The sequence below is a fragment of the Ferrimonas sediminicola genome (assembly GCF_005116715.1).
In the GTDB taxonomy this organism is placed as follows: domain Bacteria; phylum Pseudomonadota; class Gammaproteobacteria; order Enterobacterales; family Shewanellaceae; genus Ferrimonas; species Ferrimonas sediminicola.
In genome coordinates this window covers 1-56,772 of the sequence record NZ_SWCI01000012.1, presented here as the reverse complement: position 1 = coordinate 56,772, position 56,772 = coordinate 1, and the positions used below count along the sequence as shown (strand labels likewise).

General features: G+C 63.0%; 53 protein-coding genes and 1 tRNA gene (1 of these 54 only partly in view). 24 read left to right on the top strand and 30 right to left on the bottom strand.

The genetic code is table 11. The features are described from left to right. The 3 genes in view from fliE to FCL40_RS15010 are tightly spaced (at most 16 nt apart) and all read right to left on the bottom strand, a layout consistent with a single transcriptional unit that may run on beyond the window. On the bottom strand, positions 1–293 hold the 5' portion of the coding sequence (gene fliE, locus FCL40_RS15020) for a flagellar hook-basal body complex protein FliE (RefSeq protein ID WP_136854119.1). Its footprint begins 25 nt before the window's first position; the window shows 293 of its 318 coding nt (coding positions 1–293); it begins with the start codon at positions 291–293; its stop codon lies off the left edge, out of view. Between the two features lie 16 nt (positions 294–309). Then, entirely contained in the window at positions 310–1,617 is a 1,308-nt protein-coding gene (locus tag FCL40_RS15015) for a sigma-54 interaction domain-containing protein (protein WP_136854118.1), read from the bottom strand. Beyond that, positions 1,614–2,492: a MotY family protein gene (locus tag FCL40_RS15010; RefSeq protein ID WP_169307149.1), complete on the bottom strand. Its 879-nt coding sequence runs from the start codon at positions 2,490–2,492 to the stop codon at positions 1,614–1,616. Before FCL40_RS15010 ends, FCL40_RS15015 begins: the two co-directional genes overlap by 4 nt. A 448-nt stretch (positions 2,493–2,940) precedes the next feature. Here FCL40_RS15010 and FCL40_RS15005 point away from each other — a divergent pair, with 448 nt between their 5' ends. The 8 genes from FCL40_RS15005 (at position 2,941) to FCL40_RS14970 (ending at position 9,830) form a co-directional block, all read left to right on the top strand. Further along, positions 2,941–3,807 (top strand): FliM/FliN family flagellar motor switch protein, encoded by an 867-nt coding sequence (locus FCL40_RS15005; protein WP_136854116.1) that lies wholly within the window; start codon positions 2,941–2,943, stop codon positions 3,805–3,807. A gap of 1 nt (position 3,808) precedes the next feature. Continuing rightward, complete coding sequence (locus FCL40_RS15000; RefSeq protein WP_136854115.1) at positions 3,809–4,171, top strand: FliM/FliN family flagellar motor switch protein; 363 nt, start codon at positions 3,809–3,811, stop codon at positions 4,169–4,171. Beyond that, a complete protein-coding gene (gene fliP / locus FCL40_RS14995) occupies positions 4,164–4,898 on the top strand; it encodes a flagellar type III secretion system pore protein FliP (protein ID WP_136854114.1) in 735 nt (244 codons plus the stop codon). Before FCL40_RS15000 ends, fliP begins: the two co-directional genes overlap by 8 nt. Positions 4,899–4,902: 4 nt before the next feature. Further along, on the top strand, positions 4,903–5,172 hold the full coding sequence (locus FCL40_RS14990; RefSeq protein ID WP_136854113.1) for a flagellar biosynthetic protein FliQ: 270 nt from the start codon (positions 4,903–4,905) through the stop codon (positions 5,170–5,172). A 3-nt stretch (positions 5,173–5,175) separates the two neighbouring features. Further along, positions 5,176–5,955: a flagellar biosynthetic protein FliR gene (gene fliR / locus FCL40_RS14985; RefSeq protein WP_136854112.1), complete on the top strand. Its 780-nt coding sequence runs from the start codon at positions 5,176–5,178 to the stop codon at positions 5,953–5,955. Beyond that, positions 5,952–7,082: a flagellar type III secretion system protein FlhB gene (gene flhB / locus FCL40_RS14980; protein ID WP_136854111.1), complete on the top strand. Its 1,131-nt coding sequence runs from the start codon at positions 5,952–5,954 to the stop codon at positions 7,080–7,082. Before fliR ends, flhB begins: the two co-directional genes overlap by 4 nt. 9 nt (positions 7,083–7,091) lie before the next feature. Continuing rightward, positions 7,092–9,176 carry a flagellar biosynthesis protein FlhA gene (flhA, locus tag FCL40_RS14975; protein WP_136854110.1) on the top strand — a complete coding sequence of 695 codons (2,085 nt, stop codon included), beginning with the start codon at positions 7,092–7,094 and terminating at the stop codon, positions 9,174–9,176. A gap of 120 nt (positions 9,177–9,296) precedes the next feature. Continuing rightward, on the top strand, positions 9,297–9,830 hold the full coding sequence (locus FCL40_RS14970) for an NUDIX hydrolase (protein WP_136854109.1): 534 nt from the start codon (positions 9,297–9,299) through the stop codon (positions 9,828–9,830). A 61-nt stretch (positions 9,831–9,891) separates the two neighbouring features. Here FCL40_RS14970 and FCL40_RS14965 read toward each other — a convergent pair whose 3' ends face one another. The 8 genes from FCL40_RS14965 to FCL40_RS14930 all read right to left on the bottom strand — a co-directional run bounded on the left by FCL40_RS14965 (position 9,892) and on the right by FCL40_RS14930 (position 18,964). After that, the gene (locus tag FCL40_RS14965) at positions 9,892–11,064 is read right to left on the bottom strand and encodes a CaiB/BaiF CoA transferase family protein (protein WP_136854108.1); all 1,173 of its coding nucleotides are present in this window, start codon (positions 11,062–11,064) and stop codon (positions 9,892–9,894) included. After that, a complete protein-coding gene (locus FCL40_RS14960) occupies positions 11,061–12,209 on the bottom strand; it encodes an acyl-CoA dehydrogenase family protein (RefSeq protein ID WP_136854107.1) in 1,149 nt (382 codons plus the stop codon). Before FCL40_RS14960 ends, FCL40_RS14965 begins: the two co-directional genes overlap by 4 nt. A gap of 47 nt (positions 12,210–12,256) precedes the next feature. After that, entirely contained in the window at positions 12,257–14,389 is a 2,133-nt protein-coding gene (locus FCL40_RS14955; RefSeq protein WP_136854106.1) for a 3-hydroxyacyl-CoA dehydrogenase NAD-binding domain-containing protein, read from the bottom strand. 11 nt (positions 14,390–14,400) lie between these two features. Beyond that, entirely contained in the window at positions 14,401–15,609 is a 1,209-nt protein-coding gene (locus FCL40_RS14950) for an acetyl-CoA C-acetyltransferase (protein ID WP_136854105.1), read from the bottom strand. Between the two features lie 602 nt (positions 15,610–16,211). Beyond that, positions 16,212–16,661: an FKBP-type peptidyl-prolyl cis-trans isomerase gene (locus FCL40_RS14945; RefSeq protein ID WP_136854159.1), complete on the bottom strand. Its 450-nt coding sequence runs from the start codon at positions 16,659–16,661 to the stop codon at positions 16,212–16,214. An 81-nt stretch (positions 16,662–16,742) separates the two neighbouring features. Continuing rightward, a complete protein-coding gene (locus FCL40_RS14940; protein ID WP_205729147.1) occupies positions 16,743–17,447 on the bottom strand; it encodes a class I SAM-dependent methyltransferase in 705 nt (234 codons plus the stop codon). Between the two features lie 433 nt (positions 17,448–17,880). Next, positions 17,881–17,968: transfer RNA gene (locus FCL40_RS14935), tRNA-Ser, on the bottom strand. Between the two features lie 216 nt (positions 17,969–18,184). Continuing rightward, positions 18,185–18,964 (bottom strand): CHAD domain-containing protein, encoded by a 780-nt coding sequence (locus FCL40_RS14930; RefSeq protein ID WP_136854104.1) that lies wholly within the window; start codon positions 18,962–18,964, stop codon positions 18,185–18,187. A gap of 144 nt (positions 18,965–19,108) precedes the next feature. Here FCL40_RS14930 and FCL40_RS14925 point away from each other — a divergent pair, with 144 nt between their 5' ends. Then, positions 19,109–19,663, top strand: coding sequence for a prepilin-type N-terminal cleavage/methylation domain-containing protein (locus FCL40_RS14925; RefSeq protein ID WP_169307147.1), 555 nt, complete (start codon positions 19,109–19,111; stop codon positions 19,661–19,663). A gap of 57 nt (positions 19,664–19,720) precedes the next feature. On the opposite strand, the gene nadA is transcribed toward FCL40_RS14925, so the two are convergent. The 5 genes from nadA to astE form a co-directional block, all read right to left on the bottom strand. Next, the gene (gene nadA, locus FCL40_RS14920) at positions 19,721–20,785 is read right to left on the bottom strand and encodes a quinolinate synthase NadA (protein ID WP_136854102.1); all 1,065 of its coding nucleotides are present in this window, start codon (positions 20,783–20,785) and stop codon (positions 19,721–19,723) included. Between the two features lie 182 nt (positions 20,786–20,967). Continuing rightward, entirely contained in the window at positions 20,968–22,542 is a 1,575-nt protein-coding gene (locus FCL40_RS14915; RefSeq protein ID WP_136854101.1) for a dihydrolipoyllysine-residue acetyltransferase, read from the bottom strand. Positions 22,543–22,553: 11 nt separating this feature from the next. Continuing rightward, the gene (locus FCL40_RS14910; RefSeq protein WP_136854100.1) at positions 22,554–23,531 is read right to left on the bottom strand and encodes an alpha-ketoacid dehydrogenase subunit beta; all 978 of its coding nucleotides are present in this window, start codon (positions 23,529–23,531) and stop codon (positions 22,554–22,556) included. A 3-nt stretch (positions 23,532–23,534) separates the two neighbouring features. Further along, entirely contained in the window at positions 23,535–24,710 is a 1,176-nt protein-coding gene (locus FCL40_RS14905) for a thiamine pyrophosphate-dependent dehydrogenase E1 component subunit alpha (RefSeq protein WP_136854099.1), read from the bottom strand. Between the two features lie 202 nt (positions 24,711–24,912). Then, positions 24,913–25,923 carry a succinylglutamate desuccinylase gene (gene astE / locus FCL40_RS14900; protein ID WP_136854098.1) on the bottom strand — a complete coding sequence of 337 codons (1,011 nt, stop codon included), beginning with the start codon at positions 25,921–25,923 and terminating at the stop codon, positions 24,913–24,915. A 160-nt stretch (positions 25,924–26,083) separates the two neighbouring features. On the opposite strand from astE, the gene msrA reads away from it, so the two are divergent. Beyond that, entirely contained in the window at positions 26,084–26,566 is a 483-nt protein-coding gene (gene msrA / locus FCL40_RS14895; protein ID WP_136854097.1) for a peptide-methionine (S)-S-oxide reductase MsrA, read from the top strand. A gap of 662 nt (positions 26,567–27,228) precedes the next feature. Here the strand turns inward: msrA and FCL40_RS14890 are convergent. From FCL40_RS14890 to seqA, 5 genes are all read right to left on the bottom strand, one after another. After that, positions 27,229–27,750, bottom strand: a complete 522-nt coding sequence (locus tag FCL40_RS14890; RefSeq protein WP_136854096.1) for a GNAT family N-acetyltransferase — start codon at positions 27,748–27,750, stop codon at positions 27,229–27,231. A gap of 17 nt (positions 27,751–27,767) precedes the next feature. Then, positions 27,768–28,169, bottom strand: a complete 402-nt coding sequence (locus tag FCL40_RS14885; RefSeq protein WP_136854095.1) for a hypothetical protein — start codon at positions 28,167–28,169, stop codon at positions 27,768–27,770. Positions 28,170–28,222: 53 nt separating this feature from the next. Then, positions 28,223–28,663: a PaaI family thioesterase gene (locus FCL40_RS14880; RefSeq protein ID WP_136854094.1), complete on the bottom strand. Its 441-nt coding sequence runs from the start codon at positions 28,661–28,663 to the stop codon at positions 28,223–28,225. A gap of 117 nt (positions 28,664–28,780) precedes the next feature. Further along, positions 28,781–30,424, bottom strand: a complete 1,644-nt coding sequence (gene pgm, locus FCL40_RS14875; RefSeq protein ID WP_136854093.1) for a phosphoglucomutase (alpha-D-glucose-1,6-bisphosphate-dependent) — start codon at positions 30,422–30,424, stop codon at positions 28,781–28,783. Between the two features lie 53 nt (positions 30,425–30,477). Then, positions 30,478–31,041, bottom strand: coding sequence for a replication initiation negative regulator SeqA (gene seqA / locus FCL40_RS14870; protein ID WP_136854092.1), 564 nt, complete (start codon positions 31,039–31,041; stop codon positions 30,478–30,480). 135 nt (positions 31,042–31,176) lie between these two features. Here seqA and FCL40_RS14865 point away from each other — a divergent pair, with 135 nt between their 5' ends. The 4 genes from FCL40_RS14865 to fldA all read left to right on the top strand — a co-directional run bounded on the left by FCL40_RS14865 (position 31,177) and on the right by fldA (position 33,137). Continuing rightward, a complete protein-coding gene (locus FCL40_RS14865) occupies positions 31,177–31,953 on the top strand; it encodes an alpha/beta fold hydrolase (RefSeq protein ID WP_136854091.1) in 777 nt (258 codons plus the stop codon). Between the two features lie 99 nt (positions 31,954–32,052). Continuing rightward, the gene (locus tag FCL40_RS14860) at positions 32,053–32,274 is read left to right on the top strand and encodes a DUF2788 domain-containing protein (RefSeq protein ID WP_136854090.1); all 222 of its coding nucleotides are present in this window, start codon (positions 32,053–32,055) and stop codon (positions 32,272–32,274) included. Between the two features lie 13 nt (positions 32,275–32,287). Then, positions 32,288–32,578, top strand: a complete 291-nt coding sequence (ybfE, locus tag FCL40_RS14855; protein WP_136854089.1) for a LexA regulated protein — start codon at positions 32,288–32,290, stop codon at positions 32,576–32,578. A 37-nt stretch (positions 32,579–32,615) separates the two neighbouring features. Continuing rightward, on the top strand, positions 32,616–33,137 hold the full coding sequence (gene fldA, locus FCL40_RS14850; protein ID WP_136854088.1) for a flavodoxin FldA: 522 nt from the start codon (positions 32,616–32,618) through the stop codon (positions 33,135–33,137). Positions 33,138–33,383: 246 nt separating this feature from the next. Here the strand turns inward: fldA and FCL40_RS14845 are convergent, their stop codons facing one another. Further along, entirely contained in the window at positions 33,384–33,863 is a 480-nt protein-coding gene (locus FCL40_RS14845) for a DUF4442 domain-containing protein (RefSeq protein WP_136854087.1), read from the bottom strand. 289 nt (positions 33,864–34,152) lie between these two features. On the opposite strand from FCL40_RS14845, the gene FCL40_RS14840 reads away from it, so the two are divergent. After that, complete coding sequence (locus tag FCL40_RS14840) at positions 34,153–35,367, top strand: pyridoxal phosphate-dependent aminotransferase (RefSeq protein WP_136854086.1); 1,215 nt, start codon at positions 34,153–34,155, stop codon at positions 35,365–35,367. 141 nt (positions 35,368–35,508) lie between these two features. Next, a complete protein-coding gene (gene yfbR / locus FCL40_RS14835; RefSeq protein WP_136854085.1) occupies positions 35,509–36,099 on the top strand; it encodes a 5'-deoxynucleotidase in 591 nt (196 codons plus the stop codon). A 361-nt stretch (positions 36,100–36,460) separates the two neighbouring features. Here the strand turns inward: yfbR and FCL40_RS14830 are convergent, their stop codons facing one another. Next, complete coding sequence (locus FCL40_RS14830) at positions 36,461–37,315, bottom strand: cobalamin-binding protein (protein ID WP_169307146.1); 855 nt, start codon at positions 37,313–37,315, stop codon at positions 36,461–36,463. A 165-nt stretch (positions 37,316–37,480) separates the two neighbouring features. Between FCL40_RS14830 and FCL40_RS14825 the strand changes: the two genes are divergently transcribed. The 6 genes from FCL40_RS14825 (at position 37,481) to FCL40_RS14800 (ending at position 43,984) form a co-directional block, all read left to right on the top strand. Then, positions 37,481–38,752 (top strand): DUF2325 domain-containing protein, encoded by a 1,272-nt coding sequence (locus tag FCL40_RS14825; RefSeq protein ID WP_136854083.1) that lies wholly within the window; start codon positions 37,481–37,483, stop codon positions 38,750–38,752. Between the two features lie 64 nt (positions 38,753–38,816). Then, positions 38,817–40,148, top strand: coding sequence for an anti-phage deoxyguanosine triphosphatase (locus FCL40_RS14820; protein ID WP_136854082.1), 1,332 nt, complete (start codon positions 38,817–38,819; stop codon positions 40,146–40,148). A gap of 138 nt (positions 40,149–40,286) precedes the next feature. Beyond that, positions 40,287–40,799, top strand: coding sequence for a phage regulatory CII family protein (locus FCL40_RS14815; RefSeq protein WP_136854081.1), 513 nt, complete (start codon positions 40,287–40,289; stop codon positions 40,797–40,799). Between the two features lie 160 nt (positions 40,800–40,959). After that, the gene (locus tag FCL40_RS14810) at positions 40,960–41,799 is read left to right on the top strand and encodes a PKD domain-containing protein (protein WP_136854080.1); all 840 of its coding nucleotides are present in this window, start codon (positions 40,960–40,962) and stop codon (positions 41,797–41,799) included. Between the two features lie 13 nt (positions 41,800–41,812). Continuing rightward, on the top strand, positions 41,813–43,141 hold the full coding sequence (locus FCL40_RS14805) for a YfaP family protein (protein WP_169307145.1): 1,329 nt from the start codon (positions 41,813–41,815) through the stop codon (positions 43,139–43,141). Between the two features lie 303 nt (positions 43,142–43,444). Beyond that, a complete protein-coding gene (locus tag FCL40_RS14800) occupies positions 43,445–43,984 on the top strand; it encodes a hypothetical protein (protein WP_136854078.1) in 540 nt (179 codons plus the stop codon). A gap of 1,089 nt (positions 43,985–45,073) precedes the next feature. Here FCL40_RS14800 and ahpF read toward each other — a convergent pair. Together ahpF and ahpC are read right to left on the bottom strand one after the other, a co-directional pair. Further along, positions 45,074–46,666 (bottom strand): alkyl hydroperoxide reductase subunit F, encoded by a 1,593-nt coding sequence (ahpF, locus tag FCL40_RS14795; RefSeq protein WP_136854077.1) that lies wholly within the window; start codon positions 46,664–46,666, stop codon positions 45,074–45,076. 101 nt (positions 46,667–46,767) lie between these two features. After that, on the bottom strand, positions 46,768–47,325 hold the full coding sequence (ahpC, locus tag FCL40_RS14790; protein WP_136854076.1) for an alkyl hydroperoxide reductase subunit C: 558 nt from the start codon (positions 47,323–47,325) through the stop codon (positions 46,768–46,770). 631 nt (positions 47,326–47,956) lie between these two features. Here ahpC and FCL40_RS14785 point away from each other — a divergent pair. Both FCL40_RS14785 and FCL40_RS14780 read left to right on the top strand, forming a co-directional pair. After that, entirely contained in the window at positions 47,957–49,057 is a 1,101-nt protein-coding gene (locus FCL40_RS14785; RefSeq protein WP_136854075.1) for an NADH:flavin oxidoreductase, read from the top strand. A 182-nt stretch (positions 49,058–49,239) separates the two neighbouring features. Beyond that, entirely contained in the window at positions 49,240–50,217 is a 978-nt protein-coding gene (locus tag FCL40_RS14780) for a transposase (protein ID WP_136854074.1), read from the top strand. Positions 50,218–50,533: 316 nt separating this feature from the next. On the opposite strand, the gene FCL40_RS14775 is transcribed toward FCL40_RS14780, so the two are convergent. The 5 genes from FCL40_RS14775 to FCL40_RS14750 form a co-directional block, all read right to left on the bottom strand. Then, positions 50,534–51,214, bottom strand: a complete 681-nt coding sequence (locus FCL40_RS14775; RefSeq protein WP_136854073.1) for a DNA-methyltransferase — start codon at positions 51,212–51,214, stop codon at positions 50,534–50,536. A 571-nt stretch (positions 51,215–51,785) separates the two neighbouring features. Next, complete coding sequence (locus FCL40_RS14765) at positions 51,786–52,736, bottom strand: DUF7281 domain-containing protein (protein ID WP_136854071.1); 951 nt, start codon at positions 52,734–52,736, stop codon at positions 51,786–51,788. 57 nt (positions 52,737–52,793) lie between these two features. Further along, complete coding sequence (locus FCL40_RS14760) at positions 52,794–54,551, bottom strand: sugar phosphorylase (protein ID WP_136854070.1); 1,758 nt, start codon at positions 54,549–54,551, stop codon at positions 52,794–52,796. Positions 54,552–54,563: 12 nt separating this feature from the next. Then, positions 54,564–55,793 (bottom strand): glycosyltransferase family protein, encoded by a 1,230-nt coding sequence (locus FCL40_RS14755; RefSeq protein ID WP_136854069.1) that lies wholly within the window; start codon positions 55,791–55,793, stop codon positions 54,564–54,566. 74 nt (positions 55,794–55,867) lie between these two features. After that, positions 55,868–56,752 (bottom strand): HAD-IIB family hydrolase, encoded by an 885-nt coding sequence (locus tag FCL40_RS14750; RefSeq protein WP_136854068.1) that lies wholly within the window; start codon positions 56,750–56,752, stop codon positions 55,868–55,870. Between the last annotated feature and the right edge of the window lie 20 nt (positions 56,753–56,772).

The window sequence follows — 56,772 nt, the reverse complement described above, 5'->3', positions numbered from 1 at the left end:
TCCAGCGCCGCCACCAACCGGTTGCGTACCTGTACCATGGCGCTGAATGAGAGGCTGGCTTTCTGGGAAGCCACCATGGCCCCCACCAGATCGTCACTTTCCCCGGTCTCCACCGCGGCAGTGCGGGCGGTCGCCAGGTTCTGGTCGGCATTGACGCCAACCACCTTCTGCTTCATCAGATCGGAAAAACTGCCCGGTCGGGCCTGATCCTCCGCCGGCCTGATAATGCCGGCAGCCTGGTCCCGGTGCAGGGACATGGTCGCCAGCATCGATTGATCAGTAATGATACTCATGGTTGCTCAGCTTCCTTTACGCGGCGCATTCGGCGCTTTTGATAATGGCATCCACATCGATGCCTGACTCTCGCATCTGCGCCATCTTGTAGCGCAGTGCCCGGGTGGTCATCCCCAGGGTTTCGGCACTGCGGCTGCGATGGCCGTTGAATCGCTTGAGGGTGTCGATGATGTACTGGAACTCCGCCTGTTGCTTAGAGGCTCGCAGCCCCTGGCCGGAGGTGGCGCTGGCGGTGACCGGCACCTGGTTGGGAAGGCCCAGCTCCAGGGCCTGCAGGGCGGTCCCCCGGCGCATCACCAGGGCACGCTGTACGCAGTTGTCCAGCTCGCGGACATTGCCGGGCCAGTCGTGGGCCAGCAGCGCCGCCCGGGCGGACTCGCTGAAGTAACAGCTGTCGTCACCGGCCAGGTGGTTATGACGCTCCAGCAGGTGCTCCGCCAGAGGCAGGATGTCCTCCCGTCGCTCCCTCAGCGGCGGCAGATTCAGCGGCAGCACATCCAGGCGGTAGAAGAGGTCCTCTCGGAAGTTGCCCTCGGTCGCCTCCTTGCGCAGATCCTTGTTGCTGGCGGCGATGATGCGGATGTCCAGGGTGATGGGTTTGTGGCACCCCAGCCTCTCCACCTCCCGCTCCTGCAACACCCTCAGCAACTTGGCCTGTAGCATCATCGGCATCTCACCGATCTCGTCCAGCAACAGGGTGCCGCCGTTGGCCAGTTCGAACTTACCCGCCTTGTCGGCTACGGCACCGGTGAACGCCCCCTTGGCATGACCGAACAACACCGACTCCAGCATCGACTCCGGGATGGCCGCGCAGTTGACCGCCACAAAAGGACGATCGGCCCGGCTGGAGTGGCGATGAATGTAGCGGGCCAGCTGCTCCTTGCCGGTGCCGCTCTCGCCAGAGAGCAGGACACTGGCCTCGGTGGAGGCCGCCCGGTGAGCCAGCATCAGCAACTGCCGGCTGGCCGGCGCCTCGGCCACCAAGTCTTCCCTGGAGGTTTCAATGGTAATGAGGCGGCGGATCAGCCGGTGCAACTGCTCCAGATCCAGCGGGGCAAGCAGGTAGTCCTGGGCGCCGCAGCTCAGGGCGGCACTGGCCACCTCGCCGGCATCGGGATCCACCAGCGCCACCTTAAGGCTGCCGGCGGCGTCGGCCATGCGCCGACCAACCTGCTCCGGCGCACAATCCTGAAGCCCGACCAGTGTCAGCCAGGCGGAGCCCTTGCTGTCGGCGGGGATCAGGTTGAATCCCTGAAGATCCAGTTGCTTCCGGTCACAGCCACTGAGCTCGAATCCAACGATTCGAATGGAGTAGTCATTCATTGTCCGTCTACCTGATCACTGAGGGTTTTGGGCAGGGTTGCACTCATGTCCGGGGCCCCGTTGTCAGCCGCCGCCGTCGCCGGTTGCTCCTCCATCACCAGCCGGATGGTGACCCGGCGGTTGCGCTCCCGCCCCTTACTGGAACCGTTGCTGACGATGGGAAATCGCTCCCCATGGCCACGAATCTCGATCTTGTCTGCCTCGACCCCGGCGGCCACCAGCCGGGCGGCAACCTCGTCGGCACGGGTGCGACTGAGCACCAGGTTGGCCAGGGAGTCGCCGTCGCTGTCGGTGTGGCCGTCCACCAGCACCCGCTTGATGCGAGCGTCGGCCTGGACATAGGCGGCCGCGGCGGCGATCAGCTCACCGGCAGGGCCTGGGGGCTCAATGCCGCCACTGGCATAGTTCAGCTCCAGGCGCCTCACCTGCTCATAGGACATGGGGAGCAGACGCTTCAGGCAGCGGCGCATCTCCAGGGCCGCAGGCTGCCCATGGACATTGGCGCTGGACACTCGCCAGCCCTGGCCCGCCCCATCGTTCAGATCGGCCCGCCAGTTCCAACCCAGCTCCAGCGCCTGCAGAAAGGGGGCCGCCACCGCAACCAGGGTTGCCTCGCCCCGATGCCAACGGGCATCGAACCGGTCCCCCTGCTCGGGTGCCGACGGCTGCCAGCCCGGTTGCTGCAGACTGAAGGTCGCGGTCAGCCCGTCGTCGGGCAGCCAGTCCGATTGCAGTGCCAACACCAGCCCATGGCCGGCGGAGCGGCTCAAGACGAAACGGCCGAAGTTTTCCACTTCATGAGTCAGTCGGCAGTCAAATTTGTCACCGTCAAATTCCCATTCGGCTCTTTCTAGCGGCGTCTCAAAATTAGACATACCAGCAAAAGCAAGTGCCGGAAAAACGACAGTCGTCAAAATCACCTTATTAAGAAAAGCAGGCATTATCGTCGCCGGGGCAATTAAAAGAGTTCACGAGGTTATTATTATTCACCCAAAGAAATCAACTGGAATTTAATGAAGAATAGAGACTTATCTCGCAGGAAAACGCCAATTGAAAATTCGCATTGAACGCCCAGCAAACCCTTGATATGGTAGCCCGAACCTCTGAAACGAGGTAGCAAAATAAAAGCATTTTTTTGACCAAGTCAGATTATTGACTTTTATTTTGAGTGAGATAAGCACGATTAACGCGCAATAAAAAAACACTACTGAATATTTAATGCGGAATTATGGTTTTTCGAGGTGAGGAAATTTTTTTCCGCCCCGGAAGCGGAACGGAAATCCTGGGTAGTTTTTTTAAGAGCCAGAAAATGAGCTTTTTCAGATGAAAACAACAGCAAAAGCAAAGCGCCTGGCAAATAGCAAGGAGCTGACCGTAAGGCCTGTAGTTCTGGTCCAGGAAAAGTTAGCCCGCAGCCGGTTGGTGCGGCAGCTGGAACTGGGTCACAGCCAGATGCTCGACGCGGTACTGCAGATCTTCAAGCCCCTGATGCGACTCGGCCAGGCGACCCCGACCCGGGTAAGACTGGATGAACAGCCTCTGCCGCCGGCTCAGGGCAATGCCAACTTCGTCCTGAGCCATGGCCGAACCGCCCTGGCCTGGCTGGCCATCGACCGCTGCACCCTGGACCAGTTGGCCAGCAGCTATTACGGCGGCGCCAGCCAGCGCCTGGTCAGCCCCCTGCGCCCCATCAGCCACTCAGAGCTACGGCTGGCCCACCGCATCGTCGCCGCCAGCCTGGACACCCTACCCAAGACCAGGCTGTCGATGGCGAGCCTGGATCTGGAGGTGCTCCCCAGTCTCGACGGCGTCCAGGCGCCGGTTTGCTGGCGGTTCGAGTGGCCCCGAAGCCACCCCTTTGAACCGATCCGCCTCTACGTTTCCGAGGCGCTTCTGGGCTCTTTGTCGGAACAGCCCAGCGATCGCAAAAGCGACCCGGAACTGAAGAATAAGGTGAAACAGCGCCTGACCCAGATTCCGGTTCAGGCCAGGGTGGAGCTGGCCCGCAAAGCGGTGCCGGTTCAGGTACTCAACGAATTGAAACAGGGCGATATCCTGCCCATCCATCTGCACGCGCGCTGCCCGGTGGCCATCGGTGGCCGTACCCAGTTCTATGCCAGCGTGCATGCCCAAGACGGCAAACTGGTGGCGAAGCTCAACCAGGATGCCCATAAAGCTGAGGAGTATTAACGTGGTTGAAGACAACCTGCTCGACGACGATCTGCTGCTGGATGATCTGCTGGAGGAGGAGCTGCCGGAATCGGCGCCATCGGCCAGCGCACCGTCCCGCCCAAAACGGGACATGGGCTTCTTTCAGCAGCTGCCGGTACAGGTATCACTGGAGCTGGCCAGCGCCGAGATGACCCTCGGTGAGCTGACTACCCTGGGCGAGGGGGACGTCATCACCCTGGACCGCATGGTCGGGGAGCCCCTGGATCTGCGGGTCAACGGTTCCCTGCTGGGCCGGGGAGAGGTGGTGGAGGTCAACGGCCGCTACGGCGTCCGGTTGCTTGAAGTGGAAAACACCAAGGTGGCCGGCGGGATCGATGGCTAAGTTGGGCCGCTTCTGGCCGCTGCTGCTGCTGGCATTGCCCTTCGCCGTTGGCGCCGAGGGGCTGACCCTGCTGACCCTGGACGACGGCGATCAATCCCAGGCGGTCAACATCAAGCTGGAGATCCTGGCCCTGATGACCGCCATCAGCCTGCTGCCGGCTCTGCTGCTGATGGCCACCAGCTTCACCCGCATCATCGTGGTACTGGCGGTGCTGCGCCAGGCGCTGGGGCTGCAGCAGAGCCCCCCCAACAAGGTGTTGCTGGGGATCGCCCTGATTCTCACCCTGTTCATCATGCGCCCAGTGGGCGAGCAGATCTACGCCGACGCAGTCAAGCCCTATGATGGCGGCGAGATCAGCATAGTAGAGGCCGCCCGGCGGGCCGAGGTGCCCCTGCGCGGCTTCATGCTGGCCCAGACCCGGGAGTCCGATCTGGAGCAGATGATACGCATCTCCGGCGAATCACTGGACCTGGCCCCGGATGAGGTGCCGTTTCTGACCCTGATGCCCGCCTTCGTGCTCAGTGAGCTCAAGACCGCCTTCCAGATCGGCTTCCTGCTGTTCCTGCCCTTCCTGGTCATCGACCTGGTAGTGGCCAGCGTGTTGATGTCCATGGGGATGATGATGCTGTCGCCGCTGATCATCTCCCTGCCCTTCAAGCTGATGGTGTTTGTCCTGGCCGATGGCTGGAGCATGACCGTCGGCACCCTGGCCGCCAGCTTCGGATAGCCCTATGGATACCCAAGTACTCAGTACTCTGTTTGCCGATGCCGTACTGCTGGTGGTGAATATGGTGGCGGTGCTGATCCTGCCCGGCCTGGCGCTGGGGATCCTGATCGCCGTGTTCCAGGCGGCCACCCAGGTAAACGAGCAGACCCTGAGCTTCCTGCCGAAGCTGATCATGACCCTGCTGATGGTACTGTTCGCCGGCCACTGGCTGCTGCGGCAGCTCATCGACCTGTTCCAGAGGTTGTTCCATGACATTCCCTACCTCATCGGCTAGGCCATGCTGACCCTTACCAGCGCCGAACTGGGCAGCCTGCTGGGACACGTCTGGTGGCCCTTCTGCCGGCTGATGGGGGCCTTCACCGTGCTGCCGATGTTCTCCAGCGCCCACCTGCCGATGCGGGCCAAGATCCTGCTTGCCCTGGTGCTGTCGGTGGTGATGGCCCCCATGGTGCCAGCGCCGCCCCAGGTGGATGCCACCTCCCTGACCGCGGCGCTGCTGGCCGCCGAGCAGATCCTCACCGGCATCATCCTGGCGTTTCCGCTGTTGCTGCTGCTGCACGCCCTCACGGTGCTGGGGTCGGTGGTGTCGATGCAGATGGGCCTCTCCATGGCGGTCATGAACGACCCGGTGAACGGCATGAGCCAGGCCATCATCAGCCAGCTGCTGATGCTCTACGGCATCCTGATGTTCCTGGTGCTGGAGGGGCATCTGGTGGCCCTGGGGATCCTGGTGGACAGTTTCACCCTGTGGCCGGTAGGCAGCGGTGTGCTGAACCTGCCGCTGGAGCATCTGGTCCAGCGTCTGGGATGGATGTTTGCCGCCGCCCTGACCCTGGCCATTCCCGCCGTCACCGCCATGCTGCTGGTCAACCTCACCTTCGGGGTGCTCAGCCGGGCCGCCCCCAGTTTCAACATCTTTGCCCTGGGTTTCCCCATGTCGATGATGATGGGCCTGGTGTGCCTGCTGCTGGTGTTCACCGGGCTGCCCAGTCTCTACAGCGAACTCACCAGTGATGCCCTGCGGGCGATGCTGCACGCCATCGGGGGAACGCCATGAGCAATCAGCAGGGCGGCGACAAAACCGAACAACCCACGGCCAGCCGCCTGAGGAAGGCCAGGGAGCAGGGCCAGGTTGCTCGCTCCAAGGATTTTGCCAGCGCCGTGCTGCTGTTGGGGGCGGCCACCCTGCTCGACGGCGGCAGCGGCTACCTGGCCAGCTTTATTCAGGGGGTCAGCGCCGACAACCTGTCGCTGACCCGTGAGGATCTCGAGGTGGCGGGGATGATGCAGCAGCATCTGGGGCTGGCACTGCTGATGCTGCTTCAGGCCCTGGTCCCCCTGCTGGCCGGGCTCTACCTGCTCACCGCCGCCGCGGCCTCCCTGCCGGGAGGGCCACTGCTGAGCCTGAACAACGCCGGGTTCAAGCTCAGCCGCATCAGCCTGATCGCCGGCTTCGGCAGGCTGGTCTCTCTCAATGCCCTGGCGGAGCTGGGCAAGTCAGTCCTCAAGGTGGTGTTGATTGCCGGCACCATGGGGCTCTACCTGCGCCAGGTCTGGGTCTCCCTGCCCCACCTGGCCCGCCAGCCGTTGCCCCTGGCTCTGGAGCGGGCCTCAGATCTGCTGACCACCGGCCTCTACTGGCTGGCGGGGGCCGTGGCGGTGGTCGGCCTCATCGACCTGCCCTATCAGCTCTGGAGCCACCGACGAAAGCTGAAGATGAGCAAGCAGGAGGTTAAGGATGAGCACAAGCAGCAGGAGGGCAAACCCGAGGTCAAATCGCGCATCCGCCAGCTGCAGCAGAAGATGGCCCGAGGCCGGGCGGAAGTGGCGCTTCCCCAGGCCGATGTGCTGCTGGTCAACCCCAGCCACTACGCGGTGGCGCTGAAGTACGACCCCGAGCGCGCCGACGCCCCCTATGTGCTGGCCAAGGGGGTCGATGAGGTGGCGCTGTACATGCGGTCACTGGCACCAAAATACCAACTGGAGGTGGTCAGCGCGCCGCCTCTGGCCCGGGCCATCTACTACTCCACCCAGGTGGAACAGCAGATCCCGTCCCAGCTCTACCACGCCATCGCCCACGTGCTCAGCTATGTGCTGCAGTTGAAGGCGTTCAGGCAGGGCACACAGGGGCGCCCCGAGCCCCTGCCCCAGTTTCATATTCCCCAACACCTGCGTCACGATTGAGGATAACCGATGACACGGCTGCTACAGGCACTGACTGACAACAAAGGCTTTATGGGCATCCCGGTGATGCTGCTGGCTATCCTGGCCATGGTGATTCTGCCATTGCCACCCTGGCTGCTGGATATCCTGTTCACCTTCAACATTATCCTGGCTATCCTGGTGCTGCTGGTGTCCGTGTCCATTCGCCGGCCCCTGGAGTTCTCCGTTTTCCCCACCCTGCTGCTGCTGGCCACCCTGATGCGGCTGACCCTGAACGTCGCCTCGACCCGGGTGGTGCTGATCGAGGGCCACCAGGGCGGCGACGCCGCCGGTAAGGTGATCCAGGCGTTCGGTGAGGTGGTGATTGGCGGCAACTACGTGGTGGGCGCGGTGGTGTTCCTGATCCTGATGATCATCAACTTCGTGGTGATCACCAAGGGCGGCGAGCGCATCTCCGAGGTCTCGGCCCGCTTCACCCTCGATGCCCTGCCCGGCAAGCAGATGGCCATCGACGCCGATCTCAACGCCGGCACCCTGACCCAGGATCAGGCCAGGAAACGGCGCCAGGAGGTGGCCCGGGAAGCGGACTTCTACGGGGCGATGGACGGTGCCTCCAAGTTTGTCCGGGGGGACGCCATCGCCGGCATCCTGATCCTGGCGATCAACATCATTGGCGGCATCTGCATCGGCGTGTTCATGTACGATCTCGGCGCCGCCGAGGCGTTCAAGACCTACGCCCTGCTGACCATAGGTGACGGCCTGGTGGCCCAGATCCCGTCATTGCTGCTGGCCACCGCCGCCGCCATCGTGGTGACCCGGGTCTCCGACGCCGAGGAGATGCCCAAGCAGCTCTCCCGTCAGTTGCTGGCCAACCCCAAGGTGCTGGGCACCGCCGCCGGGGTGATGGCGATCCTGGGCCTGGTGCCCGGCATGCCGGCCCTGGTGTTCCTCTCCTTCGCCGGAGTCATCGGCTTCGTCGCCCTGCGCCAGGGACAGTTGGCACCCGCCTCTCCTCTGGAGGAGGTAGAGGAGAAGGCGCAGGAGCTGATCAACGAGCCCGCCCAGCCCAGTTGGGAGGCGCTGCCGCACACCGACATCATCGAACTGGGGGTGGGCTATCGCCTGGTCCACCTGGTGGACCGCAGCCAGGGGGCCGAGCTGATCAAGCGCCTCACCGGCATCCGCCGTACCCTGTCGGAGCAGGCCGGATTCCTGCTGCCCGAGGTGAGAGTGCGAGATAACCTCTCCCTTCCGCCCAACGGCTACCAGATCGCCATCCTGGGCACCCCCCTGGCCCAGGAGGAGCTGCAGCCCGAACGGCTGCTGGCGATCCAGAGCGGGCCGGTCTACGGCAACATCGAGGGGATCATCACCAAGGATCCCGCCTATCAGATGGACGCCATCTGGATCGACGGCGCCGACAAGGCCAAGGCGCTGAATCTGGGGTACTCGGTGGTGGATCACGCCACCATCATCGCCACCCACGTCAGCAAGCTGCTGCGCGAAGCCCTACCCAATATGCTGCAGCACGATGACATTGCCGCCCTGGGGGAGCGACTGGCCCTGGTCGCCCCCAAGCTGTCGGAGGCGCTGTCCACCGCCCTGACCCCGGTACAGCAGCTGAAAACCTTCCGACTGCTGCTGCGGGAACAGGTCTCCCTGAAGGATATCCGCACCGTCGCCACCACCCTGCTCGAGAGCAGCGAGACCACCAAGGACCCGGTGCTGCTGGCTGCCGATGTGCGCTGCGCCCTCAAGCACAACCTGGTGCACCAGATCGCCGGCGACAGCGACAAGCTCAGCGTCATCACCCTGGCCCCCGAGATCGAACAGCAGCTGCTCACCGCCCTCAACCAGGCGCAACAGGGTGGCCAGGTGGCTCTGGACTCCTTCCCGGTGGATCCGCAACTGCTGGCGAAGCTGCAGCAGGCGATGCCGGAGCACCTGGCCGCCGCCCGCCAGCAGGGCCTGCCGCCGCTGCTGCTGGTGGCACCTCAATTGCGACCGCTGCTGGGCCGCTACGCCCTGGCCTTCGCCCGCGGCCTCAACGTGCTCTCCTACAACGAGGTCCCGGAAACCCGCGAACTGGAGATCGCCGCCCAGCTCACCCCCTGATCTTGCTTCTCCACGCCAGGGAGTGGCTTTTGGGCCCCGCAGAGCATCCGGCTGCGGGGCCCTTTTCTCCCCCAGCCCCTTTGCGTACAATGACCCGCTTTGATTGCCGGAGACCCCCAGATGCAGCGCTTGAACAGCACCACCCATCCTGACGCCATCCCCCAGGGCAGCGAGACCCTGCGCCAGGCGGTGCGGGCCGCCATCCTCGACGGCGAACAGATTCTGCTGCTCTACACCCAGCGCTACGAGGACTACAGCCTGCCCGGTGGCGGGGTGGATCCGGGAGAGAGTCTGGAGCAGGCGCTGCTGCGCGAGGTGGCCGAGGAGACCGGCGCCACCAACCTGGCCATCCTTGAGGAACTCGGGCTCTATGAAGAGCTGCGCCCATGGTACAAGGAGGACGCCGACAACCAGCGGATGCACTCCTACTGCTATCGGTGCCGCGCCGATCGCGAGCTGGGCGACACCCTGCTGGAGCACTACGAGCGGCAGAACGGCATGCGCCCGCTGTGGGTGAACATCCACGACGCCATCGCCCACAACCACAAGACCATGGCCGCCAGCCCCAAGGCAGGCCTGTCGATCCAGCGGGAAACCTGGCTGCTGGAGTACCTGGCAGCCCGGCTGGAGGCAAACCGGGAACGGGTCGCTTAACCCAGACAGCAGAGAGGGCGCCTCAGGCGCCCTCTCTCGTTGCGGCTCAAGGGGGCCTGCCCTAACCGGCGATCACCCCGAGGCGGGCCAGATCGGCAACCTCCTCCTCGCCGAAGCCCAGCTCCCTGAGCACCGCCAGGCTATCCTCGCCCAGGGCCGCGCCCGGACGGATTTGCTGCTCCCGGTTCAGCGGGCAGGCCAGCTGAGTCAGTTTCTGCCCCTGATGATCGACCTGCCTCACCATGCCGCGCTCGACGAACTGGGGATGAGCCATGGCCTCATCCAGGGTCAGTACCGGCTCGACGCAGCAGTCCAGGGGGGCGAATACCTGCTGCCAATACGCCAGCGTCTGACCGGCGATCACTTCGGCAATCTCCCCCTTCAGCCGGGCCTGCTGACCTGCAGTGGCCGATGCCTGCGATGCCCATTTGGGCCGGCCGATGGCCCGGAAAAAGGCCAGGGCAAACTGGGGCTCCAGGGCCCCCACCGCCAGGTAACGATCATCGGCGGTGGCGTAATAGTCGTAGACGCCGCCTCCGTTCAGCACCTCAGTGCCCGGTCCGGGGACCGGCGCCCCCGCTCCCACCGCCGCCGCGGCCAGGGCGTTGAGGGCCAGGGCCCCCTCGGCCATGGCGACATCCAGATGCTGACCCCGGCCGCTGCGCTGGCGCTCAAACAGCGCCGCCAGGATGGCGATCACCGCCTGCTGGGAGCCTCCGGCCAGATCCGCCAGTTGGGTACCGCCGAGCACCGGCTCCCTGCGGCCGCTGTAGCTGGCCAGTCCCGACAACGCCAGGTAGTTGATGTCGTGCCCGGCCCGGCTGGCCAGGGGCCCGCTTTGGCCATAGCCGGTGAGGGAGCAGTAGATCAGCGCCGGGTTACACTCACTGAGACTGGGGTAATCCAGCCCCAGGCGGGCCATCACCCCGGGACGGAACTGCTCCAGCAGGATGTCGTGCTCCGCCACCAGCCGCCGCACCACCGCCCTGGCCTCCGGCGCCTTGAGATCCAGCGCCAGGCTGCGCTTGTTGCGGTTGAGGCTAAGGTGCGCCGCCGACTCCCCGCCCACCCTGGGGCTCAGTTGCCTGAGCAGATCCGGCCTGGAGGGGGACTCGATGCGGATCACCTCGGCCCCCATGTCCGCCAGCAGCTGGCTGGCGAAGGGCCCCGGCAACAGGGTGGAGAAATCCAGCACCTTGAGGCCGGTCAGGGGGCCACTGGCTTCGGGGCTCATTGCTGCTCCAGCATCTTGCGGGCGATGATCAGTTTCATCACCTCACTGGTGCCGGCGTAGATCCGCTGTACCCTGGCATCGGCCCAGGCCCGGGCCACCGGGTACTCCCACATGTAGCCATAGCCGCCGTGCAACTGCAGGCACTCATCCAGCACCTCACCCTGAAGCTCAGTGGTGAGCAGCTTCACCTCGGCAGCCATGGCCGCATCCAACCTGCCCTCCAGGTGCAGTTCGATGCAGCGGTCGGTAAACACCCGGGCCGCATCCAGCTTGGTGCGGCACTCCGCCAATTTGAACTGGGTGTTCTGCAGGGCGGCGATGGGCTTGCCGAAGGCGCGTCGTTCAGACACGTAGGCGACCGTCTGCGCCAGGATCGACTCGGCATTGGCCACCGCGTTGCTGGCCACCGACAGCCGCTCCTGGGGTAGCTCCCGCATCAGGTAGGCGAAACCGGCCCCCTCCTCCCCCAGCAGGGCGTCGGAGGGCAGGCGCACACTGTCGAAGAACAGCTCCGAGGTGTCCTGGGCCTTCATGCCGATCTTCTCCAGATTGCTGCCGCGGCTGAACCCGGCCATTCCCGCCTCCACCAGGAACAGGCTGAAGCCCCGGGAGCCGGCACCGGGATCGGTGCGGGCCACTACGATCACCAGGTCGGCGTGCTGACCATTGGTGATGAAGGTCTTGGCGCCACTGAGCAGCCAGCCGTCGCCAACACGCTCGGCACGAGTGCGGATCCCCTGCAGGTCCGAGCCGGTGCCCGGCTCAGTCATGGCGATGGCGGTCACCAACTCGCCGCTGATGCAACCGGGCAACAGCCGCCGCTTCTGGGCCTCACTGCCATAGTGGAGGAGGTAGGGCACGGCGATGTCCGAGTGCAGCCCCCAGCCCAGTCCAGACGCCCCCATCCGGGCGATCTCCTCGTTGATGATGACGTTGTAGCGAAAATCCACCCCCACCCCGCCATAGGCCTCAGGCAGGGTTGGACAGAGAAACCCCTGTTCCCCCGCCTTGAGCCACAGGCTGCGGTCGACGCAGCCCTCCTTCTCCCACTGGGCGTGGAAGGGCAGCACCTCCGCCTCCAGGAAGCGGCGGACGCTGTCGCGAAACAGTTGATGGTCACTGTCAAACAGGGTTCTTGGAAACATACTCTCCTCCTTGAAATCAGTTGGTGTCAGGGTCTGTTGATCTTTGCCTAGTAGCCCTGCCCCTTGGTAGCGCGCGCTCTCAAGCCGTCGGGCACCCGGAAGCGCTCGCCGTGGTTGTCGGCCAGCTCGTCGGCCCGGGCCACGAAGGCCGCGGCCCCCAGATGATCGATAAACTGGATGGCGCCCCCGCTCCAGGCGGGAAAACCAATGCCGAAGATGGAGCCCACGTCGGCATCGCGACGATGACCCAGCACCCCCTCCTCCAGGCAGCGCGCCGTCTCCACCGCCATGATGAACAGCAGCCGATCCTTAAGCTGCTGCACATCGGGCTGCACCTCCGCCTGGGGGAAGTGCCCGCCCAGGCCGCTCCACAGTCGCTTCTTCTTCCCCTGGGGGTAGTCGTAGAACCCCTGCCCCACGGCCTTGCCCGCCCGCTCCAGCTCCAGCATGCGGTCGATCACCGGGTCCGACTCCCTGGGCGGCGCGGTAATCCCCTCTTCGGCCAAATCCGCCTCCGTCTGATTTCGAATCTTCTCCATCAGGGTCAGGCTGACCTCGTCGGAGACCGCCAGCGGCCCCACCGGGAACCCCGCCAGCCAGGCGGCATTCTCGATGGCGGCCGGAGCCACCCCTTCCGCCAGCATGGCGATCCCCTCGTTGGTGAAGGTGGCGAACACCCGGGAGGTGAAGAAACCGCGGCTGTCGTTGACCACGATCGGCGTCTTGCCCAGTTGCAGCACGAAGTCATAGGCCCGGGCCAGGGACTCGGGCGAGGTCTGCTGGCCGCAGATGATCTCCACCAGGGGCATCTTGTCCACCGGGGAGAAGAAGTGCAGGCCGATGAAGTTCTCCGGTCGCGTCGATGCCTGGGCCAGGCCGGTAATGGGCAGGGTGGAGGTGTTGGAGGCCATCAGTGCATGGTCGGCCAGCACCGCCTCCGCCTCCCGGGTCACCTGGGCCTTGAGCGAGCGGTTTTCGAATACCGCCTCGATCACCAGCTCACACCCCACCAGATCCGCTACCGATTCCGTCGGCCGGATGCGCTCGAGCAGCTGCCGAGCCTGGGCCTCGCTGCTGCGCCCCCGCTCAACCCGCTTCGCCATCCGCCCCTCACTGTAGGCTTTGCCCTTGTGGGCCAGCTCCAGGCTGATGTCTTTCAGCACCACCTCCATCTCTCTGGAGGCGGCGGCATAGGCGATGCCGGCCCCCATCATCCCGGCCCCCAGCACCCCGACCCGGGTCACCCTGGAGGGGGCGAACTCCGGAGGACGTCCGGCGCCCCCCTTGATGGCGTTGAGCTCAAACCAGAAGGTGTTGATCAGGTTCTTCGCCTGCTGGCTGCACACCAGCTGGACAAAGTAGCGGGACTCGATGCGGCAGGCGGTGTCGAAATCCACCTGGGCCCCCTCCACCATGGCGCAGAGGATCGCCTCCGGGGCGGGCATCACCCCCTTGGTCTTCTTGCGCAGCATGGCCGGAGCCAGCGCCAGCATCTGCGCCACCTTGGGGGAGCCGGGATTGCCTCCGGGCAGACGATAGCCCTTTTCATCCCAGGGCTGAGCCGCCTTGGGATGGGCCTGGATATACTCCCTGGCCAGCTGCAGCATCCCCTGCTCAGACTGCGCCAACTGGTGCACCAGCCCCGTCTCCAGCGCCTGGACCGGGGAGAACTGGCGTCCCTCGGTCAGCAGCGGCAGCGCCTGCTGCAAACCGAAGATGCGCACGGTGCGGGCCACGCCTCCGCCACCGGGGAGCAGCCCCAGGGTGACCTCGGGCAGCCCGACATTCACCCCCTTGCTGTCCAGGGCGATACGATGATGGCAGGCCAGAGCCAGCTCCCAACCGCCGCCGAGGGCGGCGCCGCCGATGCAGGCCACCACCGGCCTGCCGCCGGTCTCCAGGACGCGCAGACTGGCCTTGATCGACTCCACCATATTGAAGAAGGGCTCGGCGCCGTCCCGGGTCACCTGGGCTATCTGCCCCAGGTCGCCCCCGGCGAAGAAGGTGCGCTTGGCGGAACGCAGGATAATGCCGGTGTAGCTCATCGTCTCGATGGCTTTCACCGTGGTGGCCAGGTCCTCGGCAAAAGCCTGGTCCATCAGATTGGCGGAGGCGCCGGGTTTATCCAGCACCAGCTGCAGGATGCCGTCACTCTCCAGTTCGATTCGTACGCTGCTCATGCTCTACTCCCTCAGACTCGCTCGATGATGGTGGCAATGCCCATGCCGCCACCCACACACAGGGTGGCCATCCCCCGCTGCAGATCCCTGACCTCCAACTCATCGAGCAGGGTGCCGAGGATCATGGCGCCGGTGGCCCCCAGGGGATGGCCCATGGCGATGGCCCCGCCGTTGACGTTGACTCTCTCCAGGGGCACGTCCATCTCGTTGATGAAGCGCAGCACCACCGAGGCAAACGCCTCGTTCACCTCATACAGGTCGATATCATCCGAGCTCAGCCCGGCCAGGGCCAGCGCCTTGCGGGCCGCCGGAGCCGGGCCGGTGAGCATGATGGTGGCATCGCTGCCCACCACCGCGGTGGCAATCACCCTGGCCCGGGGGATCATGTTGAACCTCTGGCCCGCCGCCTCGCTGCCCACCAGCACCAGAGCGGCGCCGTCGACGATGCCGGAGGCGTTGCCCGGGGTGTGCCGGTGGTCAATGCGCTCCACCTGGGGATATTTGGCCCGGGCCACCTCATCGAAGCCCACCTCCCCCAGGGCCTGGAAGGAGGGGGTGAGGCCCCCTAGGGTCTCCAGGCTGCAGTCGGGCCGCACCAGCTCATCGTGGTCCAGCAGGACCAGGCCATTCTGATCGGTCACCGGCACCAGGCTGCGGGCAAAGGCACCCCGCTTCCAGGCGGACGCCGCATTCTGATGAGAGCGCTGGGCGAACAGGTCCAGATCCTTCCTGGAGTAACCATCCAGGGTGGCGATGAGGTCGGCGCCGATCCCCTGGGGCATGAAGCCGGTGGTCAGGTTGGTGGCGGGATCATTGGCCCAGGCGCCGCCGTCTGAGCCCATGGGCACCCGCGACATCGACTCAACCCCGCCGGCCACCACCAGTTGCTCCCAGCCGGAGCGCACCTTCATCGCCGCCATGTTGACCGCCTCCAGCCCGGAGGCGCAGAAGCGGTTGAGGGTCACCCCGGCGACATCATCGTCCCAGCCGGCGGCCAGGGTGGCGGTCTTGGCGATGTCCGCCCCCTGATCCCCCACGGCGGACACACAGCCGAGAACCACATCGTCCACGGCCCGGGTATCGAAACCATTACGCTGCTGCAAACTGAGGAGCAATCCGGTCAGCAGTGAGATGGGCTTGGCCTCGTACAGGGCCCCGGAGGCTTTGCCTCGCCCCCTGGGAGTGCGGATGGCATCGAAAAGATAGGCGTGCTGTGTCATCAATCATCCTTGCTGAAATGAACCTGTTATCACTCTAGGCAAGGCAGCGGGATTTGATAATGACCTTTCTCGTCAAAGGCAGTGACCTTACTGCTCACCCAGGGATGACCGGACACAAAAAGGGCTGTGTCTGAGTTAGCTGTTTAAGTTATGCCATGCCTTGGCTTTACCGGGCTAGCCCCTGTCATGACACGCTCAAACATGAGCGGGGAGTTGCTGCTCATTTCAACAAGCACTGGACCCTGACGTTCGTCAGGGTGACGACTGTTCGTGTGGCGCAGCGAGTACCTGGTAGTAGGTCTCAGGAGTCATTTGCAGGTTCGTACAGCATGGATTCAACCCTCCACGGCTACCTCAAGCACAGTCACGCCGGTATCCAGAGGCTGTGTTTGCAAGGGCTTTATGGGGCCTCCAGCATGTCTCCATACTCGATACTGATTTCGACAGACACGGGTTCCTGATGTTCTTCTTGAACAGGATTTACCGGCTCTTGCTGAGCGCAACAAGAACAAGGTTGGTTGGTGAGCAGCAGTTATTTAAGACACAGCACAAAAAAGCGCCCCTGAACCGGAATCCAGGGGCGCCCTTGCCATAATCTGGCATCAATTGATCGCCAGCAGCTCCACCTCAAAGATCAGCAGGGAGCCGGGGGGGATCTTGCCCACGCCGCGGTTGCCGTAGGCCAGGCGGGCGGGGATAAACAGGCGGGTCTTCTCCCCCTCGACCATGCGCTGAACCCCCTCGGTCCAGCCGGGGATCACCTGATTCAGCTTGAACTCGATGGGTTCACCACGATCGACCGAGCTGTCAAACACGGTACCGTCCAGCAGGGTGCCGTGGTAGTGCACCCGCACCTTGTCCTTGGCAGTCGGGTGAACCGCACCGGCTCCGGGCTGAAGCACCAGCAGCTGCAGGCCGCTGTCGGTGGTGATCACACCGTCCCGCTTGCCATTCTCCTCCATGAACTCATCGCCGATGCGCACATTTTCCTGGGCCACCTTGCCGTGAAGCTGGCTCTTGTAGAAGAAGTAGCCGATCAGGGCGATCACCATGGCGATAATTAAGTACTTGGACACGGTTTATCCTCTCGATATCTAAACAGATTTGATGGTAACAGGGGGGAAGACCCAGGCTCAAGACAAAGAGGGAGGCCGGATGGCGATGATCGACTTGGGCAGTCCGGCCAGCCGCTCATCGAGCAGACTGGCCCCGGGAAACAGCTGCGCCATCATCGGCCGGTTGAGCAACCTGGCGCTGTCGACAATGCGCACCGCATCATCCAGACCGGCGGCCCTCGGCCAGTTGCCCAGGGCAAAGCGCTGCACCAGGGCCAATCGCCAGGGGCGTGGCAGCCAGTGGAAACACGGGGTCAGGCAGTGGGGCTCCACCGGAAACCAGTAATGGGGGGTCTGCACAAAGTAGCCTTGCCCCACCCTGGCCACCTCGGAGGCAAACTGCTTCATCCGCGACCACTCTCCCACATGCTCAATCACCGAGTTGGAATGCACCAGGTGGAAGCTGTTGTCCTCGTGCCGGCTCAGATCACAGCCATCGGCCACCAGGAAACGAAAACGGCCGTGGTTTTCCGGCAGGTCCTGCTCTGGCAGGTTGGCCAGGGTGATCTCCACCCGGTGCTGCGACAGGAAGCTGTCCGGCAGCATCCGCCAATACTCCTCGGTGCCACCGAGATCCAGCAGGCGGACACTCCGGCAGCGAGAGGAGAGTTGCCGGATCATCCCCAGCAGCGGTTCGAGCCGGGCTCGGCGCAGCCTGGCACCCAGGCAACGATGATCCTCGTAATTCACCAAGCGGCGGGCCAACACCCTGGTCAGAGACACATCCCCTCCCCGAAGCGCAATTGCGGACAATAACCCTCAAGGATAGTCGCAATTGGATAACAGGGCGGTCATCGGAGGGACTCGGGAAGACCCGCGGCATGGCTGGTCGATGTGGCATCGTGCCAACCCGTATGGGAGAGAGACGCCTTCGGTGGCACCAAGCGGATGCTTCGCTTTGTTGCGAACTGAAGAACGACCGCCTGCGGCGTTACTGCGTTTCAAACCAAGTCTTCCCGTAACGCGCATAAAGAAAAAGCCCCTGCACCGAGCTTCGACTCACCGACCTGCGGCCGAACTAGGGAGAGATGATCGCCTTCGGCGTTACTTCGCTCATTCTTCGCTTCGTTTCGAACTGGAGAGTTTGAACCAAGTCCTCCCCGAACGCGCATAAACAAAAAGCCCCTGCACTTGGTGCAGGGGCTTTTTGTTTATATGGCGGTTAGGGAGAGATTCGAACTCTCGATACGTTGCCGTATACACACTTTCCAGGCGTGCTCCTTCAGCCACTCGGACACCTAACCATATTGTTGATTTGTTGTTTTACGAGCTCAAATCTAACTCGCGGCTAGTTGGCTGAGAGCCCCGCCCGTGGCGTGGTTAAGCTGCGCTGCTGCAGCCACTCGTACACCTAACCAGATTGTTGCAAACAGCGATGCTTCATCGTTGCTGCGGATGCGTATATTAGGGAGGCGGGACGGGGATTGCAAATGCTTTTTTCGGTTTTTCTGTTGAATGCTCTAATTTTGTTCACCCTGCCAGGAATGGCTGTTCAATGCCGCCAGTTGCCGCTGTTTCTTCAGCTGAGTTTGCTCCAGCAGCGACGCCAGTTGCCGCCGCAGCGGCGGGTTGGTGTCATCCAGTTTCGACTGCAAAAACGCGATCTGGCTACAACTGTCGTTGAACGCCCCCAGGACATCCTGCAGCGCCCTCTCCCGACTCCAGGGCTTGTGGGGCTGGCACACCTCCTTCAGATAGCGTTGCGCCTTGATCCTCAACCGCAGACGGTGCCAATCCTCCGCCTCTCCGCTGCTCAGGGCCCTGGCCAGATCCCTCTTTACCTTGTGGGCCAGCTTTTGCGCCACCTTGTCGGTCACCGTTTCGAAGGAGTCCCGGCCTTTGCCCCAGGGCAGGGACAGACAGCTCAGACACAGCTGCCGCTCGCGCTTCAACTGCCCCAGGGCCAGGAACAGCCGTGCAAAGGCGTCGGAGCGCCAACGAGCCACCTGGGGGGACAGGGGATGCGTACGACCCAGGGTGACGGCCAACACATCCAGATCCCGCATCTCATTGCTGACGCGCCCCTGCTGGGCTGCGCTGGCCAGCAGCGCGGTCACCACCTCCTCGGGAAAGTGGCGGCGGTACAGCTTCAGCAGGCAGCGCAATTTGCGCAGCGCCACCCGATAGCGGTGCAGCGGCTCGCCATCCCCGTCGGGCGCCATCGCCCTCCCCTGCTCCAGGGCTTGCAGATACAGGGCCGCCAACCTTGGCTGCAGTTCCGGGATCACGCGGCTCGCCATAACTCACCTCCTGGCATCGACTGTGTTTAGTCTAGACGCCGAACCCGAGTCAGCCTGCCTTTTAAATCTAAGCCGATAAGGCTTTACCCCGAGGCCCACTGCCCCTATTCTCGTGGAACACGACAAACATTGCGGAGCGCGCCCTTGTCACAACGCGGCTTTACCCTGACCGAACTGACGGTGGTGATCATCCTGCTGGCCCTGCTGGCCCTGGCCGTCGCTTCACGGCTTATCGCCATCAGTGATGACACCCACCAGGCTCAAGCCCGCGGCCTGTTCGGTGCGTTCAGCTCCGCAGTGGGGCAGTTCCATGGACTGTGCATGGCCAGGGGCGGCGACATTCAGGGCCAGGGAGACCTGGGAGTGGGCGGCGGCCTGGATTTCCCCGATCTGGGGCTGCGTTCCAGTACCCTAGGCAGCTGCTACCCTGAGGCGGGCCTGGGGGATGGCCGTATCAGTGACTTTGACGACTGTCTGCAGACCCTGGAGGGATTGCTGAGCCCGTTGCCGGAGCACAACACCAGCGCGGTCAATCACAGTGATGCCGACTACCAGGCGGCGTCGGACGCCATGACCCTGGTGATCCACTACGCCGATGTCCATCGATGTGAACTCTACTACGTGGCCTCCGGTCAGGGGGTCGCCAGCCCGAGGCTGAGCTACAACGGCCTCACCGGCGATGTCACCACCCGCTTCTGAGCGGACGCACCCATAAAAAACGGGGCGTGACGCCCCGTTCTTCGTTCCCGCCTAGGATCAGGCGTTGCCCTTCACCTTGAGCCTCAACTCGGCGGCGAAGTCCAGCATCCGGTTCAGAGGAATCATCGCCTTCTCCGCCAGGGCCGGGTCCACAAACACCTCGTGATCGGCCAGGTCGTCGGTGTTCAGGCAGCGCTCGATCGCCTGCAGGCCGTTCATCGCCATCCAGGGACAGTGGGCACAGCTGCGGCAGGTGGCCCCGTCACCACCGGTGGGCGCTTCGATGAAGCGCTTCTCCGGGGAGAGCTGCTGCATCTTGTAGAAGATGCCGCGGTCGGTGGCCACGATGAAGGTGTCGTTGGGCAGCTCCTGGCTGGCCTTGATCAACTGGCTGGTGGAGCCCACCGCGTCGGCCATCTCGACGATGAAATCCGGAGACTCCGGATGCACCAGGATGGCGGCGTCGGGATGCTGCTTCTTCAAATCCACCAGGGCGCGGTACTTGAACTCGTCGTGCACCACGCAGTGGCCCTGCCACATCAGCATCTCGGCACCGGTCTGCTTGGCGATATAGCCACCCAGGTGACGATCAGGCCCCCAGATGATCTTCTTGCCTTCGCTGTCCAGGTGCTCGACGATCTCCAGGGCGATGGAGGAGGTCACCACCCAGTCGGCCCGGGCCTTGACCGCGGCGGAGGTGTTGGCGTACACCACCACGGTATGGTCCGGATGCTGGTCGCAGAACTCACCGAAGGTGTCAGCGGGACACCCCAGGTCCAGGGAACAGGTGGCCTCCAGGGTGGGCATCAGCACCCGCTTCTCCGGGGTGAGGATCTTGGCGGTTTCCCCCATGAAGCGCACACCCGCCACCACCAGGGTCTTGGCCGGGTGCTCATTGCCGAAGCGGGCCATCTCCAGGGAATCGGCCACACAACCGCCGGTCTCCTCGGCCAGGGCCTGGATCTCGGGATCGGTATAGTAGTGCGCCACCAGGACGGCGTCTTTCTGCTTCAGCAGGGTCTTGATGCGCTCACGATACTGCGCCTTCTCCTCGTCGCTCAGCTTGGCCGGCTTGGGCGGGAAGGGAAAGTGCATATCGTCCAGTTGAGGGACTTCCATCATGATTCTTTACAACAGCCTCCAGGTTGGGTCTGAAGCCATTATACCTAATTAGGACCACCGTGCTAAGTCACAAAATCGATTAAGGGTAGCAAAAGCGTCGTGACGGCGGGGATGTGCCTGGCGGGTGCCGCGTCATGGGGGCCAAACAGGGAAGCGGGCCCCGAGGGGCCCGCTTGAACCGATCAGCTCAGGTGCAGCATCATCTCCGCCGGGTTCTCCAGCAGTGACTTCCACAGGTTGCAGAAGCGGGCAATGGTGCCGCCGTCGATCACCCGGTGATCGCCGGACCAGCTCACCTGCATGATGGTGCGCGCTTCCACCTCGCCTTTGCCATTGAACCTGGGCAGGGTTTGCAGCTTGCCCAGGGCGACGATGGCCACCTCAGGCTTGTTGATGATCGGGGTGGCCACGGTGCCGCCCAGGGCGCCGATGTTGGACACCGACAGGGTGCCATCCCTGAGATCCTCCGGGGAAACCCGGCCATCTCGGGCGGCGCTGGTCAACCGGGTCACCTCCTGAGCCACCTCGATGATCGACTTCTGCTGCACCTTCTTGACGTTGGGCACCATCAGCCCCATCTTGCCGTCCACCGCCATACCGATGTTGTGATCCCCCTTGTAGGTGATCTCGCTGCAGTCGTCGTTGACCTGGGCATTGAGTACCGGGTACTCCTTGGCGGCCACCGACATCGCCTTGATGATAAAGGGCATCAGGGTCAGCTTGATCCCCTTGTCGGCGTAGCGCTGCTTCAGAGACGCGCGCAGGGCCACCAGCTCGGTGAGATCCAGCTCCTCGCAATAGGTGAAGTGGGGAATGGTCTGTACCGAGGCGGTCATCTGCCTGGCCATGGCCGCCTGGATGCCGCGGATCGGCTCGACCCGGTCCGCAGAGGCGGGGGCAACCGCTTGTGCCATGGGCTGAGCGATCGGCGCCGGCTGGCCGGGACCATCGACGAAGGCCTGGATATCCTCCTTATAGACCCGGCCGTTCTTGCCGCTGCCGGGCACCTCGGCAAGGTTCACATTGAGGGTGCGAGCCATGCGCCGCACCGCCGGGCTGGCCAGGGCCTTGCCCTGGGCCACGGCGCCGCTGTCGGCGGCGATCTGGCGATCCACCACCTTAGGAGCCTCGGCCTTGGCTGCCTGCGGGTCAGACTTGGCGGCCTCGACCGGTGTGCTCTCGGCACCGCCGCTCACCTTCAGGGAGAACAGCGGCTCATGCACCTTGGCGATCTCCCCCTTCTGGTAGTGCAGCTTGTGGATGATGCCGCTCTTCACCGCCGGGATCTGCACCAGCGCCTTGTCGGTCATCACGTCACAGATGGGCTGGTCCTCGACCACCTGATCCCCTTCGCTCACCAGCCAGTCGGCCACTTCGCACTCGACGATCCCCTCGCCGATGTCCGGCAGGATAAACTCCTCCACCTGCTCCCCCTGGGGGGCGGCAGGCCGGGTCTTGGGGGCGTCAGCCACCGGGGCCGCAGTGGTCGGCGCGGGTGCCGCCACCTCGGCGCTGGCGCCATTGAGTTCCACCGAGAACAGCGGCTCATGCACCTTGGCCACCTGGCCCTTCTTATAGTGCAGTTTGACCACCTTGCCGTCGAACGGGGCGGGGATCTCCACCAGGGCCTTGTCGGTCATCACCTCGGCGACCACCTGATCCTCTTTGATCTCGTCACCCTCGGCCACCAGCCAATCCATCACCTCACACTCGACGACGCCTTCGCCGATGTCCGGCAGGATAAATTCCTTAATCATGCTGCGCTCCCTTAAAACTCTACGCTGGCCTTGATGGCTTCAAAGATCTTCAGATGATCCGCCATATGCGCCTGCTCCAGCGCCAGGGGGTACGGGGTGTCCATGCCACAGACCCGCGCGATGGGGGACTCCAGGTGCAGGAAGCACTCCTGCTGGATGGTGGCGGCGATCTCGCCGGCGAAGCCGCCGGTGATCGGCGCCTCGTGGCTCACCAGCAACCGGCCGGTCTTGCACACCGACTTAGCCACGGTGTCCACGTCCCAGGGCAGCAGGGTGCGCAGGTCGATGATCTCGCAGCTGATACCGATGTCGGCGGCCATCTTGGCGGCCTTATCGATCAGCTCCATCTGGGCGCCCCAGCCCAGCAGGGTGATGTCGCTGCCGCTCTGCACCAGCTCCGCCTTGGACAGGCTGATGGTGTACTCGCCCTCGGGCACCTCACCCACCGAGGCGCGGTAGAGACGCTTGGGCTCGAAGAACACCACCGGGTTGTCGTCTCGGATGGAGGCCAGCAGCAGCCCCTTGGCTTCATAGGGGTTGCGGGGCACCACGATCTTCAGACCCGGGGTGTGGGTGAAGTAGGCCTCGGGGGACTGGGAGTGGTAGTGACCACCGGCGATGCCGCCGCCATAGGGGGTGCGCACGGTCAGTCGCCCCACGTTGAACTCGTTGCCGCTGCGGTAGCGGAACTTGGCGGACTCGTTCACCAGCTGGTCGAACGCCGGGAAGATGTAGTCGGCGAACTGGATCTCGGCGATGGCGGTGCTGCCCTGGGCAGCCAGGCCATTGGCGAAGCCGATGATCCCCTGCTCGGTGAGCGGGGTGTTGAAGCAGCGCTCCTTGCCGTACTTCTCCTGCAGCTTGGAGGTGGCGCGGAACACGCCGCCGAAGTGGCCGACGTCCTCGCCGAACACCACCGCGGAGTCATCGCTGGCCATGGCGATGTCCATGGCGCTGTTGATCGCTTGTAACAGGTTCATCTGGGCCATGGGTTACGCCTCCTTGCCACTGTCTGCGGGGTAGTGGTCGGGGTAACGATCCATATGCTCCCGGGTTGCTTGCAGTTGTTTCTCCAGGTGCTCGGGGACGGTGTCGTACACGTCGGTCACCAGGGTGTCGTAGGCGGGCTTGGGCAGGGTTTCCGCCACCTTCACCGCCGCCAGCACCTCCTTGCGGTACTGGTCGTAGAGGGCCTCATCCTGCTCCTCGCTCCACCAGCCCTGGGCCAGCAGCCACAACTTGAAGCGCAGTACCGGATCGTGCTCACGCCACTTGGCCTCCTCGTCGCGGGAGCGGTAGCCGGAAGGGTCATCGGAGCTGGAGTGGGCGCCGAGGCGGTAGCTCATCGCCTCGATCAGCACCGGCTTGTTCTCCGCCACGGCGATGGCGCGGGCCTGCTGGGTGGCCGCCAGCACCGCCAGCATGTCGTTGCCGTCCACCCGGATGGTGTCGATGCCATAACCCACGCCGCGGGGAGCGATGCCGTCACCGGCAAACTGCTCGGCGGTGGGGGTGGAGATGGCGTAGCCGTTGTTGCGACAGAAGAAGATGGCGGGACAGCTCAACACCGCCGCCATGTTGAGGCCGGCGTGGAAGTCGCCCTCGGACGCGGCCCCTTCACCGAAGTAACACAGGGTCACCGCCTCCTTGCCCGCCCGCTTCTGGCCGTAGGCGTAGCCGGCGGCCTGGGGGATCTGGGTGCCCAGGGGCGAGGAGACCGTCATGTAGTTGAGCTCGTTGCTGCCGTAGTGGATCGGCATCTGACGGCCCTTGCCCAGATCCTTCACGTTGGAAAACATCTGGTTCATAAACTGCTCGGTGGTGAAACCGCGGTAGCGCAGGGCAGCCTGCTCCCGGTACTGGGCCATGATCATGTCATCCTGGCTCAGGGCGGCGGCACTGCCCACCACGGCGGCTTCCTCGCCGATGCAGGTCATGTAGAAACTGATGCGCCCCTGACGCTGGGCAGCCAGCATCCGCTCATCCAGGACCCGGGTGAACACCGCGGTGTCGTAGATCTTCAGCGCCAGCTCCTGATCGATGTCAGGCAGGGTGGCGTCAGGGTATGGGGTTCCGTCGGACTGCAAGATCTTGAGTTCAGGGATCTTCAAAGCGTGACCGGAGGTCATCACCGCCTTGTGTACCTGATGCTGAGATTCGAGGCTCATTATTTCGCTTCCGTCTTGTGTCTGAGGCCAACGTCCGTGGCCGTTTATTATCTCCGGACCAGGATCCGGGCTTGTTATGGATTGGGCTAAGGGTACTGTCAGCCCAGGGGGCGCTCAAGATGGCAGCCACCCATGATCACGATCACATTCCATCAGGTGTATCGCAATATTTACAGTGACTTCCTCTCGAGGGCCCGAGTCTTTACTCAAATCTGTCGTCGATCTCCGTGGGCACCACGGTCAGCAGCGCCCGCTGGCCGATGGCCACATTGGCGTTGGGGAAGATGATCGACTCCGCCACCTCCCCGACCCTCACCTCCCTCTCGCCGTCGTTGGCCAGCAGGTGGCCCGGGGCAAACTCGGTGAAGTTGGCCTGATCATCGGCAAAGGTGAACTGGAACTCCTCATGGTGCTTATTCACCACCTGGCACACGTCATACACCACGCTCTGCGCCAGTGGCGGGTAATCCAGCGGTTCGGCGGCGATCAGCCTGGCCAACTGGGCCCGGCACGCCTCGAAGCGGCTCATGTCATTGTGACCGAAGGGATACACCTTGCCCAACTCCACGGTGAAGGCGTCGGCGCCAAACTCATTGGAGGAGAAGTAGCTGTAGGTGGTGGTGGGGCTATGGGACAGCAGTATGGTCTTCACCCCGCACCCGGCCAGGAAGCGGATCTGCTCGATGCTCCAGGGACGGCCGGGACGGTAGGGGTAGACCGCGAACTTCTCCCGCTGGGAATCGCGGATGGCGGTGTGCAGGTCGTAGTGGAACCGTTTGCGCCCGGGCTGCTGGAAGAACGCTCTGACCGTCTGCTCCAGCCTGGCCGCCCGCCGCTTCTCGTCATTGGGCTCCCCCTGGGCATGGGCGCCGCTGAACAGCCGGTTCATGTTCTCGAGAATGCCGCGGGTGCCATCAACCATCGCCTGGGTATTCCCCAGTTGCACCAGCAGCCGCTGACGACACTTGAGGCTGCCATCGAGGATGGCATTGACCAGGTCATTGACCAGCTCGATGGGGGCGGTCTCATTACCGTGGACCCCGCAGGAGAGCACAATGTCGCTGTCGCCGGGCCGGGCCGGCTCGATGGCCAGGATGCCGGTGTCGATCAGGGTCAGCCGGGTGCCGTCGGCCAGGGTACGGCTTTGCGGTTGCCGGCGGGGCTGGGGATGGGCCAAGGTCAGCGCCAAAAGATCCTGGTGTTCAAATAACACATCGCACTCCAATTGCTTGTTGTTGTGCTGGCCATTGTAGCCTCAGTTGCGCCACGGCGGCACCCCCGGCCGATTAAGATTCGGGGTTGCAATCTGTCATGGAGCTGATACAGTCCACGGACGTGTAGACGTCCAGAAATCCACAATTGGGAGTCAGATTATGGCCATTGCCACCTTCGGCGCAGGATGTTTTTGGGGTGTTGAGCAGTTCTTCAAGGAGCTCGACGGGGTGACCGCCGCGGTCTGTGGTTACATGGGCGGCGATCTGGACAACCCCAGCTATGAGCAGGTGAAAACCGGCGAGACCGGCCACGCCGAGGTGGTGCAGGTGCAGTTTGATGAGGCCAGGATCAGCTACCAACAGCTGCTGGACACCTTCTGGCAGTTCCACAACCCCACCACACTGAACCAGCAGGGTGAGGACCACGGCAGCCAGTACCGCAGCGTGATCTTTTTCCACGACGACGCCCAGAGGGACACCGCCGAGACCTCTAAGGCCTGGCAGCAGGCCGAGGGCCACTGGAGGGAAAAAACCATCGTCACCGCCATTGAGCCGGTAACCACCTTCTTCCGCGCCGAGGAGTACCACCAGGGCTACTTCGACAAACACGGACTGCCCAGCTGCCATATCGCACTGTACTGAGTGCCTTAGGCGCCCCCACCACCTATCCGCGACTCCCCGACACGCGCCGGGGGCCTTTCCCCGGCGCACACCCTGGGTAATTCGCACCGTCGTCTCCCTGCACGCTCCCTGGAGCACACCACCGTCGTCGTCCTGGCGCACGCCAGGGTCCAGTGGCTTTCCCGCTCGGTGGGTTGATGAAACTACTGGCCAGCTTACACCCGGGCATCTAAGACGCTGGGCTCCGGCGTTCGCCGGAGTGACCGTGCCAGTGGGAACTGTCACTGATGAAACAGCGGCTGTGCATCCCTGATGCCTCTCCATCCGGGGTAACAGGGCGCTTTTCTGCACGCCCCCACCGTCATCTCCCTGCACGCTCCCTGGAGCACACCCACCGTCGTCGCCCTGGCGCACGCCAGGGTCCAGTGGCTTTCCCGCTCGGTGGGTTGATGAAACTACAGGCCAGCTTACACCCGGGCATCTAAGACGCTGGGCTCCGGCGTTCGCCGGAGTGACCGTGCCAGTGGGAACTGTCATTGATGAAACAGCGGCTGTGCATCCCTGATGCCTCTCCATCCGGGGTAACAGGGCGCTTTTCTGCACGCCCCCACCGTCGTCGCCCTGGCGCACGCCAGGGTCCAGTGGCATTAGGACGCCCGGCACTCCCCATCCCGGCCCCCGAGTCAATCCTGCTCGCCCTCCAGCGGCAGCTGATCGATGGGAGGGCGCCAATACTGCAGATCCCACAGCTGGCGCGATGCGTTGAAATGGCGCCGCACCCGCCTGAATCCGAACCGCTCGAGAATGCGGCCCGAAGCGGCATTCTGCTCGAAGGCTTCCGCCATGAGCGGCGCATGCGGGTGGTGATCCGCCACCCAGCGCATCAGCGCCGCCATGGCGGCCCGACCCAGCCCCTGGCCCCAGTGGCGACGCGCCAGTTTGTATCCCACCTCGTAGAGGCCGCTGTCGCCCCGGTAGAAGGCCGCGGTACCGATATCCCCCAGTTGCGGATGCACCACCACCCACAGCTTGAGGGCGTCGGGGTCGTCATAACCCGCCAGCAGTTCGGCCATCTGTGCCCGGATCTGTGCCAGGGTCTGAGGACCACGGTCGGTATAGCGCATCACCTCGGGATCCCGCTCCAGCTCATAGAGCCAGCGCTCGTCGTCGGCGGTCAATCGCCTGAGTGCCAGTGAGGCCGCCATCTCCTTCCCCGCCTCTGTCAGCGATGAGAGACAGAACGGCTAGCCACCACCCTGCCCTGCTCTATCTCAATCACCAGGGCCCGCTCATACTCCAGTTTGAAGTCCAGCTCCGGGCAGCATACCACCAGCTCCCCCTGGGGCAGGATCAATTCGCCGCTGAACCAGCACGCAAACAGCGGGCCGTTGGTGAGCCGGTACTGACCCCGCACCTCGCTGAGGTAAAGCCGCTGGTTGTCGATGGTCCAGGTACCCAGGTACTCCCGCCAGCAGCAAGATGACAACAGGGCGATATCCATCTCCTGCCACTGAGACGCCTCTCGGCGGACCAGGCCCCACCCCTCGTCGGGCAGAGCCGGCCAGTGATCGATCCGGTAGCATTGACCGTCGAGATAGAGAAGCTCCGGGGTCTGTGCAGTCACCGACCTCTCCCTTTCAGCCGCTCCGGAGCCGGCGGGCGGTGCTTGTCCATGGTTCAATCTCCCTGAATTTTCAGCATGCAGGTGGCGGAGGCCATCGCCAGCAGCCGCCCCTTCTCATCCAGCAACCGGCCCTCGGCCACCCCCAGGGAGCGGGTCATACTGACCACCTGCCCTTCGGCCCTGAGTCTGGCCGCCTTGGGAACCGGCCTAAGCATCTTCACGTTGAGCTCGATGGTGCCATACCCCTGTCCCGGCTCCAGCATGGTGTGGACCGCACAGCCGGTGACCGAGTCCAACACCGTGGCGGCAAAGCCGCCGTGCACTCCGCCCAGCGGGTTGGTATGGCGTTCATCGGCCCGGGCCTCAAACACCACCCCACCCTGATTCACCGACACCACCCGCATGGTAATGGTCTCGGCCATGTTGGGGTGGGGAAGCTTGCCGGTGGCGATGGCGCTCATCACCTCCAGGCCACTCATGGTCTGTGCTGACATTACTGCTCCTTGTCCCTGGGTATCCTCAGGGCAACATCCCTGAATCCCCCCGCGTTTACAATACTCAGCAAAAAAAAAAGAGGCAGCCGCCGGCTGCCCCTCTCAATCCGCTCCCCCCTACTGGGCGGCAAACACGCTGTCCACCAGGGTCTTGGCGTCCTCGAGCAACGCCGCCAGGTGGGCCTCGCTCTTCAGGCTCTCGGCGTAGATCTTGTAGATCGCCTCGGTGCCCGAGGGGCGGGCGGCGAACCAGCCATGCTCCGTGGTGACTTTGAGGCCACCGATGGCGGCGTCGTTGCCCGGCGCCCGGGTCAGCTTGGCGGTGATCGCCTCGCCCGCCAGGGTATCGGATTTCACCATCTCGGGGTCCATCGCCTTGAGCAGCGCCTTCTGCCGGTCATTGGCGGGCGCATCGATGCGGCGGTAGAACGCCTGACCAAACTTCTGCTCCAGGCGGCGGTAGTGCTGCGCCGGAGAGTCGCCGGTCACCGCCAGGATCTCCGCCGCCAGCAGGCCGAGGATAAACCCGTCCTTGTCGGTGGCGAAGGCGTTACCGCCCTTGTCCAGGAAGCTGGCGCCGGCGCTCTCCTCGCCGCCGAACGCCAGTTCACCGGCGTGCAGGCCGCCGACGAACCACTTGAAGCCCACCGGCACCTCGTTGAGACGACGGCCATGGTCCGCCACCACCCGGTCGATGATGGCGCTGGAGACCAGGGTCTTGCCCACCGGCAGATCCCCCGGCCAGTTGGGGCGGTGCCCCAGCAAGTAGTCGATGGCCACCGCCAGGTAATGGTTGGGGTTCATCAGGCCGCCGTCGCGGCAGACGATGCCGTGACGGTCGAAGTCGGGATCGTTGCCGATGCTGATGTCGAACTGATCCTTTATCTTCAGCAAATTGGCCATGGCATAGGGGGAGGAGCAGTCCATGCGGATCTTGCCATCTTTGTCCAGGGGCATGAAGGCAAAGGCCGGGTCCACCACCGGGTTGACCACCTGGATATCGATACCGTAGCGCTCGGCGATGCGTGGCCAGGTGTGGATGCCGGAGCCGCCCATGGGGTCGACGCCGATGGTCAGCCCCGCCTTGCGGATCGCCTCGAAATCGATCACCTCGTCCAGGTGCTCCACATAGGTGCCGATCATGTCCACCTGCTCCACCAGCCCGGTGGCCAGGGCCACATCCAGGGCCACCCGGCGCACCCCCTGCAGGTTGTCGCTCAGGTAGGCATTGGCACGGTCGGCGATGTAGCCGGTGGCGTCGGTGTCCGCCGGGCCGCCGTGAGGTGGGTTGTACTTAATCCCGCCATCCCGGGGGGGGTTGTGGGAGGGGGTCAGAATCAGGCCGTCGGCCAACTCCCCGCCCTGACGGTTGTGATCCAGGATGGCGTGGGAGATCACCGGGGTGGCCACGAAGCCGCGCTTCACCTGCACCCTGGCGGTGACGCCGTTGGCCGCCAGCACCTGCAACACCGAGGCGAAGGCAGGCTGACTCAACCCATGGGTGTCAAACCCCAGGAACAGTGGGCCATGAACCCCCTGCGCCTTGCGGTAGTCCACCACCGCCTGGGTGATGGCCAGAATGTGCTGCTCGTTGAAGGAGCGGCTGAGCGAACATCCCCGGTGACCCGAGGTGCCGAAGCTGACCCGCTCAGCACTCTCCGAAGGATTGGGCTTGAGGGTGTAGTAGCTGCTGATGAGGTGGCTGACGTCGATAACGTCAGCCGGGCTGGCAACGGCGCCAGCCCGGGAATGAATGGCCATAAAACTGTCCTGCGAAGTGGCTTCCGTGCGTCTGGGTCGTCTCGGGCGCGGCCTCAGATGCGGGCCGCGATCTCCTTGGCGACCTCTGCGGGGCACCCGAGGGACTCAGCCGCAGAGCTGAGCAGGGCACGCTTCTTGCCGGTATTGTTGTTGGTGGTCACCCAGTAGCGGCTGTCGCCAATCTGCTTGGGATTGGCACTCTTGCTGGCGGAGAGCAACTCATCCTTGCTGGTGGCAAAGTAGAGACGATCACGGCCGCGAATCTCCAGCACGGTGGCGAACGCTTCCGGCTGCTGACGGTAGAGGGCGTCCAGCAGGTAGAGAAAACGGCCCACGGCCCCTTTCTGCTTCTCCAGCAGGGCATCCTCCAGCAGCTCATTGAACTGGCCCGCCTCGGCGACCCGGGAACGCATTTCCACCTTGGCCTTGGGGGCTTCGACGACCGCCGGGCTGGACTCCAGGCCGGGCTGGCTGATCTGCTTGGGCTTGGGCGCTTCGGCTGCGGTGCTGGGCAACTGCAGAAGGCGTCGCAAGATGTCAGAGGCACTCTCACCGATGCGCTGAGTGTTGCTGGCAATGTGGCTGTAGAGTTCGTCGTCGATTTCAATGTATTTCATGGGCTTTCCAATCGCCGGGGTCTAAGTCGTCACGCATTATAAACACACCTGGGGAGATCAGACCAAGCCACCGATTGCTTTTTGCCGTTGCCATCCGCACAATTTGCGCCACCAAAATCAACGAAGCAGGATGTCATGTTGAATTTCATTGACCAGGGAAGCGGACCGGCGGTGCTGTTGATCCACGGTTTGTTCGGCAGTGCCGACAACCTGGGACGCCTGGGCCAGTCGCTGCTTGAACGCGGATGGCGGGTGATCCGCATCGATCTGCCCAACCACGGCGAATCGCCCAAGGGCCAGTCGATGGCCCTGACCGCCATGGCCGACGAACTGGAGCGGTTGCGCCAGCAGCTGGGACTGGCGCAGTGGGCCCTGGTGGGCCACTCCCTGGGCGGCAAGGTCGCCATGACCTACGCCCAGAGCCACCCTGAGCGGGTGCTGGCCCTGGCGGTGGCCGACATCGCCCCCAATGGCTACCGCACCAATCGTCACCAGAACATTCTGGCGACGCTGACCCGGTTGGAGAACCAGCCGGGACTGACCCGCAAGATGGCCCAGCAGGCCTTTATGGAAGCAGGCATCGAAACTGGCACCACCGCCTTCCTGATGAAGAGCCTGAAGCCGGAGAAACAGGGCAGCTACGACTGGCAGCTGGACATCGGCGCCATCGTCCACGACTACCCGCAGATCATCGGCCCGGTGCCTGAGCTGCCCCCCTTCACCGGCCCGGTGCTGTTTTTGAAGGGGGAACTGTCGGAGTACCTGCTGCCGGAGCACCGGCAGGAGATCCTGCGCCGCTTCCCCGCCTCCAAGGCCAGGGTGATCACCGGCACCGGCCACTGGCTGCATGCCGAGAAACCGGAGCAGTTCAACCGCCACGTGGCGGATTTCCTTGCTCCACACATGAATTAAAGGGTGCCGGCTGCTGTGCTAATCCACACAGGAAAGGCGTTCTAACGCCCCTGTGGTTGTGCTATAGTAGCCCGCCGGTTTCGCCAGGATGGTAATTAGATGTTAGTCAGTGACGTAGCACAGCTCGAAGCGGTAGGGTTGAATCTCTTTTTCGCGGCGGTGTTTTTCCTGATTGGAATGTCGATCCGGGACGTATTAAATCGAGGCGATGTCCCCAAATTTGGACGATACATCGTCTGGTTGGTTCTCTTTCTCGGCTGTGCCGGCTTTATCGCCAAAGGCATCATTCAGCTGGTCTGGGAAGGGGCCGGAGTAGGTTAAGCAGCGACTTTGCATGGCAATAGAAAAGACCGATAGAACCACTATGGATCTGTTCGCCACCGAAAAGCGGCGCGGCAGACCTAAGACCAACCCCTTGCCTCGTAAAGAGCAACTGCGCGTCAACAAGCGAAATCAGATTCAGCGAGACCGCTCCCTGGGGTTGAAACGTATTGAACTAAAGGTGTCGGATGCACTCTATAATGCGTTGAATGAGCAGGCAATGACCGACAACGTCAGCCGCAGTCAACTGATTGAGTCCATCCTCCTCGAGCAGTTTCAGCAAGTTGGTAAGGTCCAGGAGTAACTCCTGACCTAAGTCAGTGAAAAAGATAGGTAGATAAATGGCAAGTGTAGGTCTGTTTTTTGGCAGTGACACCGGCAACACCGAAGCCGTGGCCAAGATGATCCAGAAGAAGCTGGGCGGTATGTGCGATGTGAAAGACATCGCCAAGAGCACCAAAGAGGAGATTGACGAGTTCAGCCTGCTGCTGTTCGGCATCCCCACCTGGTACTACGGCGAAGCTCAGTGCGACTGGGACGACTTCTTCCCCGAGCTGGAGCAGATCGACTTTACCGACAAACTGGTCGCCATCTTTGGTTGCGGTGATCAGGAGGACTACGCCGAGTACTTCCTGGATGCCATGGGCATGGTGGGTGACATCGTTCGCGACCGTGGCGGCATCATCGTCGGCCACACCTCCACCGAAGGATACGACTTCGAAGCCTCCAAGGCGCTGGTGGACGACAACACCTTTGTGGGCCTGGGCATCGACGAAGACCGTCAACCCGAGCTGACCGAAGCCCGCGTCGACGCCTGGGTGAAGCAGATCTACGAAGAGATGTGCCTGGCTGAGCTGGCTTAAGCGCCATAGGCGTTGCAAAAAAACGGACCCGCCTGGGTCCGTTTTTTATGGGCGGCGGGGCTTGGGTCAAGACGCTGGGCTCCGGCCTTCGCCGGAGTGACCGTGCTGGGGGCAACTGCCGTTGAGAAAGCAGGGTCCATGCACCCTGGGCTATTCGCACCACCATCTCCCTGACGCACGCCCTGAGCCGCACCCACCCTCGTCTCCCTGGCGTACGCCAGGGTCCAGTGACTTTATGTGGCGGGCTCAGGCGGCCCTGGCCTGGGGTTTGGCGTAGATCTTGCGTACATAGAGGGTGCGGTGCAGGCGGCACACCACCTCGCCACGGGCATCGATCACCTCCACCATGAACTCCGGATGGTACTTGGCACCGCCCTCGGTGGCCTGGCGAATCTTGGCGATCTGCTCCTCGCTCACCCGGAACTCGGCGGTGAGCTTGCCTTTGCCCGGCCTGATAAAGTCGATCGACGCCGCCCTGTCCCACACCCGGTACCCCCGGCCCAGCTTGCCCATGATCAGCAGGGCGTAGAAGGGATCGGTCATGGAAAACAGGCTGCCGCCGAAATGGCTGCGGTTGATGTTACGGTTCCAGGGACGCTCCTTGAGCGCCACCCGGCAATAGCTGTAATCCGGCTCCAGGTGTTCCAGCTTGATGCTGCTGAACAGAAAGGGGGGCCAGAGGTTCATCAGGCGGCGAAAGGCGGCCGCGGAAAAGGGGATAGCCATGCGTCTCCATGCTGGTATGACCTGTAAATGAGAAGCTGTTATAGCCCAGGGCGAACAAAATGTCACCCCTTGCATCAACAGATGAAATCAGCAGATAAGTGAGGCTTGAAAGCGACTCACCTCGCTCTCCTGCCCTGCCCTTAAGCCACAGCCAGTGCTTTCCTCTGTGAAATGCACCGCCATGACCGCATCACGCCACCAAACCGACAAAACCATGGCTTTTCACGACCAGCATATTTCGCTATGGTGAGCCTCCTGACCCTTTTTTATCCACTCGAGGTTCCGTGGTATGCACCCCATCCTAAAATCCGACAAGCTCAGTACCGTCTGCTACGACATCCGTGGTCCGGTGGCGCGGGAGGCGAAGCGCTTGGAGGAGGAGGGTCACCGGGTCCTCAAGCTCAACATCGGCAACCCCGCTCCCTTCGGCTTCGAAGCGCCGGAGGAGATCGTCCGTGACGTTATCCATAACCTGCCGGAAAGCCAGGGGTACTGCGATGCCAAGGGGCTGTTCTCCGCCCGCAAGGCGGTGGTGCACTACTTCCAGCAGATGGGGATCCATGACGTGGATGTGGATGACGTCTACATCGGCAACGGCGTTTCCGAGCTGATCGTGATGGCGATGCAGGGGCTGCTGAACAACGGTGACGAGGTGCTGGTGCCGGCGCCGGACTACCCGCTGTGGACCGCGGCGGTGCACCTGGCCGGTGGCAGCGCCCGCCACTACCGCTGCGACGAGGAGGCCGACTGGTTCCCCGATCTGGACGACGTGCGCGCCAAGATCACCCCGCGCACCCGCGCCATGGTGCTAATCAACCCCAACAACCCCACCGGCGCGGTCTACAGCAAGGAGCTACTGCTGGGCATGCTGGAGATCGCCCGGGAGCACAACCTGGTGGTGTTCTCCGACGAGATCTACGACAAGATCCTCTACGACGGCGCCGAGCACATCCCCACCTGCACCCTGGCGGACGACCTGCTGATCATCACCATGAACGGCCTCTCCAAGGTCTACCGCGCCGCCGGTTTCCGGGCGGGGTGGATGGTGCTCTCCGGTGACCGCGGCCAGGCCAAGAATTACATCGAAGGGCTGGAGATGCTGGCGTCGATGCGCCTGTGCGCCAACGTGCCGGTACAGCACGCCATCCAGACCGCCCTAGGCGGCTACCAGAGCGTCAACGAGCTGATCGTTCCCGGCGGCCGCCTCTATGAGCAGCGACAGCTCACCGTCGACCGGCTCAACGCCATCGACGGCGTCAGTTGCAAGATGCCCAAGGGCGCCATGTACGCCTTCCCCCGGCTGGATGTGAAGAAGTTCAACCTGATGGACGACGAGAAGCTGGTGCTGGATCTGCTGATGCAGGAGAAGATCCTGCTGGTACAGGGCACCGCCTTCAACTGGCCGGAGCCGGACCACCTGAGGTTCGTGTTCCTGCCCCATATCGAGGATCTGGAGCGGGCCCTGGATAAGTTCGAGCAGTTCCTCGGCCGCTACCGTCAGTAACCCCCAGCGGGCGGTGTTCGCCCCTCCCCCAAGGCGCCTCATCCCCGAGGCGCTTTTTGTTTCACCGCCCGGCACAAGCCTGCGTTTCCAGCCCCGCTCCCCTTTGATATCCTCAGGGCACGACCCCCACAGGATGTGAATATGAGTTATAAGTTTTTGAACCTGGCCCTGCGCCAACGACTGCTGAAACGCTGGAGCCTGATGTACTCGATGCAGCCGGAGTCGGTGCTGGAGCACTCCGCCATCGTCGGCATATTGAGCTTCCTGGTGGGCAAGATTGCCCAGCAGAACGGCCGCGATCTGGATCTGTCCAAGATGTTGTCCCACGCCCTGCTCCACGACATCTCCGAGACCATCACCGGTGATGTGGTCACCCCGGTGAAGCGCTCCTCCGACACCCTGTACGCCGAATTCAAGGCGCTGGAACGCACCGCAGAACAGCGGATCCTCAATACCACCCCCCCCGAACTGCACCAGGCCATCGAGGAGGCGTTCAACCCCGGTGGTATAGAACAGGAGCTGGTCAAGGCCTGTGACATCTACTCCGCCTACCTCAAGTGCCGGCTGGAGGTGGCCTTCGGCAACTCGGTGGAGTTTGGCGACGCCCTGGCCCGAATGGAGGAGGCGGTGAAGGAGGTGTGCGGCAACTATCCGGAGCTGGCCACCCTGCATCACTGGTTCGGCGAGGACAGCGACTGCTCGGTGGACCACCTGATCACCTCCAGCCAGTAGGCCGTGCTCCCCGGAACCGGCGATTAAGCATATAGCCAATTGTTCTAGAGTCTGAGGTCAGCCCCCCGGCTTCTCTCTTATACTTTGCCTGCCCACGCGGTCAATGTGCCGACGCTTGGCAAGGGAGTGCCTAAGGCGCGTCTGCAGGGGCGGTTCGCCCCGCGGGCTACCTCCGTCCCTGACTCCCTTGACCGGCCAAGGCCGCCGCATTCTCTGACGATCAGGGAGGAGAGCCTATCGAAACCACAGCCATCACCCTGGCCAGCCACCGGACTCTGCCCCGGTGGCGGACGGTTTCCGGCGGATCAGCGGAAACACCCAGTCTGTACGTATCTGTGCCTGATCCAGATTGACCCAGCCATTATCTTGACCCCGCGCCCGCGGGGTCTCTTTTACCGCCCTGGCGCACCCGCTCGATCGCCTCGCACATCTGCGCCATCCCCTTGAGGATCCTCGGACCGGTGCGGTGCAGCCAGTCGCTGTTGACCGGGTGGATCTGGCCGTTGGCCACCGCCGGGATCTCCGGCCAGTCGAGCCAGCGTTCGATGCTGTTCTCCTCCAGGCCGTGGTTGGTGGGCACGATGATCCCCTGGGGCGACGCCGCCACCACCTGTTCAATGCTGACCTGGGGGTACTCCGCCGGGGTGTCGGCGAACAGGTTGACCCCGCCACAGTCGGCAATCAGCCCATCCATCCAGCCGCTGGAGGCGCTCATCAGCGGCTCGGACCACAGCTGGTAGAAGATGGGCACCGGGGTGCGGCCAGCGTAGTCCCGCTTCAGCCGCCGATACTCGGCCTGGAAGCGGGCCGCCACCTCCCGGCCCCGGCGTTCATGACCGGTCTCCCTGCCCAGACGGGCCAGAAGCGGCGCAATCTCCGCCACCTCATCGACACTGGTGTCGATGAGGGTGAACCCCAGTTCCCTCAGGCGGGTCACAAAGTGCAGCGAGGTGTCGCTGATCCCCAGCACCACCAGGTCAGGCTGCAGCGCCATCAGCGCCTCGAAGTCCATCTGGTTGTGGCGGCCGACCCGGTGGATCGACCTGGCCGCCTCGGGGTAGTCGGCGTACTCCACCGTAGCGACGATCTGCTCGCCGGCCCCCACTTCATAGAGCAGTTCCACCGAGTGGGGGGTGAGAGCGGCGATGGTGGGCAGTCCGGCCAGGGCCGTCAGGGGAGATATCGCCAGCAACAGGGCAAAAAGGCGACGCAGCATGGTTTCGTCCATCCATAAGCTTGGTACACTGGCGGCTACTCTAGCAGAGGCTGGTCGGCCTTAGCCAACCAGCCAAATGATAATGGTTCTCATTGACATCATTTGTCCCGCCGCTAGACTGTTACCACTACTGAAACAAACCGGGTTGAATCACAGGAGTTACCGATGTGTGACCAACACGCCACCCCAGTGGGGTCTACCGTCATCACCACCTTCAAGGGCAAGCGCAAGCTGTGGGAGCTGAGCTCCAAGCTGCTGTGTCCGGTGATCGGCACCTGCCTCACCACCCTAGAGATCCGCAAGCTGGTGGAGAAGGTGGCGGACAAGCAGGCCGCCCGCAACAGCGACTACTGGCTGCACACCTGGGCGGTCTCCAACTGTGACGAGAAGAACCGCCTGTCCATGGCGATGCACAAGCACCTGGACCGCAAGTTTTCCGCCGCCTGCAGACGCTTCGGCCAGATCAAGGAGCGGCAGGAGCTCAAGCAGGCCTGGCAGGAGCACATCGACCGCGGCGCCGCCGCCGAGGCGCTGTGGGCGCTGCTGACCCACCCCCTGTGCGACATCCCTACCCAGGACATGGCCTACGAGACCATCCACATGCTCTCCCATCAGATGGGGGCCGGCGAGCGGGCGGATCTCAAGCGGCTGCACGCGCTGGAGCAGGAGGTGGCGGAGCTCAAGCGCGCCCTGGAGCGCAGCCAGCAGAAGGCGGCCCAGAGCCTGGCCAACAAAGAGAAGCAGATGCTCAACCAGCAGCGGGAGATCACCCTGCTCCGGGCGGAAAACCACCAACTGCAGCAACGGCTGCAACAGGCCACCGCCAAGCCCGGTGACCACCTGGAGCAGGTGATTCAGCTCAAGAGCGAGCTCACCAGCGCCCAGGCCTCCGCCCTGGCCCTGGCGCGCCAGAAGGAGGCGTGGCAGCAGAAGCTGGAGCAGACCGAGGCCCAGGTGATCACCCTGACCCAGGAGCTGAGCCGCAAACAGGAGGAGACCATTGCCCTGGAGGGGATGGTCAGCCAGAGCCTCTCCCCCTGCGGCGGCTGCGGCCCGGACAAGGGTGGCTGCACCGACTGCACCAAGGCGCCGGACCTCAAAGGGCAGAAGATCCTGGTGGTGGGCGGCCTGCACCGCATGGTGGATCAGTACAAGGCCCTGGTGGAGCGTTGCGGCGGCGAGTTCAGCCACCACGATGGCGGGGTCGAGGACAGCCGCAAGCGGCTCGATGCCCTGCTGTGGAGCGCCGATGCGGTGATCTGTGCCGCCGACTGCATCAGCCACGACGCCTACTACCGGCTGAAGAAGTTCTGCAAGCAGCAGGGCAAGCGTCACCTGTTCGTGCCCTCCTCCAGCCTGTCCACCATCGCCAAGGCGCTGTCCGACGTGGCCAACGACAGCGGCTGCATCGCCTTCAGCACCCAGGACGCCTCATAACAAGCCATTGATTCGGGTAGAGAGTTAGACAACACTAGGGGGAGAGAACCCGAGGGAGCCAACCATGCAGTATTCAGACTCGATGGCACGCCGCATCGAAGAGGCCAAGCAGCGCCAGGATGACCAACGCTCCCCGCTGCAGAGGGACAAGGCCCGCATCATGCACTCCGCCGCCTTTCGCCGGCTGCAGGCCAAGACCCAGGTGCTGGGGGTGGGGATGAACGACTTCTACCGCACCCGCCTGACCCACTCCCTGGAAGCCGCCCAGATCGGCACCGGCATCGCCGCCCAGCTGCGCCGCGCCTACCCGACGCAAGCGGAGCTGATCGGCAGCGACCACCTGATCGAATCCCTGTGCCTGGCCCACGACCTGGGTCACCCCCCCTACGGCCACGGCGGCGAGGTGGCGCTGAACTACATGATGCGGGATCACGGCGGCTTCGAGGGCAACGGCCAGACCTTCCGCATCCTCGCCAGGCTGGAGCCCTACACCGAATCCTTCGGCATGAACCTGACCCGGCGCACCCTGCTGGGGGTGCTCAAATACCCGGTGCTGCTCTCGCGCCTGGGCAGCCACTCGGCCAGTGCCGGTGCCGACAGCTTCCGCCAGCTCAAGGCCGATGAGTGGGCCCCGGACAAGGGGATCTTCGATGACGACGCCGAGATCCTCGACTGGGTGCTGGCCCCGCTGAGCGACCACGACCGCCGACTGCTGTCCCAGACCCGCCCCGGCCCCAATGGCCGGCGGCGCTCCCAGTACCGCTCCCTCGACGCCTCCATCATGGAGATGGCCGACGACATCGCCTACTCGGTGCACGACCTCGAGGACGCCATCGTCATGGGGATCGTCTCCTACTCCAGCTGGCGTCGCAAGGTGGCCGAGCCCATCGCCGCCATCGGCGACAACTACCTGGCCAAGCGCATCGACGCCATCGGCGAGAAGCTGTTCTCCGATGAGCACCATCAGCGCAAGGACGCCATCGGCACCCTGGTCAACGCCTTCGTCACCCACATCCACCTGGAGAAGCAGGGGGAGTTCGACTCGCCGCTGCTGGCGTACCACGCGGTGATGGAGCCCGGCTTCGACACCTGCCTCAACCGGCTGAAACGCTTCGTCTACGAGTGCGTCATCCGCAAGCCCGAGGTGCAGATCCTCGAGTACAAGGGCCAGCAGGTGGTGATGGAGCTGTTCGAAGCCTTCGCCTCCGATCCGATGCGGCTGCTGCCCAAGGCCACCCAGAAACGCTGGCAGGCCGCCCGCGATGCCGGCCACAGCGGCCACCGGGTGATCGCCGACTACATCTCCGGCATGACCGACGAGTTTGCCGCCCGGCTGCACCAGAACCTGTTCACCCCCAAGATGGGCAACCTGGCGGAGCTGCACTCGCCGTTTTGACCCGGCGCACCGGGCCGGGCACCCTGCCCGGCCTCTCTTCCTGCGGCCAGGCAGGGCCCTGGAATGGGCTATGTCTTCAATATCCTGAAAAATCTGTGTAAATTCCTTGGTCACACCCTCAGCCCCAGGACACCCAAGGTGAGCAACGACAAGATCTACCAGCTGCACAAGACCCTCCACGCCCAGAGCAAGCTGATGGGCATCGACCGCCTCTACGCCGTGGTCGACCAGGCGTTCCAGCACAGCCGCGGCCACAGCATCAAGAAGGGCACCTTCCACAACAAGCTCAACCCGGACCGGGAAGCCCATAAGCTCAACATCGACGAGTTCCTCCATGTGCTGCTGGCGCTCAAGGCAGAGAACCATCACGCCCCCATCCTCGAGGACCTGCTCTCCCTCTACGGCATGCGCCTGGAGTACCTGTCGGACCACCCCGACCGGCAGCACAACTACAAATCCTTCATGGGCGACTGGATGGGACTGAACAAGGAGCACGGCGACGTCCAGGTGGCGCTGACCTCCGCCCTCAGCGACTACAAGATCTCCGAGAACGAGCTCAACGGCATCAAGGTGGAGCTGTCCGAGCACATCCAGGCCCTCACCCGGCTGCGCCAGGCCCTGGACAACGTCTGCGGCAAGCGGCTGGACTAGCCCGCCGTTCGCCCCCTCCCCGCCCGAAAACCCGGCCCGACATCGAGAAAAGCGCCGGGTTTTCTCGTAGATGGTCGCGCCTCTCGTCCTTAGATTCAACCTGGTATCCAACAGGAACCCAGGGCCCACAGCCCTGGTTGAATCAACAAAAGGACGCGATATGCACTCACTGTTTTCCCCCAACAAGGGGCGCACCCTGCTGGCGCTGGCCATGGTCACCCTGCTCGGTGCCTGCGGCGGCTCGGACGCCGACGACCAGCCATCCACCCCGGAGACTCCGGTCAACCAGGCGCCCAGCGCCCGCCTCGATGGCCCCGGTTCAGTCAGCGAGCGCACCAGCGTACAGCTGAGCGCCGAGGGCTCCGCCGACCCGGACGGCACCATTGCCAGCTACCGGTGGCAACTGGAGCTGGGCCGCTACCAGGATGGCCAGGTTTCGCTGCAGCCCGGCGGCAACAGCGCCACCCTCAGGGTGGGCGAACTGGCCGAAGACGCCGAGATCGTCGTCATCCTCACCGTGGTGGATGATCAGGGCGCCCAGAACCAGCACAGCCTCACCCTCTCCCTGGAGGAGGTGGACCGCGACCGGCTGCCCCAGATGCCCGCCGAGGCGGACCGGGACACCGCCGGGGTCGACAGCGACAACGACGGGGTGCGCGACGACGTGGAGATCAAGATCCTCGAGCTCTACCCTCTGTCCCAGCCGGAACGGGAGCTGGCGCGGATGGGCGCCGCCAAGTACGCCGAGGTGATTGCCGCCGGCACCCAGCAGGACGACGTCAGGCAGACCCTGGCCGCCAACGAGCTGGCCAAGATGAGCGCCTGTTTCGTCGGGGAGTACGGCATGAACGCCAGCCAGAAGGCGGCGATCATCCGCGCGCTGATGCTCAACACCCGCGAGCGTCAGCAGGCCTATGACGCCTTCGACCGCTCCCGCAGCGGCACCGTGGGCAACAGCTACGACCCCGCCGACCTCGACTGCCAGCTGCCTCAGGAGTAAGGAGACCATGGAGATGAAGCACACCACCATCGCACTGGGGATCGTCAGCGCCCTGGCCCTCGCCCCGGCGGCCGAAGCCAGCCTCAGTGGCTGCACCTTCCAGCAGCAGGGCACCAGGCAGACCCAGGTCTACTTCGCCAACGGCATCAACACCAGGTACGCCGACGCCCAGATCGCCAGCGACACCCTGCGCAGCCAGTACAAGCGGCGGCTGGAGTCGCAGCAGGAGAACAGTTCCTATCAGTTTTTCCCGGCCTACAACCTCAGCCAGGGGTTTACCACCGACGTGATTCAGGTGTTTCAGCAGAAGCTGCATGAGGACCCGGACGGCAGCATCGCCTACATGGTGTACGACATGCTGCAGGCGGGGCTGTCCAACGACGCCATTCGCCAAACGGTGGCGATCGCGGTGACCGACGGCTACCTGCTGGCCGCCACCCTGACCGATGAGCTGCTGGATCAACTGGCCGACACCATGGCCCAGATCGCCGCCGACGCCCTGAAGGACCTGGTCCAGGTCAACGACCTGCACAGCGGCCTCTACGCCGACGCCCTGCTCAACGGCAAGCGGGTGCTGATCGTCGCCCACAGCCAGGGCAACCTGTTCACCAACACCTCGGTGGCCCGGGTCATCGAGATGCTGCCGGACCACAGCAACAGCATCGGCTACTTCGGGGTGGCCTCCCCGGCGGCCCGGACCGTCAACGGCGCGGGCTACGTCACCGCCGACGACGACCGGGTGATCCAGCTGCTGCGGGCCACCGAGACCGTGCTGCCGGCCAACATCGACAACGACCCGGGCCTGTTCGATGACCCGCGGGACTTCCTCAACCACGGTTTCCTGGAGAGCTACCTGGACAGCCGGCTGAAATCCCGCGAACGCATCGACGACGGCATCGCCAAGCTGGCCGACACCCTGGCCTACCCCAGCCTGATCGCCGGTGAGGGGGCGATCCGGGCCACCCTCACCTGGGGGGAGCAGCCCGATGTCGACCTTCACGTGTTCGAGCCCGGCGGCGCCCACGTCTACTACCGTCGGCCCATGGGCAGCGACGGCACGCTGGACGTGGACGACACCAACGGCTTCGGCCCGGAGAACTACTATGTGGCCTGCGACGCGGTCAGCCCCGGCACCTACGACATCGGGGTCAACTACTTCCGAGGCAGCGCCACAGAAACCGCCAGCGTCACCCTCTACCTGGGCAACGGCACCACCTTCGGCCCCCGCCAGTTAAGCCTGACCGACGATCAGGGCAGCAGCGGCGATGACGGCCCGAAACCGGCCTTCTCGCTGACGGTCAGCGACGACGGCCAGGGCAACGCCCTCTACTCGGTGGAGTAACGGCGGCCACGCCATCCCGGCGTGCCCCGCTCGGCGGCTTCCGGCCCAGCCCGGGAGCCGCTGGCCCTCCCTCAGGACCGGCGGCGCCACGAACCCCCTTCGTGATCGGCGTCGCTTCACATTTGTGATGAAAACGTTAAGATTCGAGTCAGACCATATCGACCGAGGCCGTTGAATCGACGGCAAAAAAGCTGTGATGGCCGGGCGGGTGCGGACGCGGTGGTAACCCCTCACTCACCCCGGACCCACCGCCTCGACCCTGTTTCGGCTGCCCCCAGCCCTTAACCTGAAAGGACGCCCATGATGACCCGAACTCTCCTGCTCGTGGCCCTGGCCAGCCTGCTTGGCGGCTGTGCCACCCCTCGCCTGCCGATGGATCCCTCCGGCCCCGTCGCCACGGTCACCTACATCCGCCAGGACGTCAACCACTACATCGACGAGGCCACCGGCCAGGTGATCCCGGCCGAGACCCACACCGCCTTTGCCGGCAAGCTGATCTCCACCGAGTACCGCAAAACCTTTGCCTCCACCATCTACCAGTACCGCAGCACCGAGTGCCAGGGGGGGCCGACCATCATCGGCCACATCAACCTGGACCAGCCCACCACGGTCAAGGTGAGTGCCGGCCAGCCCCTGGTCAACAGCTACCGGACCCAGTTCCAGTCCTGTGAAAAGAACTGCTTCAAGCGTTACTACACCGCCTCAGTGTTCACCCCGGAGGAGAACGGTCGCTACGAGCTGGTGGTGGAACCCATCGACGGGCCGGTGCTGTACAAGCTGGAGAACGGCGAGCGGATCCCTCAGCCGCTGCGCACCGACCTGCCCGAGCGCTGCCAGTACTGAGCCGCGGCCAAGAAAGAGGGGCTGTGTCTTAAATGGCTGTTGCTCAGCAATGGCCTGTCGATCTTCTTCCTTAAGAGGGCCAGGAATCCGTGCCTGTCGAGTATCGAGTGTGGAGAGATCCTGGGGGCCTCATAAAGCCCTTGCAAACACAGCCTCTGGATACCGGCATGCGCCGGCATGACCGTGCTGGAGGGAGCCGCAGTGGGTTGAATCCTCTCTGCAGCAACCCGCAGATGACTGCTGAGCCTGGCGACCCGGTGCTCGCGACACCACAGGCACAATCGTCTCCCCGGCGAATGCCGGGGTCCAGTGGCTTTTGCCGGTAAAAAAACAAGACCCTGGATTCCCGCGTTCGCGGGAATGACGGTGGGAAGCTGGAGCGCCGGAGTGCTCCCTGCACCACACCCACAATCGTCACCCCGACGCACATCAGTGACCGTGCTGGAGGGAGCCGCAGTGGGTTGAATCCTCTCTGCAGCAACCCACAGATGACTGCTGAGCCTGGCGACCGGGTGCTCGCGACACCACAGGCACAATCGTCTCCCCGGCGAATGCCGGGGCCCAGTGGCTTTTGCCGGTAAAAAAACAAGACCCTGGATTCCCGCGTTCGCGGGAATGACGGTGGGAAGCTGGAGCGCCGGAGTGCTCCCTGCACCACAGGCACAATCGTCACCCCGACGCACATCAGTGACCGTGCTGGAGGGAGCCGCAGTGGGTTGAATCCTCTCTGCAGCAACCCGCAGATGACTGCTGAGCCTGGCGACCGGGTGCTCGCGACACCACAGGCACAATCGTCTCCCCGGCGAATGCCGGGGCCCAGTGGCTTTTGCCGATAAAAAACCAAGACCCTGGATTCCCGCGTTCGCGGGAAAGACCCTCTTCCTGTCACCCTGACGAACGTCAGGGCCCAGTGTCTGTTGAAATGCGCACCCAGCTCCCATTCCTACTTGAGTGTGTCATGACATGGGCCAGCCCGGTTAAACCAAGGCATCGACTGACTTCAGCAGCTCACTCGGACACAGTCAAAAAAAGCCGGGTGCATCACCCGGCTTTTCTCTGTCTGGCCCTCGCCGATGCCCCGACCTGGCCTCAGGCGGCCTGGGTCTGCCCCGTCGGTGCCGGGTGGCGAATCAGGTGGTCGAAGGCTCCCAGGCTGGCCTTGGCCCCTTCGCCCATGGCGATGATGATCTGCTTGTAGGGCACTGTGGTCACATCGCCGGCGGCAAACACCCCCGCCAGGCTGGTGGCGCCGTGGGCGTCGACGATGATCTCGCCCCGCTCCGACAAAGCCACCTTGCTCCGGTTGAGCCACTCGCTGTTGGGCACCAGGCCGATCTGGACGAAGATCCCCGCCTGCGCCAGCTGGTGCAGTTCACCGCTGCGGCGGTCCCGGTACTCCAGTCCGGTCACCCGGTCGCCGTCCCCCAGTACCCGGGTGGTCTCCGCCAGGGTGATGATGTCGATGTTGGCGATGGCGTTGGCCCTGTCGATCAGCACCTGGTCGGCCCGCAGGGTGTCGGCGAACTCCAGCACGGTGACGTGCTCGACGATGCCCGCCAGGTCGATGGCCGCCTCGATGCCGGAGTTGCCGCCGCCGATCACCGCGGTGCGCTTACCCTTGAACAGCGGGCCGTCGCAGTGGGGGCAGTAGGCCACGCCCTTGTTGCGATACGCCTGCTCACCGGGCACCTTCATCTCGCGCCAGCGGGCGCCGGTGCTGGTGATGACGCTGCGGGCTCTGAGCACCGCCCCGCTCGCCAGCTCCACGTGGATGTAGCCATCGTCGGTCTCTTCGGCGCCGATCAGGTTGGCGGCGCGCTGCTCGGTGATCACCTCGACGCCGTACTCCTTCACATGCTCCTCCAGGCTGGCCACCAGCTTGGGTCCGGTGGTGGCCTTGACCGAGATGAAGTTCTCGATGGCCATGGTGTCCTGCACCTGGCCGCCGAAGCGCTCGGCCACCACACCGGTGCGAATCCCCTTGCGGGCGGCGTAGATGGCCGCCGAGGCACCGGCCGGGCCACCGCCCACCACCAGCACGTCGAACGGCGCCCGTTGATTCAGCTTGGCGGCCTGCTTCTCCGCCGCGCCGCTGTCCAACTTGCCGAGGATCTCCGCCAGCGACATGCGCCCCTGGCCGAACAGCGCGCCATTGATGAACACGCTGGGCACCGCCAGGATGTCGCGGGATGTCACCTCCTGCTGGAACGCCGCACCGTCGATCATGGTGACGCTAACCCGCGGGTTGATGGCCGCCATCATGTTGAACGCCTGCACCACCTCCGGGCAGTTCTGGCAGGAGAGGGAGATGAAGATCTCCACCTCCAGCGGCGTCTCCAGGGCGGCGATCTGATCGATGGTGTCAGCCTCCAGCCTGATGGGATGGCCGCCGCTGTGCAGCAGCGCCAGCACCAGGGAGGTGAACTCATGGCCCATGGGCAGGCCGGCAAAACCGATGGCGGTTCCCCGCTCCACGCTCTCCACCAGCATCAGCGGCTTGCGCTCACTGTGGCCGGGGTCATCGACCACGCTGATGTGCCCGTTGAGGGAGGCGATCTCCTCCGCCAGCGCCTGCAGCTTGCGGCCGGTGTCACTGTCATCAAGACTCAGGCGCAGCCGTACATCGGACTTCAGGTTGGTTAAGTAGGATTGGAGTTGCTGCTTCATCGCTTGATCTAACATGGGTACCTGCCTGGAAAAGTGGGGTTGAGTCTGGGGTGATGGCATCGGGGCGACCCCGCTCCCGTTAGAGGGGAGCGGGCCGCCGGGTCATTCCGGGGTGGTTAGATTTTGCCCACCAGGTCCAGGGAGGGCGCCAGGGTCTGCTCACCCTCTTTCCACTTGGCGGGGCACACCTCACCCGGGTGGCTGGCCACGTACTGGGCGGCCTTGACCTTGCGCATCAGGTCTTCGGCGTCGCGGCCAATGCCTTCGGCGGTGATCTCCATCGCCTGGATGACGCCCTCGGGGTCAATCAGGAAGGTGGCGCGATCCGCCAGGCCCTGGCCTTCACGCATCACGTTGAAGTTGTTGGTGATGGTGCCGGTCTGATCGCCCACCATGAAGTAGTTGATCTTGCCGATGGTGTCGGAGCTGTCGTGCCACGCCTTGTGGGTGAAGTGGGTGTCGGTGGAGACGGAGAACACCTCGACGCCACGGCGTTGCAGCTCTTGGTAGTGGTCGGCCAGATCACCCAGTTCGGTGGGGCAGACGAAGGTGAAGTCGGCCGGGTAGAAGAAGAACACCGCCCACTTGCCCTTGACGTCCTGCTCGGTGATCTCGACAAACTCGCCCTGTTTGAAGGCGGTGGCTTTGAACGGCTTAATCTGAGTGTTGATCATGGCGTATCTCTCCTGTTCATAAAGGGTGTTTTGGTGACGCCCGCTGCGTCGATGGGGTTATAGTGCCCCACCGCCGTTAAAGACAAAAGCAATTACAAGCTATCGTCGCAACCGATTTAGTCGATTGGCGAGTGGATACCAGCCGGGAAAGGGAGGGGAGGATCGAAGGAAGGGGCGGGCGGCGGCCGTGGGCGCCTTGGCGGTGCTGCTGTCGACGCTGGACGATCGGCAGCACCTGGCCAAGCTGCGTCAACCGTCACCTGACCGCGATCGCGAGACGGCTTAAACAGAACATCGGCCGGCAGGGACGCCCTGGTAACCCAAAGCGCCGTTGCATTGGGTGTCCTTGTAGGTACTTCGCAGAGACTGAGCGGGCAGTTGCCTTTTGGAACCTGACCGGCCAACACCGGGGCTTAGCCGCACAGCAACCGCCCTGAGTGTCTCCCCCTACCCAATAACATCGTTCATATCAACGAGCTACCTGAAGGTAATACGACTACTCTTCACCTATGACTGCCATGCATCTATTCAATGTATAAAGTTCATGGCCTTTTTGAGACCTTGGCTTGGGTGCCCTAGCAGCTTTTCATGTAAGAATTCGGCCAATTTTCCCATGGTGTAGAGGTCAGAATTGAAGAGCTTATTTGAACAGTCCCATATCGGAAGCATGAGACTGAAGAACCGTTTTGTCAGAAGCGCAACCTGGGAAAATATGACCACGGAAGATGGCCATATGACAGATAAGCTCTATGCCATCTACGACGAACTGGCCAAGGGTGAAGTGGGGTTGATCATCACCGGTTACGCCAACATCGTCGAGGAGGAGCAGCCAAACCCGGGCATGATGGGGATCTACGATGACTCCTTCATCAACGAATACATCAAGTTGACGGAGCTGGTCCATGCAAGTGACGCCAGGATCGTCATGCAACTGGCCTACGGCGGCACCAAGACCACCCACAATGTGGGCGAGCGAGTCATCTTCGCCCCCAGTGACGTGCCGGAGAGGGGAACAAAGACCCTCGGCAAAGCGATGACCAAGGAGGAGATCGACTATATCGTCGACGCCTTCGCCAAGGCCGCCTGGCGAGCCAAGGAAGCGGGCTTCGATGGCGTTGAGATCCACGGTGCCCACACCTATCTGATCAATCAGTTCTTAAGCCCCTACTATAACCGCCGCGAAGATGAGTACGGTGGCAGCCTGGAAAACCGCATGAGGTTCCTGCTGGAGATCTTTGCCAAGATGCGCCAGGTGGTCGGAGACGACTTCCCGATTATGGTCAAGCTGACCGCATCGGAGTTTTTCGAAGGCGGGCTTACGTTCAGCGAGACCAGGGCCATCTGCAGGACGCTCGAAGCCGCAGGCGTCGATGCCATTGAGCTGTCCGGCAACATCCATGGCAAGGCGGACACCCTGGTGGGAGAGGAGTTTGACGAGCATAAGATTCAGCAGGAGGGCTACTTCCTGGACTATGGCAGGGTGGTCAGCGAGGAGATCAATGTGCCGGTGATCACCGTCGGCGGCCTGTCTGACATCGAGACCCTGGAGGCGATCGCCGCCAGCACCAAAATTGAGTACTTTGCCATTGCTCGGCCCCTGCTGGCGGAGCCTCAACTGGTCCAGCGCTGGAAGGAGGGCGACCGCAGCCCGGCCATCTGTGAGCGATGCTCCAAGTGCCGTACCCGCAGGGGCAACTTCTGCGTGGTGCACAACAAGCGTAGAGCGCAGTAATCCGCCCAACCTGACATGGGCACCAGGCGCTTTGTTGCTCAGCTATCCCATTTCTCCCTGGGATACCCTGAGCCTGATTGCCGGTGTCCATGTACTCCTCTCCCATACAGAGACACCCACACTAACAGCAACCAATCTCATCCACGCCTATCCTTAGTTTTCATTCTCAAGGAGCGAGAACGATGCCTAAGGCCAGAAAACAACAAATCAGCTTGGACGATACCCGCTACTATCATTGCGTCAGCCGCTGTGTTCGACGCGCCTTCCTCTGTGGCCAAGATCCCTACACCGGCAAGTGCTATGAACACCGCAGGGAGTGGGTGCAAGAACGGTTGCTGTCGCTGACACAAGTGTTCGCCATCGAAGCCATGGCCTTCGCCATCATGAGCAATCACACCCACGCGGTGCTTTACGTCAATGTGGACAAGGCCAATGGCTGGTGTGATCTAGAGGTCATCGAACGTTGGCACATGCTGTTCACTGGCAACGCCATGACCCGCCGCTTTCTGGTAGAGGAGGAGCGTGATGAGATGGAGAGTTGGGAGCTGCACCGAGTGGAGCAATTGGTGACAGAGTACCGCCAGCGATTAACCGACATCAGCTGGTTTATGCGAACACTGAACGAATTCATTGCCCGTAAAGCCAATAAGGAAGATAACTGCAGCGGTCGGTTTTGGGAGGGGAGATTCAAATCGCAGGCGCTGCTGGATGAGCAGGCCCTGCTCTGCTGTATGGCCTATGTCGACCTCAATCCCATCAGAGCCAAGATGGCCAACACACCCGAGCAGTCAGACCATACCTCAATCCAACTGCGCATTCGTGCCGCGTTAGCAGGAAAACAGCCAGCAAGACTCAAAGCGTTTGATGTAGAGGACGTAGAGAACTGTACCCTGCCCTGTCACCTCAATGATTACCTGGAACTGGTGGAGTTCACCGGCAGAGCCATACGAGAAGACAAGGCAGGACATATAACCAAAGGCACCGCCGATCTGCTCACTAGGCTGGAGATAGAACTCGACAACTGGATGGAGCTCACCCAAGGCTTCGAGTACCAATTCCATCACTTGGCAGGCCGAGAGCACAACATACGGAAGTGCCGCCAAGCCGACGGGTTGAAGCGAATACGAGGCTCAACCAACGCCAAGCGATTACTCGCCTAATCGTCAGCCATAGCCCAGTATTCACGTCGACCATTCAGTGCTCGACGACCTAAACATGCCCGTTGCCCAGAAAACACAACCCAAAGCCATGATTCCAGGCCCTTTCGCTATCGAAAGTGCTGCAGGCTTCACCAAAATAACCACAAGATTCAGCTAGGCCAATCGAAACAAATTGGCACCCCCACTTAGCATGGGTGTCTTTGTATCCGATGAAACCAAACCCCATATCCAGTCGAAACTTGTGGTTGGCAAAGCATTATGACAATCACTTACACCGCCCTTTTAACAAGTTAGAACCCAAAATTAAAATTAAAAATCACTGACCCACAAGTGTATCCAAGTATAAGTCACCCCTGTTCAAATAATGATTATGTGCTTCAACTGAAATGTCGTTACCAACACACCTCCTACTCAGGTTTTGTGCTGCCACAAGTACAGAACCTGAACCAAAGAACGGATCAACAACCAATTCTCCACATGAGCTACTCTGTTCAACAAGTATCTCCATTAATCCCACGGGTTTCTCGGTAGGATATCCTCGATAAACTCTCTTGTACTCCAAAATGTCAGGGCACCCCAAATCATTCAACTTTCTTTTCCCTTTCTCAAAAAAAAGAATGCATTCATACCTGGACCTGTAATGATACCCCATCCCTATACTCACTTTATCCCAAATTATCGGCTTCCAAAACTTAAATCCGACATCTTCCGCTATAGGCTTTATGACAAACATTGTTTCTTGGTCACAGAACAAGTAAAAGTGAGAATTTCTCTTTAAGACTCTGTATATTTCCTTTAGCAACTCTTCAAAACGAGAATTAGGAAATATATCAAACCACTGATTACTCGAAGCCTTGCTAATCTTCAGCCTAGTTGTCGTCCCAATCTTCCTATGTTTTTCTAATGACTCGTATGGCGGATCGGTAATCAACAAGTCAACGCTCTCATCTTCGAGCGTTGACAGCCAGGCAACCGCGTCATCCCGAAATATATTCATTTACAGCCTAAATCAGAGAGCTGCACAATCGACCGTTTCTGTGAACTTTAGAAACGTCCCCTTTATCAAGATTGCGACACTCACGACAATAACTTTGATAACCATCAGGATTACGAGCAGTCACTCGAGCGGGTGTTTTTCCAAATGCAGCTGGATAAGGGTGGAATACATGTTCACTTCCATTGGCATCAGAGCAATGAGGACACGACTTGAATCTCTGCCCCGTCATAGGATCAACTTTATGGATCATTCCGATGTTTAGGCGACCATTGCAACAACTACACGTCATAACAAGCTCCTATCACTTCCTTGCTAGGATAATTTGGCCCAACAGCCACCCATCAAAATGCCTTCACTCACGAACCAATAAAGTGAAAAACATCACACTTTCAAAAATTGCATGCAGAAGATATTTAATTCGTTTTAGCTCAATGAGCTAAACCGTTGGCTACCACAGTAGCATATTCAATAGATCCACGGACATCTAAAGTGCAATTCACCATGGCAAACTAATCTAGTTCGAGAATCCCAAAATTTGGACGCAATCGGCCTATACGGCGTAGAGGGGAAGTTAGAGGTCCACCAGTTCCAGCTCTACCCCATGGGCCAGCAGGTGCTCCTGGGTGCGGGTCTGCTTGTGGCTGTCCATGGCCAGCAGTGCCTGCTTGAGGGGTTCGGCCAGGTTGCGACTGAACAGGCGGCGGGCCTGGGCCTCCTGGGCATACCAGCGCCGCTCGGCGCCTGTCAGGCTCTGCCAGTGGGGATGGAGCAGGGTCTCCCAGCAGTCGGGCGCCGGCAGCAGCAACCGCTCGGCACCGCAACCAAGGCCAATTTCCAGCCCTGCCGGGTCGAAATCGCCGAAGTAGACCAGGGGCAGTCTGCCCTTGAAGGCGCGGAAACATCGGTAGGCTGCGCCGGTGCTGCGATCGGCGTCGCCCCGGTAGAGGAACAGGGGGTTATTCAGGCTCCGTGGAAGCGCGAGGCGATGCAGCTCAGGCATCAGTGCCAGGTTCTCCACCAGCACCAGATGGCTGTGGCACAGCCGAGGAGCCATGTCAGACAGTGAGCGCCAGTTCAGCAACTGGCCCGCCTGCTCGAAGGGCGGCAGCGGGATAGGTTGCCCGTCGATATGCCAGTGGCCCAGGGGGCGGCAGAGCACCAGATCGTCGCCCACCGCCCTGGCGCCGCGCTTCTCGTCCTGGCGGGTCTGGGCCAGGTGGTTGCGGCTTTGCGCCTCAGTCACAAATTCAGGCTGACAGGGGTCACCCAGGCCATCGCGCTTCAGTTCGTCCCGCAGCGCACTGAGGTGATCACGGCTGATCTGCAGCCTGGCCCTGGCCCGACCGTCACCGATGAGCTCACCGAAGCCGTAATCCCGGTGCAGACGGCTGGCCAGGGCGCCCAAGGCCACCTCGCGCTCCTGCCAGGGGCGGGTAAACCACTGGGCCAGGGTTTGGCGCTCCTTGCGATTCAGCTCCATGGTGGGTCCCTCGGTGTCGGCAATGATTGAACTGGCGGTCATGGTAGCCGACCCGACAAATTTTCCAAAGGGGCGAACGGCTTGGCCCGCTTTCCGGCCCTACTCGCCCGCCCTGTTGGCGAGCCACACCACCTGGTAGGGCGCCAGCTCGATCTCGCCGTGCAGGTCGCTGTACTCCTCGCCGCTGAGCAGGTCCCGCCAGGCGTCGGTGCCTATAAGGTTGAGGCTGGAGAGGCGCAGCGGCTGGGGCTCTCTGGTGACGTTGGCCACGGCGAACACGCTCTGATCCCGGTTGCGGCTCTGACGCCACAGGCCGAACAGCTCCTCCCCCAGGTGCAGCACAAACTGGGTGGCGCTGGGGTGGAAGGCGGGCTGGCGCTGGCGCATCTGCACCAGTTGGGTGAGGCGGACAAACACCTGGTGGTGGTGGCTGGCCGCGTCCTGCAGCAGGGCCTCCAGGGCGTCGGCGTCCCAGCAGTGGCGGTTGATGCTGCGGTTGTTGCCGGTGTTCTCCACCCGGGCGTTGTCATTGTGGGTGGCCAGCAGGCTGTGCAGGTAGATGGCCGGCAGCCCCTCCAGGGCCAGCATGATGGCGTGGGCGCAGAGGAAGCGCTCCTGCTGGTAGGGGTCCGGGCCGTCCAGGGTGCCCTGCATGGCGTCATACAGGGAGATGTTGATCTCGTAGGGGCGCAGCCCCCCCTCCCCCAGGCTGCGCCAGGAGATGCGGCCACCGAAGGCCTCCATGGTGGTGGCGATGTCGGCGATCTGTTTGTCGTCCAGCAGCCCCTCCACCGGCCGCAGGCCGATGCCGTCGTGGGAGGCGATGAAGTTGAGGTAGGTGGTGCCCATCTGCGCCGGCGGCATGCTCATCTGCCATAGCTTGAGGGCATTGCAGTCGCCGGTGAGCAGGGTGTGCAGCAGCAGCGGCGGCAAGGAGAAGTTGTAGATGGCGTGGGCCTCGTTGCCGTTGCCGAAGTAGGCCAGGTTCTCCCGGTTGGGGATGTTGGTCTCGGTGATCAGCAGGATCCTAGGGTCGTAGAAGCTCACCAGGGTGCGCAGCAGCCGCACGATCTCGTGGGTCTGCGTCAGGTTGAGGCAGTTGCTGCCCGGCTCCTTCCACAGGAAGGCCACCGCGTCCAGGCGGAAGATGCTCACCCCGTGGTTGAGATAGAGGCGGATGATCTTCACCATCTCCACCAGCACCTGGGGGTTGGCGAAGTTGAGATCCACCTGGTCGTGGCTGAAGGTGCACCACACGTGGCGCTCCCCCAGGGCGGTCTGCACCGGTTTCAGCAGCTCGCTGGTGCGCGGGCGCACCACCTGGTGGTAGTCGCCCTCGGGATCGGCGCTGATGAAGTAGTCCCTGCCCGGAGGCTGGCCCGCCTTGAACTGCTCGAACCAGCGGCTGCGGCTGGAGCAGTGGTTGATCACCAGGTCGGCCATCAGCCGGAAGTCGGCGGCGATGGCCTGGATATCCTGCCAGCGGCCCAGGCCGGGGTTGACCTGGGCGTAATCGATCACCGCAAAGCCGTCGTCGGAGCTGGAGGGGAAGAACGGCAGAATGTGCACCCCGGTGGCCACCTGGCCCAGGTAGTGGTCGAAGAAGCGCTTGAGGGTGTGCAGCGGCGCCTCCCCCTGACGACGAATGCTGTCGCCGTAGCTGATGACGATAAGATCGCTCTCGTCCCAGGGCTCCAGCCTGGGTTTGGCCATGACGCAATGGCCCTCGGCCCCCAGCGCCTGGATGAGCGCCTGGGCCAGCTCGCCGTGGTCGGCCTCGGGGTAGATCAGCTGCAGGTGCTCCTCCAGCTGCTGCCCCAGCGCCTCCAGGGTGGTGTGGTGTACCGCCTGATTCATCTGCATCGGCTCCTATGCCTCGCCCAGAAACTCCCGGTGGTCCGCCTCCACCGCCTCTTGCAACTGCTCGAAGATGTCGGGGATGGCGCTGCTGACCCGGTTCCAGCTGGGGATGAAGGGCTTCTCCATCGGGTAGTCGAGAAAGTGCAGCCCGGCGTTGAGCACATTCTCGGCGAACAGCTCCACCGACTCCTCCTCGCTGTGCACGTCGAACTCCAGGCCGTTGATCACCGCGTCGTTGTGGTAGGTCTCGATGAAGTCCAGGGCGATGCGGTAGTAGGTGGCCTTGATGGAGCGGAAGGTCTCCGAGGAGAACACCACCCCGTTGGTGGCCAGCTTGCGGAAGATCGCCTTGCTGATGTCGATGGACATCTTGGACAGGCCGCCGCTGTCGTCGTGCTTGGAGAGATCCTGGTGCTTGTGATCGTAGCGGTCGGCGATGTCCACCTGGCACAGGCGGTTGGTGGCGTAGTTGCGCTTCATCTCCGACAGCACGCCGATCTCCAGCCCCCAGTCGCTGGGGATGCGGATGTCGTTGACCACGTCGATGCGGAAGGAGAACTCCCCGGCCAGGGGGTAGCGGAAGGAGTCGAGAAACTCCAGGTAGTCCAGCGGGCCGAGGATCTTCTTCAGCGCCCGCAGCAGCGGCGTCACCAGCAGCCGGGTGACCCGGCCGTTCATCTTGTCCTCGGCCACCCGGGCGTAGTAGCCCTTGCAGAACTCGTAGTTGAAGGAGGGGTTGGCCACCGGGTAGATCAGCCGGGCCAGCATACTGCGGTCGTAGGTGAGGATATCGCAGTCGTGCAGCGCCACCGATTCGCTGTTGCCCCGGGCCAGCACGTAGCCCAGGCAGTACCATACGTTGCGCCCCTTGCCCATCTCGGTGGGGGCCAGCCCCTGAGCCCTCAGTTTCTCATCGATGGCCCTCAGGCGCGGGCCGTCGTTCCACAACACCCGGTGTTTCTGCGGCAGGCGGTTGAAGAATTCCAGGGCGTGTCGGTACTGATCCCGGTCGGCCCGGTCAAGACCGATCACCACCTCCTGCAGGTAGGGCACCTGGGCCAGCTCGGTGACGATCCTGTCCAGGGCCGGGCCCTGGAGCTCGCTGTAGAGCGAGGGCAGCACCAGGGACATGGGGCGAACCCGGCTGAACCGGGTCAGCTCCGCCTCCAGGTCGTCGATGGGCCGATCCGTCAGGTTGTGCAGGGTGGTGATGATGCCATTCTGGTGAAAGTCGCCCATGGAACACTCCTTCAGCGGTTGCGATTCAATGTTCTAATCGAAGTTTTGCAATTGCGGTGCCACAGTCGCCCGACTCAGGGAAGCCGGTAGCGATCGAGCAGGCGATGGACCGCCTCGTTCCAGCCCAGGGGACCATAGCCCTCGGTGACCATGGCCCGGGTGCGGCAAGCGTCGCTGAGCTCGGGCAGCGGGTTGACCGGCGAGCGCACCAGCACCGGGTGGTCGGCCGCCTCCAGCATCGCCAGATCGTTGTCGCCGTCGCCGAGGGCGATCACCTTGGGCTGCGCCCCGTCCGCCAGCCCCCATTGGCGGGTGTAGGCGCGCCGTAGCGGCTCTATGCAGCGCCCCTTGTCGCTTTGGCCGACCAGGTGCAGGAAGCGCCCGCCCATCAGCAGCCTGAGGCCGTAAGCCTCCGCCGCCTGCTGCAACCGGGCCAGCTGGGCCTCGCTGCCCTGCCACCACAGCGGCTCGGAGAACTGCCGGTCCAGGGCCTGCTCGGCGGCGCGCCGCTCAAGCCCGGTGTGGGCCATCAGGGTGTCGGCGTTCCAGTCGGAGAACCCCTCCAGCTTGAGGCCGGTGTCGCGGCGGATCTCGGCCAGGGCGGCGAGGATCTGCGCCCGGGAGGCCCCCAGGGCCTGCATCCGATGCCCCAGGATGGCGCCGGGGGTTGCACCAAGATTGTGCTTATCAGTGTTGGCGTCGGACTCACTGAGGGCATCGAACGGCGGCGGCCAGTAGAGGGCCGCGCCGTTCTCCACCACATAGGGAGCGTCGGTACCCAGCTCTCGGCGCAGCGGCGCCAGCTCGGCGGCGGTCTTACTGGTGTTGAGGATGAGGGGGATGCCCAGGCGCCTGAGGCGCGCCAGCGCCGGTTCGGCGGGCTGAAAGCTGTAGCTGTGGTGATCCAGCAGGGTGCCGTCGAGATCGGTCACCACCAGCAGTTTGGGTGTTGGGGCCATCCTTGGATTCCTTTGCCGTG

Bases quoted from the DNA above. Each gene is read 5' to 3' on its own strand.
- FCL40_RS15015 (WP_136854118.1), bottom strand. From the start codon at position 1,617: ATGAATGACTACTCCATTCGAATCGTTGGATTCGAGCTCAGTGGCTGT.
- FCL40_RS15010 (WP_169307149.1), bottom strand. From the start codon at position 2,492: ATGTCTAATTTTGAGACGCCGCTAGAAAGAGCCGAATGGGAATTTGAC.
- FCL40_RS15005 (WP_136854116.1), top strand. From the start codon at position 2,941: ATGAAAACAACAGCAAAAGCAAAGCGCCTGGCAAATAGCAAGGAGCTG.
- fliP (WP_136854114.1), top strand. From the start codon at position 4,164: ATGGCTAAGTTGGGCCGCTTCTGGCCGCTGCTGCTGCTGGCATTGCCC.
- FCL40_RS14990 (WP_136854113.1), top strand. From the start codon at position 4,903: ATGGATACCCAAGTACTCAGTACTCTGTTTGCCGATGCCGTACTGCTG.
- fliR (WP_136854112.1), top strand. From the start codon at position 5,176: ATGCTGACCCTTACCAGCGCCGAACTGGGCAGCCTGCTGGGACACGTC.
- flhB (WP_136854111.1), top strand. From the start codon at position 5,952: ATGAGCAATCAGCAGGGCGGCGACAAAACCGAACAACCCACGGCCAGC.
- flhA (WP_136854110.1), top strand. From the start codon at position 7,092: ATGACACGGCTGCTACAGGCACTGACTGACAACAAAGGCTTTATGGGC.
- FCL40_RS14970 (WP_136854109.1), top strand. From the start codon at position 9,297: ATGCAGCGCTTGAACAGCACCACCCATCCTGACGCCATCCCCCAGGGC.
- FCL40_RS14965 (WP_136854108.1), bottom strand. From the start codon at position 11,064: ATGAGCCCCGAAGCCAGTGGCCCCCTGACCGGCCTCAAGGTGCTGGAT.
- FCL40_RS14960 (WP_136854107.1), bottom strand. From the start codon at position 12,209: ATGTTTCCAAGAACCCTGTTTGACAGTGACCATCAACTGTTTCGCGAC.
- FCL40_RS14955 (WP_136854106.1), bottom strand. From the start codon at position 14,389: ATGAGCAGCGTACGAATCGAACTGGAGAGTGACGGCATCCTGCAGCTG.
- FCL40_RS14950 (WP_136854105.1), bottom strand. From the start codon at position 15,609: ATGACACAGCACGCCTATCTTTTCGATGCCATCCGCACTCCCAGGGGG.
- FCL40_RS14945 (WP_136854159.1), bottom strand. From the start codon at position 16,661: ATGGTGATCGCCCTGATCGGCTACTTCTTCTACAAGAGCCAGCTTCAC.
- FCL40_RS14930 (WP_136854104.1), bottom strand. From the start codon at position 18,964: ATGGCGAGCCGCGTGATCCCGGAACTGCAGCCAAGGTTGGCGGCCCTG.
- nadA (WP_136854102.1), bottom strand. From the start codon at position 20,785: ATGATGGAAGTCCCTCAACTGGACGATATGCACTTTCCCTTCCCGCCC.
- FCL40_RS14915 (WP_136854101.1), bottom strand. From the start codon at position 22,542: ATGATTAAGGAATTTATCCTGCCGGACATCGGCGAAGGCGTCGTCGAG.
- FCL40_RS14910 (WP_136854100.1), bottom strand. From the start codon at position 23,531: ATGGCCCAGATGAACCTGTTACAAGCGATCAACAGCGCCATGGACATC.
- FCL40_RS14905 (WP_136854099.1), bottom strand. From the start codon at position 24,710: ATGAGCCTCGAATCTCAGCATCAGGTACACAAGGCGGTGATGACCTCC.
- msrA (WP_136854097.1), top strand. From the start codon at position 26,084: ATGGCCATTGCCACCTTCGGCGCAGGATGTTTTTGGGGTGTTGAGCAG.
- FCL40_RS14890 (WP_136854096.1), bottom strand. From the start codon at position 27,750: ATGGCGGCCTCACTGGCACTCAGGCGATTGACCGCCGACGACGAGCGC.
- FCL40_RS14880 (WP_136854094.1), bottom strand. From the start codon at position 28,663: ATGTCAGCACAGACCATGAGTGGCCTGGAGGTGATGAGCGCCATCGCC.
- pgm (WP_136854093.1), bottom strand. From the start codon at position 30,424: ATGGCCATTCATTCCCGGGCTGGCGCCGTTGCCAGCCCGGCTGACGTT.
- seqA (WP_136854092.1), bottom strand. From the start codon at position 31,041: ATGAAATACATTGAAATCGACGACGAACTCTACAGCCACATTGCCAGC.
- FCL40_RS14865 (WP_136854091.1), top strand. From the start codon at position 31,177: ATGTTGAATTTCATTGACCAGGGAAGCGGACCGGCGGTGCTGTTGATC.
- FCL40_RS14860 (WP_136854090.1), top strand. From the start codon at position 32,053: ATGTTAGTCAGTGACGTAGCACAGCTCGAAGCGGTAGGGTTGAATCTC.
- ybfE (WP_136854089.1), top strand. From the start codon at position 32,288: ATGGCAATAGAAAAGACCGATAGAACCACTATGGATCTGTTCGCCACC.
- fldA (WP_136854088.1), top strand. From the start codon at position 32,616: ATGGCAAGTGTAGGTCTGTTTTTTGGCAGTGACACCGGCAACACCGAA.
- FCL40_RS14845 (WP_136854087.1), bottom strand. From the start codon at position 33,863: ATGGCTATCCCCTTTTCCGCGGCCGCCTTTCGCCGCCTGATGAACCTC.
- FCL40_RS14840 (WP_136854086.1), top strand. From the start codon at position 34,153: ATGCACCCCATCCTAAAATCCGACAAGCTCAGTACCGTCTGCTACGAC.
- yfbR (WP_136854085.1), top strand. From the start codon at position 35,509: ATGAGTTATAAGTTTTTGAACCTGGCCCTGCGCCAACGACTGCTGAAA.
- FCL40_RS14830 (WP_169307146.1), bottom strand. From the start codon at position 37,315: ATGCTGCGTCGCCTTTTTGCCCTGTTGCTGGCGATATCTCCCCTGACG.
- FCL40_RS14825 (WP_136854083.1), top strand. From the start codon at position 37,481: ATGTGTGACCAACACGCCACCCCAGTGGGGTCTACCGTCATCACCACC.
- FCL40_RS14820 (WP_136854082.1), top strand. From the start codon at position 38,817: ATGCAGTATTCAGACTCGATGGCACGCCGCATCGAAGAGGCCAAGCAG.
- FCL40_RS14810 (WP_136854080.1), top strand. From the start codon at position 40,960: ATGCACTCACTGTTTTCCCCCAACAAGGGGCGCACCCTGCTGGCGCTG.
- FCL40_RS14805 (WP_169307145.1), top strand. From the start codon at position 41,813: ATGAAGCACACCACCATCGCACTGGGGATCGTCAGCGCCCTGGCCCTC.
- FCL40_RS14800 (WP_136854078.1), top strand. From the start codon at position 43,445: ATGACCCGAACTCTCCTGCTCGTGGCCCTGGCCAGCCTGCTTGGCGGC.
- ahpF (WP_136854077.1), bottom strand. From the start codon at position 46,666: ATGTTAGATCAAGCGATGAAGCAGCAACTCCAATCCTACTTAACCAAC.
- ahpC (WP_136854076.1), bottom strand. From the start codon at position 47,325: ATGATCAACACTCAGATTAAGCCGTTCAAAGCCACCGCCTTCAAACAG.
- FCL40_RS14780 (WP_136854074.1), top strand. From the start codon at position 49,240: ATGCCTAAGGCCAGAAAACAACAAATCAGCTTGGACGATACCCGCTAC.
- FCL40_RS14775 (WP_136854073.1), bottom strand. From the start codon at position 51,214: ATGAATATATTTCGGGATGACGCGGTTGCCTGGCTGTCAACGCTCGAA.
- FCL40_RS14765 (WP_136854071.1), bottom strand. From the start codon at position 52,736: ATGACCGCCAGTTCAATCATTGCCGACACCGAGGGACCCACCATGGAG.
- FCL40_RS14760 (WP_136854070.1), bottom strand. From the start codon at position 54,551: ATGAATCAGGCGGTACACCACACCACCCTGGAGGCGCTGGGGCAGCAG.
- FCL40_RS14755 (WP_136854069.1), bottom strand. From the start codon at position 55,793: ATGGGCGACTTTCACCAGAATGGCATCATCACCACCCTGCACAACCTG.
- FCL40_RS14750 (WP_136854068.1), bottom strand. From the start codon at position 56,752: ATGGCCCCAACACCCAAACTGCTGGTGGTGACCGATCTCGACGGCACC.